This window comes from Nakamurella sp. GG22, from assembly GCF_052976845.2.
Window position 1 is genome coordinate 172,765 of the sequence record NZ_JBRIIO020000006.1, and the last position, 57,168, is coordinate 229,932.

Sequence of the window (57,168 nt, forward strand, 5' to 3'; positions counted from 1 at the left end):
TGCCCGAACGGCACTCCTCCAGTGCCCACCGGGTGACCGCGAGACAGGCCAGCACGTCGTTGCCGTCGACCCGGACACCGGGGAAGCCGTATCCGGTCGAGCGCTCCCAGAGCGGAACCCTGGACTGCTTGGACACCGGCTCGGAGATCGCCCACTGGTTGTTCTGGCAGTAGAAGACCACCGGGGCGTCGAAGGCGGCGGCGAACACCATGCCCTCGTGCACGTCACCCTGGCTGGTCGCGCCGTCGCCGAAGAACGCGATGGTCGCCTCGTTGGAGTCCTCCGGGGCGTCGGTCGAACCGTCCCCGCCGCCGACCGGGGATGCCGACGAGACCGACCCGATGACGCCGTCGAACCGCTGCCCCATCGCGTAGCCGGTGGCGTTGAGCACCTGGTTGCCGATGACGATCGTGTAGCTGTTGAAGCGGGTCGCCCTGGGGTCCCAGCCGCAGTGGTCGGTGCCGCGGAAGATGCCCAGCAGCTGCGTGGGATCGACGCCCCGGCACCACGCCACACCGTGTTCCCGGTACGAGGGGAAGGCCATGTCCATCGGCCGCATCGCCCGGCCGGCGCCGATCTGCGCTGCTTCCTGACCGAGCAGCGGCACCCAGATGCTCAGCTGACCCTGCCGCTGCAGCGCGTTGCCCTCCCGGTCGAACCGCCGGACCATCACCATGTCCCGGTACAGGCCGCGCAGCAGTTCCGCGGTCACCTCGATCGGGAAGTCCGGATGCCCGGTGAAGTCGCCTTCCGGCGTGAGCAACTGGACGAGATCGTCCCCGTGGCTCGTTGCCCGGAGGCCGGCGATCACCTCGGACGGTGTGGGCAGCCCGCGCAGTCCCGCGGCACCGCGGGCGGCGGCTTCGCCGGCCGTTGTCGGGTGTGACGGCTGGATCGGCGGTGGGGGTGGAAGGCCTGCCATGCGCAAACTCCTCACTGACGAATCCGACCCCCGGGATCGCCGGGAATCGGCACCGGCGGTGGCCCTGGTCGATGTCGACCCGCGGGTGCCGTCGGCGGTGACGGTGGCGGCGAACCGGGACCCACGCGGTGGATCGCACCGCGTGCTCCACGGTTCGACACCCCGATAGTGGCACGGAACTTGTCGCTTCTCGACTTCCGCCACGATCGACCCGACCCCGGATCGCTCTCCGACCTGCGGCGTTACCACCCCACGCGGGCTCGGGTGCCGCGACATACGATCGCAGCCTGCCGGCGGATCAGATCGCCCGGCCGGAAAACCCGGAGGTTCGTTGTGGAACTGGAGCACCGGTTCGAGGTCCCGGTCGGCGTCGAAAAGGCCTGGACCAGCCTGCTGGATATCGAGCAGGTGGGTTCCTGCTTCCCGGGAGCCACCCTGGAGACCGTCGAAGGTGACGAGTTCAGCGGCTCGGTGAAGATCAAGCTCGGCCCGATCCGGATGACCTACAAGGGGTCGGCCCGGATCGTGGAGAAGGACCCGGTCGCGCACCGGGCGAAGATCGAGGCGACCGGCAACGCCGGCGGCTCGTCGTCGACGGCGGCGATGATGGTGACGGCGACCGCCACCGCGCTGGCGCCGAACCGAACTGCGGTCGACCTGGTGACCACGCTGTCGTTGACCGGCCGGCCCGCCCAGTTCGGCCGCGGCGTGATGGTCGACGTCGGCAACAAGCTGATCGGCCAGTTCGCCGACTGCGTGTCCACCAAGCTCAGCGGCAAGACCGCCGCCGGCGGCGCGGAACTGATCGATGTGGTGAATCCGGACGAGGTGGCGGCGGAGTTCGTCGCACCCGCGGAGGCCGCGGCTCCTGCCGGGGTCCGGAGTGGTGCCCCGGCGGCGACCGAGTCGTCGGGCGATCTCAACCTGCTGTCCGCCACCGCCGCGCCGATCCTCAAGCGGGTGCTGCCGGTCCTGCTCGGCATCATCGCGCTGGTGCTGCTGCGCAAGCTACTCAAGCGCAGTCCGGCGGACGAGGACGACTGATCCGCCGGAGCGGGTGGCCCCGAGCTGAATCCGCTCGGCTAACAGTCCGTAAACACAACTGACCGCCAGGGCGCAACGCTGGGCCCTGGCGGTCAGTGCTACTGCCGGTTGTTGTCTGTCAGCTCAGGCCCAGTCGCAGCTTGAGTGAGTCGAGCTCGTCCCGCAGTGACGTGGGCACGCTGTCGCCGATCTTGGCGAACCACTCCTCGATCAGCGGCACCTCGGCCTTCCACTCCTCGGGGTGGTAGGCGAGGGCGGCCTCGACCTGCTCGAGCGTCATGTCCAGACCCTCGATGTCGAGCGATCCCGCGGTCGGTACGAGGCCGATGGGGGTCTCGACGGTGCCGACGGTCCCCTCGAGGCGATCGACGACCCACTTCAGCACGCGGGAGTTCTCGCCGAATCCGGGCCACAGGAAGCCACCGTCGGCGTCCCGGCGGAACCAGTTGACGTAGAAGATCTGCGGCAGCTTGGTGGCGTCGGCGCCCTTGCCGAGGTTGATCCAGTGGGCGAAGTAGTCACCGGCGTTGTAGCCGATGAACGGCAGCATGGCCATCGGGTCGCGGCGGACGACACCCACGGCTCCGGTGGCGGCGGCCGTCGTCTCGCTGGACAGTGTGGCGCCCATGAAGACACCGTGCTGCCAGTCCCTGGCCTGGCTGACCAGGGGGATGGTCGTCTTGCGCCGGCCACCGAACAGAATGGCGGAGATCGGTACGCCGTGCGGCTCGAAGTACTCGTCGGCGATGATCGGGCACTGGGTGATCGGGGTGCAGAACCGCGAATTCGGGTGACTGGACGGCTCGCCGGCCGATTCCAGCTTGTTGCCGTTTTCGTCCAGGCCGCTCGGGGTCCAGTCGCGGCCCTTCCAGTCGGTGAGGTGTGCCGGCGGTTCGTCGGTCAGCCCCTCCCACCAGATGTCGCCGTCGTCGGTGAGCGCGACGTTGGTGAACACCGAGTTGCCCTGCGCGATCGTCTTCATCGCGTTCGGGTTGGTGCCCCAACCGGTCCCGGGGGCGACGCCGAACAGGCCGTACTCCGGGTTCACCGCGTAGAGCCGGCCGTCCTCGCCGAACTTCATCCAGGCGATGTCGTCACCGAGGGTCTCGACCTTCCAGCCCGGGATGGTCGGTTCGAGCATCGCGAGGTTGGTCTTGCCGCAGGCGCTCGGGAACGCAGCGGCGACGTAATGGACCTTCTGCTCCGGCGAAGTGATCTTGAGGATCAGCATGTGTTCGGCGAGCCAGCCCTCGTCCCTGGCCATCACCGAGGCGATCCGGAGCGAGTAGCACTTCTTGCCGAGCAGGGCGTTCCCGCCGTAGCCGGAGCCGAACGACCAGACGGCGCGCTCCTCCGGGAATTGGACGATGTACTTGATGTCGTTGCACGGCCACTTGACGTCCTGCTGACCGGGCTCGAGCGGCGCGCCGACCGAGTGCAGCGCCTTCACCCAGGCGGCACCGGCGTTGATCAGCTCCAGGGCCTTGGCGCCCATCCTGGTCATCACCCGCATCGACACGACAACGTATTCGGAGTCGGTGATCTCGACACCCAGCTTGGGATCCTCGGCGTCGTACGGACCCATGCAGAACGGGACGACGTACATCGTCCGGCCGCGCATACAGCCGGCGTAGAGGCCGGTGAGGATGGCCTTCATCGCGGACGGTTCCATCCAGTTGTTGGTGGGACCCGCGTCGGCCTTGTCCACCGAACAGATGAAGGTGCGGTCCTCGACCCGCGCGACATCCGTCGGGTCGGAGGCGGTATGGAAGGAATTCGGCTTCGCGGTGAGCCGGGTGAAGGTGCCGGCATCGACGAGCGCGTCCGTCAGCCGAGTCCATTCCTCGTCGGAGCCATCGCAGAACACGACGCGGTCCGGCCTCGCCAACTCGGCGATCTCGAGGACCCAGGAGAGCAGCGCCGGCGAGGTTCCGCGGGGCGCTCCGATGATCTGCACGCCCGTCGACACCGTTGCCTTGTCGTCGGTACCCGCGGCCGCGGCGGGTGGACCGGACGGGCTGCCGGTCGAAGACGTCGCGTTTGCCGAATTCACGGGCGGGCGGATGACCGCGGTCACATGCACCATCTCCTGGAGAGTGAGGAAGGCCCCAGCAGCCGTTCAGCCTGCGTGGGATGGGGGATGACCGGCACCGCGCTGTGCCGGTCGATTCCGGCGACATTAGCGAGAAAACCCCTTGCGACGCTCAAAACAGCGTGTTGTTCCCGCCACAGAATCGAGAAAGGAACCCGATTATCGACATGATCCAGATCGATGCCTGTTCGATCTTGTTGGATGTCGATAGCTCCTGGTCGAACATGCCACTACCTGCGCAGACTGTCCACCGACGCGGCTGGTGCAGGCTACAACACAAAGGAGATGGCGGTCACAGCGGAAATGCAGGCGATTAACCCGCGCCGAAAACCGCGATTCTGCGGGAATTCAGCGCAGCCTCACCTCACACCGCAATTGTTTGACGGAGCTGCACAGTCCTCCGGGTCGGCGGAGCCCGCGCCGAGCGGCTGCGGCGTCGGCGTGTCAGGCTCGACGCACAGCACGTCGACGATGGGGGGCGCACCGATGTGTCGTCTGTTTGCTCTGCACGCGGGCGCGGATCCGGTCAGCGCCACGTTCTGGCTGCTCGATGCGCCGGACAGCCTGCGCGAGCAGAGCCACCGCGAACCGGACGGCGCCGGGATCGGCGTCTTCGACCCCAAGGGCCGCCCGGTGATCGACAAGCAGCCGATCGCGGCGTGGGAGGACGCGGAATTCGCCCGAGAGGCGCGGGTCGCCCGCAGCCGGACGTTCGTGGCGCACGTCCGGTACGCCAGCACGGGTGCACACACCGCCGGCAACACCCACCCGTTCGCCCAGGACGGCCGGTTGTTCGCGCACAACGGCGCGTTCGGCGGGCTCGACCGAATCGACCGCAGGCTCGACGAATTCGGCTTGCGGAGCCTGGTCGGCGGGCAGACCGACAGCGAGCGGATGTTCGCGCTGATCACCGCGGAGGCGAGACGGAACGGCGGTGACGTCACGGCAGCGATCACCGCTGCGCTGACGTGGATCTCGGACAGTCTGCCGGTGTTCGCGGTCAATCTGTTGCTCGCCACGCCGGGCGAGTTGTGGGCGCTGCGGTATCCGGAGACCCACGAGTTGTACATCCTCGAGCGGCCCGGAACGCCGGAGCATCTCGAGGTCAGGTCACCGCGTATCCGCACCCACTCGCGCGAGCTGTCGGGAGCACCATCGGTGATCGTCGCAAGTGAACCGATGGACGGTGAAACAGGCTGGCGGCTGCTGGATGTCGGTGAGCTGGTGCATGTCGGTGCCGACCTCGCGGTGACCAGCAGCCAGCCCCTTCCGCCAGCGCCGCGGCATCCGCTGACCCTCGCCGACCTGTCGCCGACCGCGGCCGCGTCACAGGGTGCGGCGGCGCAGAAGACGCACTGACCGCCGCCCCGGCTACTGGGCCTTGGACACCGACGACATGTTGAATCCCTCCACCAGCATCGGCGGCATCGCGGAGCGGGTGAACCAGTCACTCCACTCCCGGGACAGCGCCGGGACGGTCCCGCCCACGTCGATGGCCTGCCGCAGCACGTCCAGTGGCGACATGTTGAACCGGAAATTGTTGACGGCGCCGGTGATCTCGCCGTTCTCCACCAGGAACACGCCATCCCGGGTCAGACCGGTCAGCAGCATCGTCATCGGGTCCACCTCGCGCAGGTACCACTGCGAGGTGACCAGCAGACCACGGCGGACCCCGGCAACGAGGTCTTCGGTGCTGCGCCCGTCCTCGCCGCCGGTGAGGATCAAATTCTCTGTCTGCGGGACGAACCGCTCGCCGAACTCCGCGGCAGATCCTCTGGTGTGCAACAGGTTTGTGATGACGCCGTCGGTGAGCAACTCACAACGGCCGATCGGTGCCCCGTTGTCGAACACCGACACCTCGTCACCGGAACTGGACGCGACGACGAAGGGCGACGCCTCGAGGCCGGGGAACGCCGGGTCGCTCACCAGGGTGAACCCCCGTTCGGTGAGCCGCTGCCCGACCTTCGTCCCCCCGCCGGGTGCCGAGAAGGCGGAGCGGCCCTCGTGCGCCGCGCGCGCTCCGGCGCTCCAGGCCAGGAACAGCACGAAATCGGCCACCGCGGTCGGCGGCAGCACCGTGTCGTAGCGGCCCGGCGGAAGATCGACCGAGCGCCGCGCCCATTCCAGCCTGGTCGCCAGATCCGAGGCCACCCGATCCACGTCGATGCCGACGAAGTCGGCCGTCGACACCCCCGACCAGGCGGATCGCTGCAGGTCGGCCGACTTCGCGTTGACCTCCAGCAGCCCGGTGGGCTGCACCCAGCGCAGCCGCAGACCGGTCGACGACCCGAGGTGCGTGGTGGTGCTCTCGTGTCGGGCGAATCCGTAGAGGATCCGGTCGTCCGAGCGGGCGCTGTCGAACGCGGCGCCGAGCGACGGGAGCAACCGGCCGAACACCTCGAACGAGGTCGGTTCCGCGGGGTCCTCGAAGTCGGACGCGGCGGAACCCGGTCCCGGTTCGACCAGCGGCTGCGCATCCTGCGCGCGGCCCGAGCGGGCCGCCGCCCGGGCGGCCTCGTGCGCGGCGGCGACGACCTCGCCGACGGCAGCGGAACTCTCGGCGGCCGCGGCGGATGCGGTGACGGTGCCCGCGGCGCCGTCGACGATTGCCACGACGAACCAGGACAGGGATCGCGAGAGACCGTTGGTGGTCACGGTGTTGTTCGCCCACCGGACGTTCGCCTCGGTGCTGGAGTTGACGACGACGACGCACCCATCGGACTGCGACGCGGCGAGGCCCGCCTCGATGATCTGTTGCGGCGTCAGCAGGCCGGTGCCCGTCATGCCGCTCCCTCCTGCACGGTGTTGAGAATCGAGATACCTCGGAATCTGGCGGCCGGGCAGCCGTGCGAGACGGCCGCGACCTGGCCGGGTTGGCCCTTGCCGCAGTTGAACGCACCGCCCAGCAGGTAGGTCTGCGGGCCTCCCACGCCGTCCATCGCACCCCAGAAGTCGGTCGTGGTGGCCTGGTAGGCGACATCGCGCACCTGCCCGGCCAATTCGCCGTTCCGGATCCGGTAGAACCGCTGGCCGGTGAACTGGAAGTTGTAGCGCTGCATGTCGATCGACCACGACTTGTCGCCCACCACGTAGATGCCGTCCTGCACGCCGGCGATCAGGTCGGCGGTGGTCCCGCCGTCCGGGTCGGGCTGCAGGCTGACGTTCGCCATCCGCTGGATCGGCACGTGCCCCGGCGAGTCGGCGTGGGCGCAGCCGTTCGAGCGGTCCAGGCCGAGCCGGCGGGCGAACACCCGGTCCAGCTGGTACCCGGTCAGGATGCCGCCGCTGATCAGGTTCCAGGACTGACCGGCGACGCCGTCGTCGTCGTAGCCGATCGTGGCCAACCCGTGGTCGACCGTCCGGTCGCCGGTGACGTTCATGATCGGTGATCCGTAGACCAGGCTGCCGAGCTTGTCCGGCGTCGCGAAAGACGTTCCGGCATAGGCCGCTTCGTAACCGATCGCCCGGTCGTACTCGGTGGCGTGGCCGATCGATTCGTGGATCGTCAGCCACAGGTTGGTGGGGTCGATGACCAGGTCGTACCGGCCGGCCTCGATCGACGGCGCCTTGATCTTCTCGGAAAGCTGCGCACCCATCGTGGCGATCTCGGCATCGAAGTCCCAGGTGCCGTCGATCAGGTACTCGTACCCGCGGCCGACCGGCGGGGTCAGACTCGACATCGTCTCGAAGGCGCCGGTGTCGCTGTCGACCGCGGTGGCGGTCAGGGAGGGCTGCAGGCGGACCCGCTGCTGGGTGGTGACGGTGCCGGCCGTGTCGGCGTAGAACTTGTTCTCCTTGACCTGGAACAGGCCGGCGGTGGTGTGCGCCACGCCGTCGGAGGCCAGCAGCCGCTCCGAACGATCGAGCAGCAGTCCGATGCGGTCGGCGGCCGGCACTCCGAACGGGTCCGTGTGGTACTGGCTGACCCACTCCCGGTCCCGGTGCACGGGCTCGTCGGCGCGCTCCACCCGCTCGGCGACCACCCCGGCGAGTGCCCTGGCCACCGCGACGGCCTCCCGTGCGGTGCGCGCTGCCTCCTCGGGCGTTGCGACCACCGACGCCGCGAAACCCCATGTTCCGTCGACGATCACCCGGACGGCGTACCCGGTGGTCACCGCGTCGGTCGCCGACTGCACGGCGGTGTCCCGGATGGTCAGGTCGGCGGTGACGAGGCGTTCGAACCGGAAGTCCGCGAACGAGGCACCCGCGCCGGTCGCGGCGCTGAGCGCGGCGTCGGCGAGGGTACGGAGCGGCAGGTCGGTGAACGCGGGATCCACCCGGTGACGCGGGAAATTGCTCGCTGAAGGCGTCTGAGTTAACGGGGATTCGCTCTGCACGAGTCCGAGCCTAATGGGGGGCCCGACATCCGCCGGTGGCGGCGCCGATGGTCAGTTCGCCACGCTCAGTTCAGGGCTGTCAGTTCGATGCCGTCAGTTCAGTGCTGTCAGTTCAGTGCTGTCAGTTCAGTGCTGCGACACCGGCGTTGAGCGATGTCGCGTACAGCGCCCACAGCAGATACGGCACCATCAGCGCGCCCGCCAGGCGATGGAGCCGGAAGAACGCGACCACGGTGAGAGCCAGGACGACGTCGAGGGCGACGATCACCGCAAGGCCGAGCCACAGTTGCTCGGCGCCGAAGAACAGCGGCGTCCACATCGCGTTGAGCACCAGCTGTGCGGCATACAGCAGCAGCGCCGGCCGGGCGCGCTGCCATCCCCAACGACGCCAGACCAACCAGGCGGCCACCGCCATGGCGGTGTACAGGAAAGTCCAGACCGGTCCGAAAACCCAGTTCGGTGGCGTCCACGGTGGTTTCTCGGCCGCGCTGTACCAACCGTCGACCCCGCTGGTGCTGGACAGGCCCCCGACGAAGGCGACGGCAAATGATGCTGCGAGCAGGCCCACCAGCACCAACCATTGGCGGCCGGTGCCGGCCTCGACATCGGTCTGATGGTGTCGGGTCTGCGCGGTGTTTTTCGAGACGGTGTCCACCCGTTCAATAGTAAGCACGCTGATCTTTCGGCCCCGGGTCCTGCGATAGGTTCGGCACGAGAATGATCAAGGCGACACCACCATCAAACGGCCACCTGGGGGCTGACGGATGATCGAAGCGATCGGACTGACCAAGCACTACGGCAGCACAGTGGCTGTTGACAACCTCTCTTTCACGGTCCAACCGGGGTCGGTGACCGGCTTCCTCGGTCCCAATGGCGCCGGCAAGTCGACCACCATGCGGATGATCCTGGGCCTGGACAACCCCACCAGCGGCACTGCACTGATCGGCGGCCAGCCGTACGTGAAGCTCTCCAAGCCGTTGACCCAGGTGGGCGCCCTGCTCGACGCCAACTGGATCCACCCCAACCGGTCGGCCCGGGCGCATCTGCGTTTCATGGCCGGGTCGAACAAGATCCCGGCGAAACGGGTTGACGAAGTGCTCGACATCGTCGGCCTCACCAGCGTCGCGAAGAAGGCCGCCGGCAAGTTCTCCCTCGGCATGAAGCAGCGGCTCGGGTTGGCGGGCGCACTCCTCGGCGACCCCAAGGTGCTGCTGTTCGACGAACCTGTCAACGGACTCGATCCCGAGGGCATTTTCTGGATCCGCACGTTCATGCGGAACCTGGCCAGTCAGGGGCGCACCGTGCTGGTGTCCTCGCACCTGCTGTCGGAGATGGCGCTGACCGCCGACCACCTGATCGTGATCGGCCGGGGCCGGATGATCGCCGAGGCGTCCACCGCCGATTTCATCGCCCGCTCCACCGTGTCGTCGATCCGGGTGCGCACCCCGCAGCCGGACGACCTCCGCACCGCACTCAAGGACGCGGGTCTCACCTTCACCGAGGCCAACGGGGCGATCGAGGTGACCGGCGCCCCGATCGAGCAGGTAGGCGACGTGGCCGGCCGGGCAGCCGTGACGCTGCACGAGCTCTCGCTGCAGGCGGGCTCGCTGGAGGAAGCCTTCATCCAGTTGACGGGCGACTCCGTCGAGTACGGCACGTCACGCGCGACAGCCGGCGGGCAGGGGGCGTTCCCCGGCGGTGGCGCTCCGATGCCGGTTGCCGGAGTTCCGGGCGGTCCCGGCGGGCCGGGCGGTCTCGCCCAGGGCGTTCCGGCCATGGCGCCGCCACCCGGCTACGGCCAGCCGCCCGGGCCCGGCTACGGACCACCTCCAGGGTACGGACCACCTCCCGGGTACCGGCCGCCGCCGGGATTCCCGCCACAGGGCGCAGGCATGCCGGGTGGCGGAATTCCGCCTGGCACACCGCCCGGACCGCCGCCCGGGCAGCAGCAGTGGGCTCCACCGCCATCAGCACCATCCGCATCGGCACCGCCTGCATCAGCACCGCCCGGATCACCGCAGGCCGCGCCATCGCAGGCCACACCATCGCAAGCCACCCCGCCGGCCGCTCAGCAGGAAGGTGGCTCGCGATGACCCTGCTCAACGTCGAACGCATCAAGCTGTTCTCCACCCGCTCGCCCTACTGGTGCCTGGTGGCCATCGCCGTTGCGGCGCTGGGGTTCTCGACCCTGTTCGGGCTGATCGACCGGGGCTCCGCCGCTCTGCCCTATCTGGTGCTCCGTGGGGTGAATCTCGGCCTGAGCATCTTCATGGTGCTGGCGGCGCTCTCGGTGACCACCGAGTACCGGTTCGGCACGATCCGCAACACGTTCCTCGCCGTTCCCCGGCGGCCGGCGGTGCTGTTCGCGAAGACCGCGCTGCTCGCGCTGATCGGCGCTGTCGTCGGGTTGCTCGCCGCCTTCGGTGCTTTCTACCTCGCGAAGTTGCTGGCCACGGATCCGCCGGTGCCGCTGGAACTGACGACCGCCGACGACTGGCGCCAGGTCGCCGGATACGGGGCCCTGTTCGCGATCGCCGGGGTGATCGCCGTCGCGGTGGGCACGATCGTGCGGCAGTCCGCCGGCGCCATCGCGATCCTGCTGCTCTGGCCCATCGTTCTGGAACCGCTGATCGGGGTCATCCCCACGGTGGGCAAGGCCGGACCGTGGCTGCCGTTCACGGCCGGCGACCGCTTCGTCACGCCGACCACCGGGATCAGCAACCTGTTCCAGCCCACGGCAGGGCCGACACCGGTGCAGGGCCTGCTGGTCTTCGCCGGCACGGCCGTGCTTCTCTGGTTGATCGCACTGGTGCTGTTGCAGCGAAGGGACGCCTGATGGGTGAACTGCGGGACCGGTTCGGGTCCGCCCGGCATCCGGACCGGGCGGTCGAGCACAGCCGGCCGCCCGGCGCCGACGATGCCACCGTCGACGCCGTCGGCAAGATCTCCGCGGCGTTCGAGGTGGTGGAGAACGCCCGGGGCCTGCTGTACGAGTTCCACCGGATGTCAGGAGAGGCCGACCTCGCGCTCCAGGAGGCGCTCGCCGCCCTCCGCAAGGCCGGCCATCAGGAACTCGCAGCCGAGATCGACGACGTCCTGGTCGGGCGGGACGTCGTCGGGGACATGTGGACCTTCCAGATCGTCGAGTCCTACGACGAGCAGTACTGGAGAGCGTTCCAGGCGGTCGACGAACTCGTCCGCCAGCAGCTGTCGGGCGGGTCCAAGCACGTCTTCGAGGCGGAGATGAAGCAGCGCGAGCAGACCGAAGGCGCCTCCTGAGGGTTGGGTGCGCCCAACCCCTCCGGTCGCAAGTACGGTGCTCGGCATGCCGGAATCGCCGATCGCCATCGCACCGGCCGATACCGCCTCGGTCGACATCGCCTCAGCGGACACCGCTCCGGTGGACCTCGCTCCGGTGGACCCCGCTCCGGTGGACCCCGCTCCGGTGGACACCGCCCCGATGGTTGCCGCCGGCAGCACCCAAGCCCGTACCGTCCACACCATGTCGGAATCCCGGATCGTGACGAGCGATGCGGCCGACGGTCTGCCTGCGCACTTCCGCCGGGTCGTCAGCTTCCACCCGCGGGGCGGCAGGCTCAACGCGGTCCAGCGGAAGGCCTTCGAGACCCACGCCGACCGTTGGTACCTCGAGGCGGCGGAGCTCACCGAGCCGATCGACGGCGACGCCCTGTTCAGCCGGCGGGCCGGCCTCGTGCTGGAGATCGGGTCCGGGATGGGTGAGGCTACCGTCGGGATGGCCGCGGCCCGCGGCGAGGTGAACCTGCTCGCTGTCGAGGTCTACAAACCCGGAGTTGCCCAGACGCTGCACCACCTGAGCCGTGCCGGTTTGCACAACGTGCGGGTCCTACGCGGTGACGGTGTGCAGGTACTGACGGATCTGGTCACTCCCGGCAGCCTGGCCGAGGTGTGGCTGTTCTTCCCCGACCCGTGGCCGAAGACCAAACACCTCAAGCGCCGGCTGGTGACCCCGGACTTTGCCGCCCTCGTCGCGTCACGGCTGCGGCGCGGCGGCACCTTCCGGCTGGCCACCGACTGGGCGCCGTACGCGGAGAGCATGCTCGCGGCCTGCACCGCGACCAAGGGTCTGCGCAACGCGCACGCCGGCTGGGCTCCCCGACCCGACTTCCGGCCGAGGACCCGGTTCGAGCGGCGCGGGCTTGCGGCCGGGCACGACATCTACGACCTCGAATTCACCCGGCGGTAGTGCCGACCGGAGCTGCCGCGCGCGACGGGTCTACCCGGCCAGGTAGACCCGCTCGGCGGTGCCCGCGAGATACTCGTGTACCGCGGCAGGTTCGAGGCGCGCGAGCGCGGACCGGGTCGTGTCGAGGAGATCTCGGCAGGTCCAGAGCAACCCGTCGACCGGCAGGTGGCTGGCGAACATGCACCGGTCAGCACCGAAGATCTCGACCGCGGCCGCAAGCCACGGGCTGACCGACTCGCGGTCGGTCCCGAAGATCAGCGCCAGCCCTTGGAGTTTCAGCACCACATTGCGGTGCTCGCCGACCGCGCGCAGGTTGTCGCGCCAGCGCTCGAAACCGGCCGGGCTGCGGTCCAGCGGCCAGCCCGCCGCTTCCAGCACGATCGGCACCTCGGGAAAGGCGTCCAGCAGCCGGGTCGCCTGCGGGAGTTGCTCGGCGTAGAGCAGTAGATCCCAGACCAGGCCCTCGCCGGCGACGCGTTCGAATCCGCGCAACCAGTCCGGGTCCGTTAGGAAGTCCGGTCGGGCACCGAGCCGGGTGAGCGGGTCGTCGGACCAGTACAGCGGTTGCCGGACGGCGCGGACGACGGTCAGGTCGCGGTAGCGGGCCAGCAGGTCGGGCAGTCGCGGCGAGGTCAGATCCGTCGCGGCGATGAAAGCGTCCGGGCTGCCCGTGGTGTCGTGGCAGTGCTGGATCCACCGCGCCTCGGCCCACGGATCCTCGGCTCCGAACTCGCACGCGACCACACCGGTGATGCCGGTGCCGGCAACAGCGTCCCGGTAGTCCGCCGGTCCGAAGTCGCGTGCGATGTCGTAGTAGTTCGCCAGCAGTGACGTCAGCGCCGGGCTGCGTTGTTCGATCCACCGGTACGTCAGTCCGATCGGGTCGAGGAAATGGGCGTGCGCATCGATGACGACCGGGACCTGCTGCTCGACTCCGGAGCCGTGGGCTGTCATCGTGCATTTCTCCCCTTCGGCGCTGTGCGAGTCGCGCCGAATGAACATCAACGCGCGCTTCGTTGGCCGCCCGGCGAACACGTGGCGACTGGTTGCCGTCGGCCGCACCGGCCCACCGGTCGCGGCTGATTCTGTCAGTAGCGTGATCCGCGTGCCTCTGGACAACGCGACCACACGCATCTACCGGCGCACCGACTCCGGCACGCTGATCGGATTGCTCCCCGAATTGCGCCGGCTGGCCAAGGCCGCCCTCAAGGAACGAGACCGGGTCGAAAACGCCGCTGGAGAGGTCGACGCCCAGTACGCCGCCGACCTCGCCGCCTACGCCGCCGCGACCCTCGAGCGGGAGGCCTGGATCAGGACCGAACTGAAGGACCGGCTGCTGCTGCCGGTCTGGCCCGGGGAGGGCAGGGCGTTCGAGAACGACGGTTGATCACCTGCGGGGCACTGGGATGATCAGCCGCATGAACGATCAGCCGCCACTCGCCCCGGACGAGCTCGTCGCCACCGCCGATGAACGGCAGACCTTGGCCACGATGCTCGACTGGCACCGCTCCGTCGTCGTCAAGAAGGCATCGAATATCGACGATGCCGCGGCGCAGCAGCGGTGGGTGCCGTCGCTGACAACTCTCGCCGGAACCGTTCGGCATCTGACCGGCGTGGAGCGGGAATGGTTCCAGGAGGTCATGGCGGAGCGGCCCGCCGCGGATCTGCCGGCCAACAGTCGAGGCGATGACGCCAGCTGGGTCGTCCAGTCGGGCGAGACGGTGGCCGGCCTGATCGCGGAATACATCGCCGCCTGCGAGGAGTCGCGGGAGATCGCCGCACGCCTTCCGCTCGACCACAGCGTCCCGCACCCGAGACTGCGCCGGGTCAATCTCCGCTGGGTGTACGTGCACATGATCGAGGAGACCGCCCGGCACGTCGGTCACATGGACATCCTGCGCGAGCTGACCGACGGCTCCACCGGCGTCGACGGCTGACGATGCGGCTGGACCGGCACGCCGGGATCGTCGACGAGACGCTGGCCCGCGACCTGCTCGGGATCCAGCACAGGGCGTACGCCGTGGAGGCGGCACTCATCGGCGACGACCGGATTCCGGCGTTGCACGAGACGGTGCCGGACCTGGTTGCCGCGAACCTGCACTGGTGGGTGGCTGTCGACGACGATCCGGGGGACGACGACGATCCGGGGGACGACGATCCGGGGGACGACGATCCGGGCGGCGACGATCCGGGCGGCGACGATCCGGGCGGCGACGCCAGGATCCTCGGCGCCGTCGGCTACACCGACGGGACGATCGTCGACATCGATCGGCTGATCGTCGACCCGGACGTTTTCCGGCGTGGGGTCGGACGCGCGCTCGTCGAGAGAGTGCTGTCCGTGGCTGCCGGCCGCCCGGTCGAGGTCTCCACCGGTGCGGCGAACGTCCCCGCACGTCGGTTGTACGAGCGCATCGGCTTCCGGTGGGTGGACGAGATCGAACCGGTGGCCGGCCTGCGGGTGAGCCGGTACCGCTACCCGGCAGAGCCGAGGTCGACGATGGCCGCGACCGGTCCGCCGCCGTCCGGCCCCTGATGCGCGGCGGAGACCGACACGAACGCCGCCGGATCGCCGGTCACCGCGGCGGTCACCCCGCCGACGCAGGCCTTGATCTGCCGGTGCCAGTGGACGTCGGAATCGTCCAGCATCGCGTTTCGGCGGCCGCGGACCTGGCCGTCCTGCGACGCCTCGCACTTGAGGAAGACGTTGACCAGCCTGCCGTCCAGGTCGGAGGTACGCGGGCGCTCGGGCAGGTCGAGACCCGCGTTGCGGATCGCCTCCCAGATGCCGTCCGCGTCCAGCGCGTCCTTCATCACCGAGTGGCCGATGCGGTAGCGGCCGCCGATGCCCGTCGCATTGCCGACGACGACCACCTGCGCCCTGTCGAGTTCCACGCCTGACGAGCACGACGCCACCGCCGAGTAGATGGACCGGTCGTGCATGACGTCGGCATCGGTCGGCATGCCGATCTCGCCGAGCGCAAACGCGACGCCCAGGGCGGTGGTGCCGTTGGACAGGTCCATGGACTCGTGGGTGTGCTCGGTCCACACCGACTGCCCGCGCGACTTGGCGTCCTGAATGGTGGTGATGGTGAGCAGCGGCGTCTTGGTCTGGACGTAGTGCACGTCCGCCGGATCGGTGATCCCGGCCCGTTCCATCGCGACCCGGACGGCGTCTGCGACCTTGGTGATCATCGCGACCCGGCCGATGTCCTCGGGCAGCAGGGTGTCGCTCATGGCGAACCCGACGGTCAGCCGCGGTTCGTCGGAGGCGGGAACACTGCCGGCGGGCACCGTCGCGAACACCGTCGCGTGCGGTGACAGCACCCCGTCGGTCCCGCCGGACCAGACGATCGGGATCTGGGCGACGTCGTCGGCCGTGCGGGTGCCCTTCGCGACGATGACTTCGCGGAACGCACGGTCGGCGATGATCCGCGTGTAGTCGTTGACCCCGCCGTTGCCCTCGGTCTTGCCGATGACCGCGACGATCCGGTCTGCGTCCAGCACCCCCGTGTCGATCAGGGCGGTCAGTTCGCTGGCGTCGGACACGCTGTGCAGCGGGATCTTGCGGACCTCGATCGGCTCCGGCACGGTGATCTCCTTCTTATCGGCCTGGCAGTGACCGTACCGACCGGATCGGGCCGACCGACCCGTCAGGTCGACCGCCGGGAGCGGCGCCGATTCGCTGGCGCGCCTATTTCGTCCGTTTCGCCGGACGTGAGTTCGCTCACCCGCAGAATGCCCGGGCCGCTCTCCCGCTCAATCCCGAGCACCGTTAACCACCATTCTTTGACCATTCCTTTACTCGCAGCAGTTCCGCGCGCGCAACGGCCGACAGCGGCAAAGTGACTGGCTCCGAGGATGTGTGGGTGTCGGCGGCGAACACGAGAAGGCAGGTTAGGTCATTCGCACAACAAGATGCGGCACTGCACCCGGACGCCGCCGAACGCATCGCGACGTGAACGCGCGCCGTGTACCGAAATGGTCAAAGCTGTTACGAAAAAATGGTATCTACTGCGATAATCGTCGGTGTGACGACTCCCGAAAGACCCACCGTGACCTCGATGCGGGTGGTCCGCTGGTGGGACTCCCTCCCCCGCGCGACCCGCATCGTGATGGTGGTGTTGCCGGTCACCGTCGCCGCATTCGCCTCGTGGGTGTTCGGCGAGATCATGGGCCAGCACCACTCGCAGTTCGACCTTCGGCTGTACTACGACGCGATCAACTACTGGCAGACCGGGCACGACCTCTTCTCCTACGCCCAACCGGACGCCGTCAACATCTCCCTCGGCTTCACCTATCCGCCGGTCGCGGCGCTGTTGATGTGGCCGATGTCGGTGCTCGCGTATCCCGTCGTGCTGGTGATCTCGCTGGCCGCGATCCTGGGCTCCGGCGCCGTCTTCGTTTATCTCGTGCTCCGCGAGCGGCTTCGGCTGCCCAAGCCGCTGCTGTTCGCGGTGGCGGGGGTCGCCACCGCGTTTGCCTTCACCCTCGAGCCGTTCCGGCAGACGCTGTCCTTCGGGCAGATCAACATCTACCTCGGCGTGCTCGTCCTCGTCGATCTGCTGGTGCTCGGGCGCCGGGGCAGCAAATGGACGGGGGTCGGGATCGGCCTCGCCACCGCCATCAAGCTCACGCCCGGCATCTTCATCGTCTACCTGCTGGTGGTCGGCCGGTGGCGGGCGGCGGTCACCGCGATCGGAACCGTCATCGCGGCCAACCTGATCAGCGCGGTCATCGCGCCGGTCGAGACGTGGCGTTACTTCACGTCGCTGATGTGGGAGACATCCAGGGTCGGTTTTCTCGACACGACCATGAACCAGTCGGTCAACGGACTGCTCGCCCGGCTCGATGCGCCGCTGGCCCCCGGTCGGCTTCCGTGGCTGATTCTGGCCGGTTCTCTCGCCGTGTTCGGGCTCTGGCGCGCGCGTCGCGCTGCCCTCGCCGGCGACGAGTTGGCCGGGCTGACGCTCGCCGGCCTGGTCGGCGTCCTGGTGAGTCCGGTCAGCTGGGTCCACCACATCATCTGGGTGTTCCCTGCGATGGTGCTGCTGGCCATCAGGCTGGTGTCGGGCATCCGGGCCCTCGCCGACGACAACAGCGGGTACAGCTCGTCGGATCGTGCGCTGACCGGCCGGATCGCGTCGGTGGTGGGCTATTCGGTGCTGATGACGGCCGGGCTGGCGATCTGGTGCACGCCCACCGCGTCGCTGATGCACGTGCGCGACGGCGACTACGACGCCGGCGGCGCGCTGTTGGCCTTCGCCGGGAGTGTTCAGCTGCTCTGGCTGATCGTGGCGCTGTTCGTGCTGCCGATCCATCACCGCGTGACAGCACCGGCCCCGACCCCGGCGCCGCCCCCTGCGCCCGCGCGGGCGGCGAACCCCGAGACGCCGGCGAAGATCGTGCTGCCGATCCAGCGGGGTAGCGAGCTGAACTGACCCATCGCTCCTCCGTTCGCGGACGTCGCGGTGGTTGTCCGCCGACAGCGTCCTTCGCTCCGCACAACAGGCTGTGTCAGGCGGGGGATGGCGGGGAACTGGTCCGAGGGTAAAGAGCCCATGACGGACTGGAGATTCCTATGACGATGCCCAAGTACACCGTTCCCTCGCTGACCGTCGAGGAGGGCGCCGAGGTTGCCGGCGTGCTGCAGGACCGCCTGAACGCGTTGAACGACCTTGCCCTCACGCTCAAGCACATCCACTGGAACGTCGTCGGGCCGCACTTCATCGCCGTTCATCAGATGCTGGATCCGCAGGTGGACGCGGTGCGCGCGATGGCGGACGAGGCCGCCGAACGGATCGCCACGCTGGGCGCGGCGCCGGTCGGCACACCCGGCGCCCTGGTCAAGCAGCGTTCGTGGGACGACTACTCGGTCGGCCGGGACGACGCCATCGCGCACCTCGGTGCCCTGGATCTCGTCTACCAGGGCGTCATCGGCGACCACCGGGAAGGCGCTGACAAGGTCGAGGAGTCCGATCCGGTCACCAATGACCTGCTGATCGGTCAGCTGCGGCAGCTGGAGCTGTTCCACTGGTTCGTCCGGGCGCACCTGGAGTCGTCCTCCGGGAACCTGTCCACCAACGGGGCCTCGACCGAGAAGTCGGCTGCGAAGCGTGCGGACGCAGCTTCCAACTGACCAGCTTCCAACTGACCAGCTTCCAACTGACCAGCTTCCAACTGACCAGCTTCCAACTGACCAGTATCGAACGGACCGGTTTCGAACTGACAGCCCTACCCCGGTCGGCGCACTCCGGATCGTTCGACTCCTGATCGCCCTAACGACCGTGCCGGACCGCCCGCCCGGAACATCGAGCTCGGCAGCGCATGCTGCACCGCCTTCTCGGTGACCGCGGCGGCGTCCAGCACGGCCTGTAGGTCGATCCCGGTGTGCACGCCGGATTCGGACAACCAGTAGAGCAGTTCTTCCGTCGCGATGTTGCCGCTGGCGCCCGGCGCGAACGGACATCCGCCCAAGCCGCCGACCGAGGCGTCCAGCTGGGTGACGCCGGCCAGCAACGCCGCCAGCGCGTTCGCCTGGCCGGTGCCCCGGGTGTCGTGGAAGTGCACGCCCAGATCGACGCCGGGGACGGCCGACCGAACTGCCTGGATCAACTCGGTCACCCGCCGGGGTGACGTGGTCCCGATGGTGTCGCCGAGGCACAGCCGGTCGGCCCCGAGATCGACGGCACGCCGCGCCACCGCCACTGTTCGCTCCGGCGGTGTCCGGCCGTCAAACGGGCAATCCCACGCGACGGCGATCACCACCTCGCAACTGCCGCCTGCCTGATGGCTGACGGCCGCGACGTCGGCGACCTGTGCCAGCGCTTCGTCACTGGTCCGGCCGACGTTGGCCAGGCTGTGGCCGTCGGCGGCGGACACCACGTACTCCAGGTCCTTCAGCCCGGCGGCCGTCGCCCGCCTCGCCCCGTTCGGACTCGCGACCAAGGCCGACCAGGACACGTCCGGCCAGCGGTGCAGCTCGCCGGCCACCCGCTCCGCGTCGGCCATCGCCGGCACGGCACGCGGTGAGACGAACGCCGTCGCCTCGATCCGCCGGACCCCGGTCGCCGCCAGCGCGGCGATCATCGCCTGCTTGTCCTCCCAGTCGAGCGGGTCCTCGAGTTGCAGGCCGTCACGCAGTCCCACCTCGCGGATATCCACGGCGGCCGGCAGGTCCAGGAGCGACGTCGGTGTCATGCCCCAGATTGTGCTCGCGCCGCCGAGGGACATGCCGCCGTGTCTCCACCGTGTAACGGCTTCCGCGGCATTGTCCCAGCTACTAAGGTTAGGCAACCCTTAGTGAAGGAGCCCGCGTGATCCTGACCGGACGCCACCCATCTCCCGCGGAGCGAGCCCGCACCGTGCTCGGCCACGCATCACCGATCGCGGTGCACATCGGCCGGGCCGAGATCGGAACGGCTTTTCGTCACGTCGTCCCGTTCGACGTCAGCGCCGCCGAGGATGTCGATGTGGTCGGCGTCGATCTCGACGGCTCACTCGTTCTGATGGTCAGCATCGACGGTGCGCTGGCGCGCCGGATCGGCGAGCATGCCGCACCCTGCGTCGTACATGCCGCCCTGGTCAGCCCGGTTCCGGGCGCCGACCGGATACTCGACCGGGTCACCGTCACCGGACATGCGTGGCTCGAATCCGATGTCACCGACGCCTTCGCCGTGCTCGCGCAGCATCGTCGGATCGAGTTGGCGGGCCGATCGGAGGCATCGATCCTGCTGCGGGTGATGATCAGCGGCCTCCTGCTCAACGGCAACCCGGTCGAGCCCGCCACCTACGCCGCAGCACGGGCGGATCCGCTGGCCACCGTCAGCGACGAGTTCGTCGAGCACCTGGTCCGCGACCACCCTGCCGCGGTCCTGCGGTTGGCACACCTCTTCCACCCGGACGTCGTTCGCGGCGTCCGGGCGTTCGCACCGATCCGCGTCGACCGGTGCGGGCTCACCTTCCGGCTCGACGGTGAAGGCTGGTCGACCAGGGCCAGGCTCGACTTCCTCGCCGACGTGCGCCATCCGCGCGACCTCCCGGCAGCCGTGCATGAGTTGCAGAACGTCGCACTGCGGGTGACCGACTGCCCGTTCTCCGCCGGCCCGCGGAGCCCGGTCGTCGGCGAGTGGTGAGATCACCTTCCATCACCCTCTGCGGGCGACGACGTTTCATGGCGTCTGCGTGATAATTCCGGAATGGCCCTGCACACCGGCTCGTCGCAGCCGCTCCGCGCCCAGCACTCCAACCCGATCTACAGCCTGGCCAATCCGGCCATCGGCGACGAGGTCCATCTGCCGGAGATCGCCCTTGCCGACGACCCGGTCCCCGCCGACATCGCCTACCAGTTGATCAAGGACGAGCTGCTGCTGGACGGCAGCGCGCGGCTGAACTTGGCCACCTTCGTCACCACCTGGATGGAACCCCAGGCCCTGACGCTGATGTCGGACTGCGCCGACAAGAACATGATCGACAAGGACGAGTACCCGCAGACCGCGGAGATCGAGCGGCGCTGCGTCGCGATCCTCGCGGACCTCTGGCACGCGCCGTCCCCGGACGATGCCACGGGATGCTCCACCACCGGTTCGAGCGCGGCCTGCATGCTCGCCGGGATGGCCCTCAAGCGCCGCTGGGAGCAGAAGGTTCGCGACAGCGGCGGTGACCTGAACACCCGCAAACCGAACCTCGTGATGGGCGCCAACGTCCAGGTCTGCTGGGAGAAGTTCTGCCGGTACTGGGATGTCGAGCCGCGGACGGTGCCGATGGAGGGCGAGGTCTTCCATCTCGAGCCGGCGGGCGCGATCGCTGCGTGTGACGAGAACACGATCGGTGTCGTGGCCATCCTCGGCTCGACTTTCGACGGCAGCTACGAACCGGTCGCCGAGATCTCCGCGGCACTGGACGAGCTCGCCGCCGGCGGCGGTCCGGACATCCCCGTGCACGTCGACGGCGCGTCGGGCGGGATGATCGCACCGTTCCTGGACCCCGACCTGTCGTGGGACTTCCGCCTTCCGCGGGTGTCGTCGATCAACACATCCGGGCACAAGTACGGGCTCGTATACCCGGGTGTCGGGTGGGTGTTGTGGCGGGACAAGGCTCACCTGCCGGAGGAACTGATCTTCAACGTCAACTACCTCGGCGGCAACATGCCGACGTTCGCCTTGAACTTCTCGCGCCCGGGCGCCGAGGTCGTTGCGCAGTACTACAACTTCTTCCGCCTCGGTCGCAAGGGTTTCACCGCGGTGCAGCAGGCGTCCCGAGATGTGGCGACAACGCTGTCGGGGCGCATCGGAAACCTGCCGGAATTCCGGTTGATCACCAAGGGCGATGAGTTGCCGGTCTTCGCGTTCACCACCTCCGACGCCGTGAACGGCTGGGATGTCTTCGCGGTCTCCCGGCGGCTGCGCGAGCGCGGCTGGCAGGTACCCGCCTACACCTTCCCGGAGAATCGCCAGGACCTGGCGGTCCTGCGGGTGGTGTGCCGTAACGGGTTCTCCCTCGACCTTGCCGATCTGTTCTTCAAGGACCTGCTGTCCGCGGTGGACAATTTGAACACCGAGGCCGGTGCCACCGTGTTGAGCGGACCATCCGGCTTCCGCCACTGACGCACGCCACAACCGCTTCCCGGCCGTTCCAGCGCCGGCGCTGACTCGGTCCACGAACAGCCCAAATCGGCCGACCGAGTCCGCATCGGACTGCACTGAATCGGTAAAGCCGTTGTGAACGCAAACTAACTTGGTCAGCCACTTCCGCAATCGCTCCAACGCTGCGTACGGTGCTGCTCACAGCCAGCACTCATGGCTTTCCCAAGCTGAACTCGTGCCAGGAGCACGACTCCGCTTCCCCAGCAGGAGGTTTCGTTTGCGTAAATTCGCGGCGGGATTCGTCGCCCTGACGCTTGCGTCGGGCGCCGCGCTCGCCTTCAACGGCCCGGTGGCCGCGGTTCCACCGGCCGACGTGCCGACCCAGGCGGCCTCTCCGGAGACCGAACCTGTGCTCGACGAACTGCCCAACCCGGCCGAGGACAAGCGTCGCGAGCTCCGCGAGGCAGCCATCACCGGCGTCCTCAACGGTGAGGTGAAGACGCAGGTCATCAACGGCAGCACCGTCGCGAAGGTGGCCACCACCGAGGCGCCGGCGACGGCGTCGGCGAACGGCAAGCGAACCGCACGGGCGACCAAGAAGGACCAGTACGTCGAGCTCTCCAGGGAGACCACCGACAAGGTGTTCGTGATCCTGGCCGAATTCGGCAACGAGCGCGATCCCCTCTATCCCGACAAGGACACCGACCCGGACATCCCCGGCCCGACCCGTTTCGACGGGCCGCTGGTCAACGAGATCCCCGAGCCCGACCGCAGTGTGGACAATTCGACCAAGTGGCAGGAGGACTTCAGCCAGTCCTACTTCCAGCAGCTGTACTTCGGCAGCGGCGCCGGGGTGGAGTCGTTGAAGACCTACTACGAGCGCCAGTCCTCCGGGCGGTACTCGGTCGACGGCGAGGTCAGTGACTGGGTGAAGGTCAGGTACAACGAAGCCCGCTACGGCCGCTCCGACGGATTTCCATGCGCGAGCAACGTCTGCAGCAACACCTGGGCGCTGGTCAAGGACGCGGCGAACCAGTGGGTGGCCGATCAGGAGGCCGCCGGCCGGACCGATGCCGAGATCAAAGCCGACCTGCTGGAATACGACAAGTGGGATCGGTACGACTACGACAACGACGGCAACTTCAACGAGTCCGACGGCTACATCGACCACTTCCAGATCGTGCACGCCGGCGGCGACCAGGCCGACGGCGATCCGATCCAGGGCGAGGACGCCATCTGGTCGCACCGCTGGAAGACCTTCCAGAATCTTGACGGCACCGCGGGTCCGACGGGAAACCTGGACGGCGGCAACGAGATCGGTGACACGGGCATCTGGGTCGCCGACTACACGATCCAGCCGGAGAACGGTGGCCGGAGCGTCTTCTTCCACGAGTACGGGCACGACCTTGGCCTGCCGGATGACTACGACACCGGAGACAACGGCGCGGACAACGCCAACGAGTACTGGACGCTGATGGCGCAGAGCCGGCTCGGCGCCAAGAACGAACAATGGATCGGCGATCGCGCCGGAGACCTGGGCGCCTGGAACAAGCTGCAGCTCGGCTGGTTGGACTACGAGGTCCGGGTCGCCGGTCAGCGGGAAACCATGGAACTGGGGCCGGAGGAATACAACAGCAGCAAGCCACAGGCGCTGGTCGTGGTCCTCCCGCAGAAGCAGGTCACGACCGAACTCGGCGCCCCGGCCGAAGGCATGAAGCAGTGGTGGTCGGGCGCCGGCGACGACCTGGACAACTCGATGTCCCGTCAGGTCACGCTGCCGGCCGGTCCAGCCTCACTGAGTTTCCAGGCGAGGTGGAACATCGAGGACTGCGATGACGATCCTTGTGACTACGCCTACGTCGAGGTGAACACCGGCGGGGACTGGACGGCAATTCCGGGCTCGATCACCAAGCCCGCCGAGGGCAACGGCATCGACGGGATCAGCGACGGTTGGGTGCCGGCCACCTTCGATCTCTCGGCATACGCAGGCCAGACCATCGGCGTGCGGGTGCGATACCTGAGCGATGGGGCGGTGCAGGGCCAAGACGAAGACGCGGTTTCCGGCATCTTCGTCGACGACATCACCCTGACGGCAGGTGGTCAGACGCTGCTCGAGGACGGGGCAGAGACGTCGCCGAACGGGTGGACGCTCGACGGGTTCAGTTCCGTTGCCGCCTCGTTCACCACCGCGTACGACAACTACTACATCGCCGGCTACCGGACGTATGTCTCCTACGACAAGTACCTCAAGACGGGGCCGTACAACTTCGGATTCGGACCGGCGAAGCCCGATCTGGTCGAGCACTACGCGTACCAGCCCGGCCTGCTGATCTCCTACTGGGATCTGTCCCAGTCTGACAACAACGTCAGCGACCACCCGGGCGAGGGACGGAACCTGTACATCGATGCGCACCCCAAGACGCTGTACCGCATCGACGGACAGCCGTGGCGGACCCGCGTGCAGATCTACGACGCGCCGTTCAGCAAGCGGAAGGCCGACTCGTTCACGCTGCACATCAGCGGCAGGCCGAGTTACATCCGCGGGCAGGCTGCTCAGCCGGTCTTCGACGACACCCGGAATTACTTCGATCCGGCGCTGCTGAACCACGGCGTCAAGGTGGCGAACGCCGGGGTGAAGATCACCGTTCTGTCCGAGAAGGGCACATCGGCACGGATCAGGCTCGGCACCTCGAGCTGACCGCACATTTCTGACGACGACGGGGCCCGGGTAGTCACCCGGGCGCCGTCGTCGTTGAAAGCCCCGTCGTGCAACCGATCCGCTCCGCACGCCGTCTGTGACAGGTGAGAGTGTCTGCAATCCATGATGTCCGTCTGAGGGCGGCGGCGATGCTCGTCGCGGTCTGCTGCCTTGCCGGCTGCGCGGGCGCCGGGATCGATTCCGGTGCATCGACGCCATCCGGTGCGTCCGGAACGACAGCGTTGTCGGGTTCCAGCGGAGACGTCCCGGCCGGGCCCTCGACAGCCGTTCCGTCGCCGGTGGAATCATTCCGGCCGCCGGCGATCACCATCACCGCACCGCCGAGCCCTTCGACCAGGAAGTCCGTCCCGCCGAGTGACGAGATCACCGGCGTCTGGGTGCTCGGCACGATCGAAACGGACAGCGCCGGGCCGTGTTACGAACTGCGGACCGACGACGGGCGCGTCATCACGATGTACAGCAGCAGGGCCGGGTCGCTGGCGTCCGGCGACCGGATCCGTGCCCGGCTGCTCACCCCGGTCAAGCCGATCTACTGCGGCACCACCGAGGCACAGCGACTGGTGGAGACCAAACCCGCGGTGTGATCGCCCTACCGCCGCCGCGGTACTGCGAAGTGTCACCACCGGTACGACGACCCAGATGTCCGAAAAGGGCAGTCTGAGACGGCAACCTGACAATCGTCAGCTCATCCCGCCGCGTCCCAGGAGTCGTCCCTTGATCGTCATTGATCACATCACCAAACGCTACGGCGCCCAGATCGCCGTCGACGACCTGAGTTTCACGGTCGAGCCCGGCGTGGTCACCGGCTTCCTCGGTCCCAACGGGGCCGGCAAGTCCACCACGATGCGGATGATCGTCGGACTCGACCGCCCCGACACCGGCCGGATCACCATCGACGGCCGCCGCTACGCCGAGCACATCGCCCCCATCCACGAGGTCGGCGCCTTGCTCGAGGCAAAGGCCGTGCACCCGTCGAGGTCGGCGCGCAATCACCTGCTGGCGATGGCAGCGACCACCGGGGTGACCGGCAAACGGGTCGACGAGGTGCTCGACCTGGTGGGGCTGAGCGGTGTCGCCGGACGGCGTGCGGGCGCGTTCTCGCTGGGCATGTCGCAGCGCCTGGGCATCGCCGGCGCACTGCTCGCCGACCCGCAGATCCTGCTGTTCGACGAGCCGGTGAACGGCTTGGACCCGGAAGGAATCCTCTGGGTCCGCGGACTGCTCGCCAACCTCGCGGCCGAGGGCCGGACCGTCTTTGTTTCCTCTCACCTGATCACCGAACTGGGCGCGGTCGCCGAGCGGCTGGTCATCATCGGCCGCGGCAAACTGATCGCAGAGATCCCGATGTCGGCGCTCGGCGCCGGCGCAGAGCAGCAGTCGGTGCACGTCCGCTCGCCGCAGGCCACTGAGCTGGCCGAGGCCATCCACGGGGAGAACGTCTCCGTCACGGTCGGCGCGGACCGCGATGTCCTGGAAATCACCGGGATGGACGCGCGAGAAGTCGGCCGCCGGGCGGCAGCCGCCTCGGTGGTGCTCTACGAGTTGACCCCACGGACGGTATCCCTGGAGCAGGCCTTCATGGACCTCACCAAGGACGCCACCGAATACAGCGCGCACGGCGACGCTGCAAGCGTTCCTCCCGCACCTTCGACCACCGACAGGAGCGCCGCCTGATGAGCGTCGTCGACACATCCACGTCCGCAACCCCGACGGCGCAACCGGCTGTCCCGGCCCCGGCCCGCCGATCGGGTGTAACCGGCCTGGCCGTCACCCAGCGCCGGGTGATCGTCTCGGAGTGGATCAAGCTCCGCTCCGTCCGTTCCTGGGTGATCATGATCGCCGCCGCGGCCGCGCTGCTGGTCGCCTTCGGTGCACTCGCCGCATCGGTCGCTTCCGGTGCCGTCACACCGGACGGGGGCGGCCCGCCCGGCGGTGGCGGTGGGGGCGCGTTCGGCAGTGCCGATCCGACCGCCATCAGTCTCGCCGGCGTCACCCTCGGGCAGTTGATCGTCGGGATCCTGGGCGTGCTGTTCATCAGCAACGAGTACGCGAACGGCATGATCCGCAGCACGTTTGCCGCCGTCCCGCGTCGGCTTCCGGTGTTGTGGGCGAAGGCCATCGTGCTCGGCGCAGTCCTCGCGGTGGTGATGGTGTTCGCCTCCGTCGCCGCCTTCCTCGTCGGTCAGCAACTGCTGGGTGACGGGCGGAGCACGACCCTGGCCGCTGACGGCGTCCTCCGTGCGGTGATCGGATCAGGGCTCTACCTGGCCGGTATCGGAGTGCTCGGCATCGCGGTGGGTGCACTCATGCGCAACACGGCGGGCGCCATCGCCGTCGTCGTCGCGTCCCTGCTCGTCATCCCGGGACTGGCGTCCGTGGTGCTGCCGGACAGCTGGGATGACGCCATCACCCCGTACCTGCCGTCCAACGCCGGTTCCGCGTTCACCAGCGTCACGGCATCGGACACCCTCCTGGGCGCGGGCGCGGGAGCCGCCGTGTTCGTCGGCTGGCTCATCGCGCTGCTGGCGGCCGCCGCCGTACTGATCCGTTGCCGTGATGCCTGAGCCGCGGGATCGTAGGCTCGGGTGATGGTCGAGACGACGTCCCCGGTGGTCGCGCCGGGGACGACCGTTCCAGGCCACATCGCAGACTCCGCAGCCGGCCAGCGGTGGTGGCAGCCGGGGGGTGCCCTGTTCCGCGGGCATCCGCTGCTCTTCGACGCCGCGCTCGCCGTCCTGATCTCGGTGATCACGGTGGGCGGGATGATGTCGGCCCGTCGCATGGGGACGGACGGACCGACCCCGGGCTGGGCGTGGGTCGTCGTGGGCATCGGTTGCGCCGCATTACTTTTCAGGCGGTCGCACCCGTGGCCGGTGCTGTTGGTGACCACAGCCGCCTACCTCGCCCTGCAGGCGTTCAGCCACGACATCCCGCCGTTGATCCTGGCGGTCGTCACGGCACTGGTGACGATCACGCTCGCCGGCCAGCGCGGTGCGGCGATCATCGCCGCGGCCACCATCACCCTGCTGGCGCTGGTGATCGGCACCATCCTGGACGCCGAGTACTGGTCGCACCCGCGACCCGTTGCGGTGGCGGCGATCTGCGCACTCGCGATCGCGCTGGCCGATGCCGTGCGGAACCGGCGGGCCTACGTGGCCGCCGTCGAGGAGCGGGCGCGGCGTGCGGAGGAGTCCATGGAGGAGGACGCCCGACGGCGGGTCGCCGACGAACGCCTCCGCATCGCGCGGGAACTGCACGACGTGCTCGCGCACCACATCGCGGTGATCAACGTGCAGGCCGGGGTGGCAGGCCACCTGTTGGACCGCAAGCCCGAACAGGCACGCGAGGCGCTCGACCACGTCCGTGAGGCAGCGAGGTCGGTGCTGTCGGAGATGCAGGCCGTGGTCTCGGTGTTGCGCGAACCGGGATCCGCCGGCGACGAGACACCACCGCAGGAACCCGTGCCGAGCCTGGCCACCGTCGACGAGTTGCTCGACGGCTTCCGGTCGACCGGGCTGATCATCGATGTCGTGGTGAGCGGCGCTCCGGTGCCCCTGGCCGGTGCGGTCGACCTGGTCGCCTACCGGGTGATCCAGGAGTCGCTCACCAACGTCCGCAAGCACGCCGGGAAGGCCGACGTCGTCGTCCGTTTCGACCACCGACCGGGAGCACTGGAGCTGACGGTGGCCAACACGGGCACCGGGCCGGACTCAGAGCGCGCCGGACAGCGGGTCGGGACGACCGGCGGCTTCGGGCTGCTGGGCATGCGTGAGCGGGTGAGCAGTGTCGGCGGCGACTTCACCGCCGGACCGACCGAAGCCGGCGGCTTCCGGGTGGCCGTCACCCTGCCGATCGAGCCGTCATGACGTCCCTTGACCCGTCACCCCAGGAGTCCCAGCCCACCCGCGTGCTGATCGCCGACGATCAGGCCCTGCTCCGGGCGGGATTCCGGGTGCTCATCGAATCGGCCGACGACCTGCAGGTGGTCGGCGAGGCCACCACGGGGCAGCAGGCGCTGGACCGGGTCAGGGCCGGTGGCGTCGACGTGGTGCTGATGGACATTAGGATGCCCGAGATGGACGGGCTCGCGGCCACCCGGGCGATCACCGCCGATCCCGCGCTGCTCGGAGTGAAAGTGTTGGTGCTGACCACCTTCGAGCTCGACGAGTACGTGTTCCAGGCGCTGCGGTCGGGTGCGAGCGGGTTTCTCGGGAAAGGCGTCGGGCCGGAGGAACTGCTCGACGCCATCCGGTTGATCGCTCGCGGCGAATCGCTGCTGTCGCCGCAGGCGACCCGCGCCCTGATCAGCACGTTCCTCGATCGCCCGCAGCGGTCCGACACCGCCTCCGACGGGCGCCTGCAGGCCCTGACCCCGCGCGAACTCGAAGTGCTGTCGCTGGTTGCGATGGGCCTGTCCAACGAGGAACTCGCGGAGCATCTGGTGGTGAGCCCGTTGACCGCGAAGACGCATGTCAATCGCGCGATGACGAAACTGGGCGCGCGTGACCGAGCCCAACTCGTGGTGATCGCCTACGAGACCGGTCTCGTGCGGCAAAACCCCGCCTGATCGCCCATCCTGCGCGGGCTGACGGCGGCAGAAGTTGTGCCCCCATCGCGTCGAGTGACGTTCCAGCAAGGACTTCCGGCGCTGGGAGGCCAAAAAACCCTGCAGCTGTGGCAGTCGACGGCGACCGGCCACCGGCGCGACCCAGAGTTTCTCCACATACAGCCCCACCCGCGTCGAGTGACGTTCCAGCAGGTTCTTCCGGCGCTGGGAGGCCGAAAAACCCTGCTGCTGTGGCTGTCGACCGCGGCGGGCCACCGGCGCGCCCGGGCGTCTCTCCACATACAGCCCCACCCGCGCCGAGTGACGTTCCAGCAGGGACTTCCGGCGCTGGGAGGCCGAAAAACCCTGCACCTGTGGCGGTCGACGGCGGCAGGGCACGGAAGCGGCCAGAGACCCGGGCACGGAGGTGCCGAAGACCCGGGCACACCCGTTCCCGCGACCCCTAGGTGCCGTCCGGCCGTACCACCGTTGCGGTACCGCGAAGTGCCGACGCCGGGACGACGACTCAGGGGCCGTCATACCGAAGGATCAACTCGGGGCAGTAGCAACGAGCGGAGAAACCGGCATGGCGACATCGATGCGGAAAGGGTTCGGCGTCCTCGCGACCGCGCTCGCCGTCGGGGTCGGCGTCGTCGCGGTCTGGGATCAACTGCCGTCGCTGCCCGCCATCCTCGGGGTCCTGTCCGCCGCCGATCCGCTCTGGCTGACCCTCGCTGCGGTGGCGACTGTTGTGGCCATCGTTGCGTTCTCGCTCATCCAGCGCCGACTGGTGACCGACCTCGGCGGCCGGTTGTCGCGGAGCCGATCTGTCGAGTTGACGTTGACCAGCGGCGCGATCTCGATGGCACTGCCGGCCGGGTCCGCGCTGGGCGCCGGCTATACCTACCGGCGACTGCGCGGAACCGGACTGAGCTCCGACGAGGCCGGTGTCAGCATGGTCGGGTCGGCGGGTCTGCTGACCGGCACGTTGGTCGCTTTGTACCTCGCGCTGACCGGTCCCACCCTGTTTCAGGAACTCACCGACCTCATCGGCCGGCACGCCACCGGACTGCTGGTCCTGCTGATCGTCGCGCTGGTCGCGCTGGCTGTCCTCCGGGTGCGACGGCCCGACGCCGGCTACGGAGCAATTCGCCACGGAGCAGTCCGCCATGAAGCGACTCCCCACGGAGCAATTCGCCACGCATCAACTCCCGATGAATCGGCCGGCACCGACTCGGCGGCTAATCACCGTGCGCCGGCAGGCCGGATCGATGCGTCGTCGGACACTGCCCGCCCGCGCGCGGCGTCTCCCATCCGTCGCGCCCTCAGCACCGTGGTCGAGTTCGCGCGGGCGACCAGGGCAACGGCCCATTCCGTCCCGCTGGCGACCTGGCGATCAGGCGCTGCCCTGGCCGTCGTCAAGTGGGCCGCTGACTTCGCGGTCCTGGCCGGCGCGGTGCTGGCTGTCGGCGGCGGGGTCGACTTGATCGCGATGGCCAGCGTGTACGTCGGGGTCCAGATCCTGCGGCAGGTGCCGTTGACCCCGGGCGGGGTCGGGATCGTCGAGGCGGCCCTGTTGGCCGGGCTGATCGCGGCGGGCGCATCCGCGGCGCCCGCGGCCGCCGCCGTGGTCGTCTACCGCGGATTGACCTTCTGGCTGGCACTTCTCGCCGGTGCGGTCACCGGGGTCGCATTCCGGAGTCCGGTGCGAAGCGAGCTCGCCGGGGCCACCTCGTAGAGCACGATCGTCACGCATCAGGGCCCAAAGGCGCGGTCGACGCCTGTCCGGAGCTGCGGCGCTGACTCACGCACTCGGTGCGCGCTGGGCAGCGCCGTCGACGACCGGAACGGTGACGATCATGGTCAGCCCACCACCCGGTGTGTTGTCGACCTCGATGGTGGCACCGACGGCATCGGCCAACCCGCTGGCGACGGCACAAGGCCGAGCCCCACGCCCTCAGCAGACCCGCGATCACGACAATCGGGTGAGGCGGTATCTGCGCTTGACCGACACCGGTACTCGGTGCTACAAAGTAGTGGTACTACGTCACACGATATAGCGGTTTCTGACCGCGTCGAGAGTGGGTGCATCGCTCTGGAAAATCTCACGGAAATGCTGAAGGGCGTGCTCGAGGGCTGCGTGCTCGAGATCATCGGCCGCGGCGAGACGTACGGCTACGAGATCGCCTCGTCCCTGCGTGCGCTCGGCTTCACCGATGTCGTCGAGGGCACGGTCTACACCATCCTTCTGCGGCTCGAGAAGAACGAGCTGGTCAGCATCGAGAAGAGACCGTCCACCATCGGACCACCCAGGAAGTTCTATTCCTTGAACGGCGCCGGCCGGGCAGAACTCGCAAGTTTCTGGGCGAAGTGGGACTTCGTCTCACGGAAGATCGACGAGCTGAGAGGAGAGAACGCGTGGGATTCCTGAAGAAGATCCTCGGGGACAAGAAGGAATGGCGAGGCATGGAGGCACGCGCGGCGGCGCTGCCCTCCGACTACCGGATCGTGTACAGCGAGATCCAGAAGTACCTGTGGAAATTCACTGCCGGCGACGGCATGGACATCATCGCGATCCTCAAGGACCTGCTCGATCTCTTCGAAACCGGCGCTGCCGACGGCAAGCGCGCTCTGGAGGTCACCGGTGAGGACGTCGCCGAGTTCTGCGACGAACTGCTACGGAACGCCAAGACCTACACGGAGAAATGGCACGACGCATTGAACCGCGACGTGATGGACAAACTCCGCGAAGAGGAGAACAAGCAATGACAGACGTGGCTATACACACAACAGCGCTCACGAAATCGTTCGGCGCCACGGCCGTGCTGAAGGGCGTCGACCTCGAGGTGCGGCGCGGCCAGATCTTCGCGCTGCTCGGATCGAACGGCGCGGGCAAGACGACGGCGGTCAACATCCTGTCGACGCTGCTCGCGCAGGACGACGGAAGTGCCAGTGTCGGTGGCTTCGACACCCGGAGCGAGCCCGATCGGGTTCGCGAGGTGATCAGCCTGACCGGCCAGTTCGCGGCTGTGGACGGCGTTCTCACCGGTAGGGAGAACATCGTGCTCATGGCCAGGTTGCGGGCCGTCGCGCACCCCGCCCAGATCGCCGAGAGCCTGCTCGAGCAGTTCGGTTTGACCGAGGCGGCCGACAAGCGAGTCGCCACCTACTCGGGCGGCATGGCCCGCCGGCTCGACATCGCCATGAGCCTGGTCGGAACGCCCGAGGTCATTTTTCTCGACGAGCCGACGACCGGACTCGACCCGGAGGGACGGCTCGAAGTATGGAGAACCATCAAGGAACTCGCCGGCGCCGGCACGACAATCCTGCTGACGACGCAATACCTCGACGAGGCGGAACAACTCGCGGACCGGATAGCCATCCTGCATGAAGGAAGGATCATTGCCGACGGAACGCTGGACGAACTCAAGAAACTCCTCCCGCCGGCGAAAGTGGAATATGTCGAGAAGCAACCGACGCTGGAAGAGGTATTCCTCTCCATTGTCAGCAAGACCGGACAGAAGGTAACGCGATGAAACCGCTGAGAGATACCGTCACCCTGTTCGGACGGTCCATGCGGCACATCCGTCGCAGTCCGGACACGATCATCACCGTCGCCATCGTCCCCATCTTCCTCATGCTGCTGTTCGTCTATGTCTTCGGCGGGGCGATCGGCTCCGGCACCGACAACTATGTGAACTATCTGCTGCCCGGCATCCTGCTGATCGCGATCGCCAGTGGCGTCTCCTATACCGCGGTGCGGATCTTCACCGACACGCAGCAGGGAATCGTCGCGCGATTCAATTCGATGCCCGTCTCGCGATCATCGGTGCTGTGGGGGCACGTGCTCACCTCCGTTGTGTCCAACGCGATCTCGGTGACTGTGATCATCGTGGTCGCACTGGTCATGGGCTTCCGGTCCGCCGCCAACCTGGCCGAGTGGCTCGCAGCGGTCGGCATCCTGGCACTGTTCACCCTTGCCCTCACGTGGCTGGCGGTCATTCCCGGGCTGACGGCGAAAACGGTCGACGGCGCCTCCGCGTTTGCCTACCCGCTGATCTTCCTGCCCTTCATCAGCTCCGCGTTCGTGCCCACCGACACCATGCCGACCCCGGTCCGCGTTTTCGCCGAGAACCAGCCGGTCACCGCGATCGTCGAGTCCGTTCGCTCCCTTCTGGACGGTCGGCCGGTCGGAACCGATATCTGGATGGCGCTCGCCTGGTGCGTGGGGATAGCGATCGTCGCCTATTTCCTTGCGATGCGGGTGTACAGGCGGGTGCCCGGCCCCCGTCGGGCAGTCCTGGTCTGACCGCGAGCGTCAGTCCCGCCAGTCGATCAGGTCGAACTCCCGTCGCAGCGCAGCACCCCTCGCCGGGTTCACGGCCGCCACCCAGGAGACCCGGCCCAGCAGGTGAGACCGGAAGTCGCTCAGTCCTTCTCGATTGCTCTCTGCCGGCCCGCGGGTGCGGCACTGGTGCAGAACGGCTTTCAGGCGGTCGACGTCCGGACGGGCGATGTTCGGCCTGTCGTTGACCACGATCCCGGTGACCGCCTGCCGCTGCGAAGGTCTGCGGGTTCGCGTCTTCGCCGGATTGAGCGTGAAGCCCGAGTCACCCACGATCCGCGCGACCCCAGCGGTAAAGGCCCCGGATCGGCGGGCCAGGCCGGCACCGCCGGAGAAGCACAGGTCGTCGGCGTACCGGGTGTAACAGGCGCCGGAGGTGCCGGCGTAGGCAGCCAACCGGCGATCCAGTGCGAACGCCACCAGGTTGGCCAGCTGCGGTGAGGTCGGTGCCCCCTGTGGGAGGTGCGGCGCGGCCAGCCGCCTGCGCAGCCGGATGTCCCGTCCGCCGTCAGGTCCGGCCGGCATCCGGCCAAGCGCGGACACCGGTGTCGCATGGGTCGTCAGCCCGGCGAGCAGATGTGCGACCGGCTCCGGAAAGCCCGCGGACCGCAGCACGCCCCAGATCCGGCCCGCGGTGATGGCGGCGAAGAAGTGTTCGAGGTCGAGGGTGATGACAACTTCGGCACCGACATGCAGCGCCGCGCCGGTACCGGCCGACCGGCCCGGAACGAACCCGTGCGCGGCCGGATGCATCGGGATCGGTGACAGCAACTCGTCGAGAACCGCCCGCTGCACCGTCTTCAGGCGATCCTTCGGTGCTTCGAGCAGCCGTCCACCGGTCGGCCGCGCGATCCATCGGTAGCGGTAATGGGCGATCCGCTCCGACCGGGCGCGCCGGGCGATCAGCCGGGTGTCGGCCAGGCTCACCAGCTCATCGATGCTGATGCCCAGCCGATCGGCGAGCCGGCCGGCATCGTCGACGACCGGGGTGTGAAACGGCCGGCGGACGGTGGTCGTGGTGCTGGTCAGCCGCACCTCGATGCGGGGCAACGGGCCCACAACGAGGCCGCGCTCGAAGGCGCCGCTGCGGAGCACGAACTCCTGCAGCTCCCGCTGCCGGTCCGACGGCGGGCGCAGGTAGGCGGTCGTCACCTCTGCTGCCAGTGCCTCCACCCACGCTCGGCGGCGGCCGATCACCCGGCGGGTCCGGTACCGGATCGGACCGAGCTCCCACCGGCCGGCGAGCATGGCGTCCGCCAGCGCACCGGCGAGCTGACGATGATCGGTCATCAGCGATCCCGATCCCGGTCAGTGCTCGCCCGGAGCGGCCCGCGGAGCGGCCAGCGGAGCGGTGGGCTGCGGCGGTGGTGTGCGACCTTTCCTGCTGGGCGGGCACGTGCATGCGCGGAGCGCGTCATCGTGCCTGCATGGTGGTGCTCACTGTGGTGCTCGCACCCCGGGGGAGCCCCGGAGAGTCCGGACCGTTGCCGGCCGGCTTTCTCGCCACCACCGCCGCATCGGCCCACCCTCTCACAGCGGTTCCCGGTGACGCCCGACGTCCGAGCGGCCCGACGTACGAGCGTGCGATGTCCCAGCGCCCCACGTCCGCGTGCCCGAGGTCAGAGCGCCCGACGTCAGAGCGCCCCGACGTCAGAGCCGGTCGACATCGGCGAAGCCCCGCCCGCCGGCCAGCCTCGGATACCCCGGCCCCCGGTCGAAGAACGGCGGATCGGCCGGGGCGTCGGCCGCCATCAGGCCGCGGGCAGCCGTCGTTCCCTCGAGGTCGACCAGATACCCGCCCGGTTCTCCGTCGATCACCACGCCGTAGTCGGTGAGCGCTCCGTCGATGGACACCTTGCCCCACAGCACATCTCGCAACACCAGCTTCGGCGGCCGGGTCAACGGATCGCCCCACCCGCCGCCACCGGTCGTCCGGATCCGGATCACCTCTCCGGCCGCCACCGGCTCGGCATCGGCCAGCGCGTCCACTGCGCGTTCGTTCGGCCCGCCGGGGTCGATGGTGACGCTGAACGACTTTCCCGCCCGCCCGCCGTTGACGCCCCAACAGGCAAGGATGGAGCGGTCGGCGATCGACATGAAGTTCGCGTCGACGAGCATCCGGATGTGCTTGTCGTAGCCGAGTCCACCGCGGTGAAGTCCCGGCCCACCGGAATCCACCGCGAGCCCCAGTCGCTCGACCAGAAACGGGAAACGCGCCTCGGTGAACTCGCTCGGCAGGTTCCGGGAATCGGGGACGACGTGAATGGTGTCCTCGCCGTCCGCGTAGTACCGGCCCCCGGAACCCCCGCCCAGGACCTCGCGCATCAGGTACGGCCGGCCGGCCAGATCGGTGCCGTACACACCGGTGTAGCGGATCGTCTCCTGATCGGCCGGCATCCGGCCGTCGACTGCCTTGGCCAGCACCCCGGCCAGCACGCCGAGCAGCCGCAGGATGACGAACGTCCTGGCATTGGTCGGCGCCGGGAACACCGGGGTGAGCAACGTTCCCGGTGGCGGGAAGCGCATCTCGATCAACGGGACGACGCCCTCGTTGACCTCCAGTTCGGCCATCCGCTCCGGGGTATCGGCAAGGTTGCGCAGGATGGGTGCCAGCCACTTCGCCAGGAAGACGCCGTCGGAATAGTCGGCGCAATGATTGATCGGTCCCTTCGCTTGCGGGGAGGTCCCGGTGAAGTCGAGCACCATCCGGCCGTCGGTCACCCCGTCGCCGGCGGACAGCTTGGTCAGGGTGATCCGCTGGGCGTGCAGCCGCGGCGGGTCGACGCCGTCGTGCTCGGCGTAGTCCTCCCAGACGTACTCGCCGTCCGGGATCTTCGAGAGCAGCTCCGTCCGGTAGGTCCTGGTGGTGGCGTCCAGGATGGCGTCGAAGGCCGCCTCGATCTTTTCCCGGCCGTACCGCTCGAACAGCTCGGCGAGCCGCCTGGCACCCATCAGGCAGGCGGAGCACTCGGCGTCCAGATCGGCGGCCAGCGACTCCGGCATCCGGGAATTGCGGGTCATGATCCGCAGCGCGGCGTCGTTGGGCACGCCGGCGGCCCACAGCTTGATGGGCGGCACCATCAGGCCCTCTTCGAACACGCTGGTGGCGTGCGACGGCATGGAACCCGGGACGGTGCCGCCGATGTCGTCGTGGTGGCCGAATGCCTGCACGAAGGCCACCACCTCGCCGTGGTGGAAGACCGGGACTGTGACGCAGAGATCGGGCAGGTGACCGATGCCGCCCTCGGAGAGGTAGACATCGTTGTGGAAGTAGACGTCGCCGGGCACCATCTGCGCGATGGGGAAATCCCGGACCACCGGTTGGACCAGCGCTGAATAGGAACGGCCGGTCAGCTTGCGCATCCGGGCGTCGTGGATGCCCGCCCGGAAATCGTGCGCGTCCCTGATCATCGGTGAGCGGGCGGTGCGACCGATCGCGGTCTCCACCTCGGCCTCGACCGAAGCCAGTGTGCCGGAGACGATCTCGACGAGAATCGGATCGATCATCGGGAGCCTCCAGGTCCGGTGACCAGCAGATTCCCGTATCGGTCGACGCCGCAGGCGTAGTCGGGCGGAACGGGAACCGTCGCGCCGAACTCCTGCACGACCGCCGGGCCGCTGACCGTGTCGCCGGATCCGAGCCGCATCCGGTCGTACACCACCGCCTCCTGCCACCGGCCGAAATGCACGGGGCGGGTGCCCAGCACGGCACCGTCGGGCCCGTCGCCGGGTGGGATCTCGGGGATCCGCGGGCGCCGGATCGGCCCGATACCGCTTGTCCGCAGGTTCACCCATTCCACCGGCTGATCGTCCCGCTGCCGGAAGTCGTACCCGTAGAGCGAGCGGTGCGCGTCGTGGAATCGCCCGACGACGAGATCTGCCCAGCTGCGGGTGATCTCACCGTTCGGGCACGGCACCCGTACTTCGAACGCCTGCCCGATGTAGCGCAGGTCGGCCGATCGTTCGACGCGCTGGTCGCCGAGGGCGAAGCCCTCCGCCGACAGCGCCTGCCGCGCGTCCTCGGCGAGCTCGCCGAACGCCGCCCGCATCCGGTCGAGATCGAGGTCCCGGTCGGCGCTGACCGCGGTCCGCACGCCGTCGTTGCGAACGTCCACGGTGAGTAGCCCATACGCCGAGACATTGCCCGGGTTGGGCGGCACCAGGACCGTGCTGATGCCGAGGATGTCCATCAACCGGCAGGCCAGCAACGAGCCGGAGCCGCCGAAGGTGACCAGCGGGAAGTCCCGGACGTCGAGCCCGCGTTTGGTGGTGATCCGGCGCAGCGCATTGGCCTGGTTCCAGGCGGAGATCTCCAGGATGCCGGCCGCGGCCTCCTCGACCGACAATCCCAGCGGCTCCGCGATCGTCGCGACAGCCGTTGTGGCCGCTGCCTTGTCGAGCGGGATCTCGCCGCCCAGCAGGTGGGGAGGAATGCGCCCGAGCAGCAGATGCGCGTCGGTGACGGTCGGCTCGCTGCCGCCGTCGGGGTAACAGGCCGGGCCGGGATGCGCACCGGCCGATCTGGGTCCGGCCTTGAGCGTTCCCTCGGCGGAGATCCAGGCGACCGAGCCGCCGCCGGCGCCGACGGTCACCACGTCGATCATCGGGATCTTCGCGGGGAACGGGCCGACCGCTCCCTCGGTGGTCAACGACGGCTGACTGTTCATGATCACGGTGACATCGGTCGAGGTGCCACCGCCGTCGCAGGTCAGCACCGCGTCGTAGCCGGCCCGGTCGGCGATGGTCGCCGCACCCAGCGCACCCGCCGCAGGACCGGAGAGCACCGTGCTGATGGGGCGGCGGACGACATGCTCCGCTGACAGCACTCCACCGTTCGACTGCATGATCGAGAACGGGATCGACCGCCCGTCCAACTCGGCCAGCCGCCTGGCAATGCCCGAGACATACCGTGCGACAGTCGGTTTCACTGCGGCGTCGATCAGGGTCGTCATCGCCCGTTCGTACTCACGGTACTCGGGCAGCACCTCGCTGGACAACGACACGACCGCCTCCGGGTACTCCCGCGCGAGGACATCCGCCATCGCCTGCTCGTGGGCGTCGTTGGCGTAGGAATGCAGGAAGCAGACCGCGATGGTGGTGATGCCGCGGGACCGGAAGAAGTGGACGGCGTCCGTGGCTGCTGCCGGGTCGAACGGCCGGAGTTCCCGACCGCGGAAGTCCATCCGACCGCCGACCGTGCGAACCAGGTCGGCCGGCACGATGCGATCAGGCTTGACCCAGAAATAGGAATTGCCGTAGCCGTCAGGAACGGACTGCCTGGCGATCTCCAGCATCGACTCGTACCCGATGCTGGTGACGAAGCCCAACGCACCTGCCCTGCCCTGGAGCAATTGGTTCGTCGCGACCGTCGTGCCGTGCAGGATCGATTCGATGTCGGCAGGCACTGCACCTGCCTGGCGCAAGATCCGTTCGACTCCGGTGATGAAACCGTCGGCCGGGTCGGAGGGGGTCGACGGGGTTTTCGTGGTGCTGACCGACCCGGTCCGGGTGTCGACGGCGACGACATCGGTGAACGTCCCGCCGGTGTCGACCCCGATCCGGAGATGCGTCATCGCGTCATGATCGCAGCAGGCAACGCAGTCATCCGTGCCGGGCGATCATCCGCGAGTTCGGTGCCGCCGGCGCCGGCCCGGGGAGGTTACTGGTCGTGCCGGTCGTACCGGGGAACAGCGTCCTCGCTGGTTTCGCCGAGTGCCTGCACGTCGTGCCGGTCGAAGCTGCCGATCTCTTCTTCCCGCTCCGCGTGCGGGGTCTGCTCGTCGTGCTCGTCGAAGCTGCCGATGTGTTCACGGCGCTCCTCGTGCGGAGTGTCGATGTCGTGGCGGTCGAAACTGCCGACCTCCTCGGTTCCCCTCGTCCGGTCGGACTGGTTGCTGTCATCTGCGCCGATGTCCCTCATATCCGAAGGGTAACCCGATCGGACGCCCACCGAACCTCGAGCCTTCGGTCACCCCTGCGGGATGCGGCAAACGGCGTAACATCCGCGCTGAGGTCGGCGACGGCGCCGTTCGGTGTGGCCGTTCTGCTGCCGGTGCCGACCATTGTCAACACCCCTGGAGGTGGCGATGATGACCGGCCCAGATCTGTACCGCGGTGATTCCGGAGATGGCCCGGATCCGCTCCTCATACTGTGGGACGGTGTCCGTTACCTGGCGTGGTGGTTGATGGCCGGTCTGGTCGTCACCGGGTCATGGTGGTTCACCGGGTACCGCAGCTGCGGCACCGACTGGCTCAAGGCCGGTCCACCTCGACGCGGGCGCGCAGGGCAACGCGACCCGGTCGCCCGGGAGGCGGTCGAGGGCATCGCGGCGCTGGAGGCCTATCTCGATTCATTCGCTCCAGGACAGGATCAGGTCAAATAACGGTAGGCCGCCGACCCGGGGAGGATCCGCTCCACCTCCATCGGCGCGGCCGCCATTCTCTTCAACAGTGCGCCCAGCCCGTCGGCGGCACCGATCTCGATGCCGACCAGAGCGGGACCGGTCTCCCGATTGTTGCGTTTGACGTATTCGAACAGCGTGATGTCGTCGTCCGGACCGAGCACCTCGTCGAGGAATCGGCGGAGCGCCCCCGGCTCCTGCGGGAAATCGACCAGGAAATAGTGCTTGAGCCCCCGGTGCACCAGCGAGCGCTCGAGAATCTCGCCGTAGCGCGAGACGTCGTTGTTGCCGCCCGACACCATCGCCACCACCGTCGATCCCGGAGTCAGCTCGAGCTGGGTCAGTGCTGCGACCGCGAGCGCCCCTGCAGGTTCGGCGACGATCCCCTCGTTCTGGTACAGCCGCAGCATCTCGGTGCAGATGGCACCCTCGTCCACCGCGACGACCCGGACATCCGCGCCCGACACGATCCGGTACGGAATGGACCCGACCTGACGGACGGCCGCCCCGTCGACGAACGGGTCCATGCCGTCCAGCCGCACCGGGCCACCCGATTCCATGGCGGCCAGCATCGACGGCGCACCGGCCGGCTCGGCCCCGATCACCGTCACCCATGGAGCGCGCTCCTGCAGGTAGGCGATCACGCCGCCGAGCAGCCCGCCGCCGCCAACCGGAACGATCACCACGTCGGGCGCACGGCCGAGCTGCTGCAGCAGTTCCCGGACCACCGTGCCCTGACCGGCGATGGTCCGGGCGTCGTCGAAGGGCGACACCAGCACGGCGCCGGTCTGTTCGGCGTACTCGGCCGCGGCAACGGCTGCGTCGTCGAAGGTGTCGCCGGTGAGGACGAGTTCGACGGTGCCCGCGCCGTGGGTCAGGATCCGGTCGCGTTTCTGCCGTGGGGTGGTGTTCGGCAGGTAGATCCGGCCCCGGATGGCGAGCTCGCGGCAGGCGAAGGCAACGCCCTGCGCGTGGTTGCCGGCACTCGCGCAAACAATCCCGGCCGCCCGTTGCGATTCGTCGAGCTGGGCCATCAGGTTGAAGGCGCCGCGCACCTTGTACGACCGGACCACCTGCAGGTCCTCGCGCTTGAGCAGCACCTTCGTCGACGTCTCGTCCGAGAGCCGACGGCACTCCTCCAGCGGGGTCAGCGCCGCGATGCCGGAGATCCGGCGGGCCGCGGCGTCGATGTCGGCAGCCGTCACCGGCCGGTCGTCGCCACCGGATCTCTTCGTGCGGGATCTCCCGGTGGGGGATCGCGGGGTGTCGGGCACAACACCGATCTTGTCACCCCGTCGCGGTAGGTTCGTAGCGTGCTTGCTGCAATGCGCCAGGCCCGAATCCTCGACGAGGTCCGCCGGACCGGCGGGGCCAGAGTCGCGCACCTGACCGCCCTGCTGGGCGTGTCGGACATGACGGTGCGCCGCGATCTGGAGGCCCTGGACCGCAAGGGCCTGCTGTCGAAGGTGCACGGCGGCGCCACCGCGATGGACACCGCCAGCGCCATCGAGCCCGGCTTCGAGGTGACCAGCCAGCGGGAGATCTCCGAGAAGGAAGCCATCGCCGAGCGGGCGGCGAAGCTGGTCCGGCCGGGCATGGCCATCGCCATCACCGCGGGCAGCACCACCTGGACGCTGGCCCGGCATCTCGGCGACATCGCCAACCTCACCGTCGTCACGAATTCGCTCAAGGTGGCGGAGGTGCTCAACGCCCGGCAGCGGCCGGACCTGACCGTCGTGCTGACCGGCGGGCTGCGCACACCCTCCGACGGTCTGGTGGGACCCGTTGCGGTGCAGGCGATCCGCTCACTCCACGTCGACATGGTGATCATGGGTGTGCACGGCATCGACGAGCGTGCGGGCCTGACGACACCGAACCTGCTCGAGGCCGAGACGAACCGGGCGCTGGTCGAATCCGCCCGCCGCTTGGTGGTCGTCGCCGACCACACGAAGTGGGGCGTCGTCGGCCTGGCCCAGATCGCCCCGCTCCGTGCGGTGACGACGCTGCTGACCGACGACCTGCTGCCACCCGGCGCCGCGGAGGTGCTGTCCGAGCAGGTCGCCGAGGTCATCATCATCCCGACATCGGAGCACTGAGCCTTCTTGCTGTGACGCGGCGAGTTGGGTCGGGTTGTCGCGCGGTATCGGCGACAGAAGCGCCGGAAACCCGACCCAACTCGCGGAGTGCTGCCCGCGCGGGTGCTAGTCGCGCGGGCCGGAGACCCCCAGCGAGGACAGCGACGTCCCGGTCTCCAGCAGCGTCTTCAAGTCGCTGAGCACCTCGGCCCAGCCACCGCCGGCTCCCTCGACGCTGCCACCGACCATCAGCGCGGTGTTCGGTGCACCGTCCAGTTCGTGGGTGATGGTGAGACACGTGACCCCGTTGGCCTTCTCGGCGATGGTGTAGGTCAGCCGGGTGGCCGGCTCGGTGTCCCACCCGGCTCGCCAGGTCTGCACGAGACGGTTCGGCGGGTCGGCCTCGATCACCTCACCGTCGACGACGACCTCGGGCATGCCGGCGTCCCGCATCGCCTTGTCCGCGATGATGCGGAAGGCGCCGCCGGGCCTGAGGTCGAACTCGGCACGCCCGCCGTAGCCGTACTTCTCGGTCCAGTCGGGTTGGGTGATGGCGTCCCAGATGGCCTGCGGGGTGGCCTTGATGTAGATCCGGTTGATCTGCACGACACTCGATGTCGATTCGGTCGATGAGGTGTCGGTGGACGGGGTGGCGGTTGATGCGGCACTGGTCATGACGGTTTCTCCAATTCGGCTTTCAGGTGGGAGAGCGCGGAAAGGCCGCGCTCGGTGTACTTGTCGATCCAGCGGTCGTGGATCAGCCTGATCGGTACGGCGTTGAGGAAGTGGCGTTTCTCCCGGCCCGTCTTGTGGGCGATGACCAGTCCGGCGTCCTCCAGCACCGTGAGGTGCTTCATGACGCCGAAGCGGGTCATCTCCACTTCAGATTCCAGTTCCGTGAGCGTGCGGCCGTCACGCTCGAACAGCAGGTCGAGAAGGAAGCGCCGGGTCGGGTCGGCCAACGCCTTGAACACCAGGTCGTCGTCGATCACAGTGACGAGAATAGGTGACCTTTTGGTCACATGTCAAGGTTCTGTACCGCGGATGCCGAGGTGGAACCTCCGCGCGGCTGACGCACTTGCGAGATGCCCACGGGGTGCAAGACCTCTCGTTGGACGGGTTCGAGAATGCCCACTGCCGGGGGAGCAGGGAAAACCGGCCCCCGGACCGCCGAAAGCCCTGCACAAACGACACTCGGCGAGGTTGGCCGGAAGAGAAGGGCGCGCGGAGAAGACCGGTCACCGGGAGCGGGAGCAGAGGGCGGGGCGGAGGAGCAGCCCCGAACGTCAGGGGGCGGGTTTGACCGGCTGACGCAGGACCGTCTTCAGCTTCTCCGGCGCGACCTTTCGTGGGTCGCTCAGATAGATCTCGTGATGACGCCCGTTCCAGGTGAGTCCCCGGGCGGGCATCACCTCGTCGTGCAACCGGGCGAGGGTGGCAGTCTCCGCGTCGTAGCTCCCGATGTGCAGGATCTGCAGCGACCGCCCCTCGTGCAGCACCAGGGTTCTCAGGCCGGCGATCGGAAGCTCCGGTTTCTTGCCGGAGGCCTTGGCCAAGCCGGTGGCGATGTCGTCAGCCTTCACCGGGTCGGGTAACGGGACCATCATCGTCCAGTCCCACTCGCTCTTGCGGCGTGCGGCGAACACCGACGGGTCGCTGCTGGACCACAGCCCTTCCAGCGGCCCGACCACGAAGTCATCGCCGCTGCGGGCCTTGAACGCGAACTTGACCGCATACGCGCCCGCATACAGTGCCGCGACGGCCGCCGAATAGTCCGGTGACGTGTTGGGATCGCCGTGCCCGTCGATCGCCAGGTAGGTCGTGGCCGGGACGTCGACCTCGGCAAAATCCTTGGATCCCGGCTGGTACAGGTCTTTGCGGTCCTTCTTCAGGTCGATCTTCAACAGTCCGGATCCATCACTCGAAGAGGAAAGGGCCGACTCACCTTTCAGTCGTGGCATCCCGCAGCACGCCGTACTGCTCCCGGACCTCGGGGGTCGCCGGCGCGGTGAAGGACCGGGCGGGTGCGGCCGGCCACTCCGGCGGCTGCGCCGACCCGGACAACGCCCAGGCCGCCTGCCGCGCCGCCCCCAGCGCGACGTACTCGGCCGAGGCCGGTACCAGGACGTCGGTGCCGAAGATGGCCGGGGCCAACTGCTGGATGGCCGGGTTGCGGGCGGCTCCGCCGATCATCAGGACCCGCTGTGCCTGTACCCCGAGCGCGTCGACGGCGTCGGCGAGCGAGCACAGCAGTGCCTCGACGGCGGCCCTGGCCAGGTCGGCCCTGGTGACGGCGGAGGTCAGCCCGCGCAGCACCCCGGTGGCCTGCGGCCGGTTGGGCGTCCGCTCCCCGTCCAGGTACGGCAGCAGCGTCAGGCCACCGGAACCCGACGGCGCCGACAACGCGAGGTCGGCGAACTCGGCGTGGTCGACGCCGAGCAGATTGCTCACCACTGCGAGCACCCGCGCCGCGTTCACCGTCGCCACCAGCGGCAGGTAGCGCCCGGAGGCATCGGCGAATCCGGCCACCGAGCCGGTTGGATCGGCCATCGGCGTATCGGTCACGCAGAACGCCGTCCCGGACGTGCCGATCGAGACCGCGACATCGCCGTCCACCAGCCCGAGACCCAGCGCAGCGGCCATGTTGTCGCCAGTTCCGGCGCCCAGCGCCGCGCCCGATTGGGCGCGCCCGACGACCTCGGCCGGTTCGGCGATCCGCGGCAGCTGCACCGACGGATCCCCCGGTCCGCGGCCGAGTGCCCACTGCGCCACCTCGGGAAGCCAGGCCCGGTCGGCCGGCGAGTAATAGCCGGTGCCCGATGCGTCGCCGTGATCGGTCGTCATCGGTGCGCCGGACCCCGGACCGCCGGCCAGCATCCAGGTCAGCCAGTCGTGCGGTAGAAGCACAGCTGCTGTCCGGGCGGCGTTCTCGGGTTCGTTCTCCGCCATCCAGCGCAGCTTGGTGACGGTGAACGATGCGGCGGGCACCGATCCGATCGTCTGCGCGCAGCTCTCGGGTCCGCCGAGTTGCTCGACCACCTCGCTGATCTGCGGCGCCGAACGGAGGTCGTTCCACAGCAACGCCGGCCGGATGACGTCACCGTCTGCGTCCAACGCCACCATCCCGTGCTGCTGACCGCCGACGGCGATCGCCGCTGCGCGCTCGAGCAATCCGGAACCAGCCTGCTGCAACGCTTCCCACCAGGCCTGCGGGTCGACGGCCGTCCCGGTCGGGTGCGGGGCAGACGCCTCGTCGACCACCGTGCCGTCCTCGGCCCGGACCAGCACCACCTTCGTCGATTGTGTCGAGGAGTCGATTCCGGCCACCAGAACGTCGTCGGCCACGGCGCGCCACCCTTCTCTCGGTCAGCAGTCAGTCTTCCGGTCAGCATGTCGCACACGGCGATGGGGCTGTCAGGCCGCACCGGGCGCCCGAGCACAGCGCACCTCAGTGCACGGACGCGCGCAACCTGGCCAGCGTAGGGTCCGCGATCAACTGCTCGATGCCCGCATGGGCGGCGCCGAGAGAAGCGGCTTCCAGGCCCAGCTCGGAGAACTCCAGCCGCCACTGCGCGTCGGGGCCGGCGATCACCCGCGCTCGCAGTTCGGCGAGTACGGGCTCCTCCAGGTACTTGCGCAGCGCGGGATAGTGCCCGCCCAGCACGATGGTGTCGGGGTTGAGCACGTTGGCCAGCACGGAGATCCCGATCCCGAGCCAACGGGCCTGCTCGGCCAGCGCATCCAGGACCTGCCGGTCACCGGCGGCCGCCCGCTCCTCGACCTCGACCAGCTGTCCACCGAGGTCGGCGCCCACGTGCGGGCCGGGATTCCCGCTCGCGCCGGGATCACCCGAATCGGCGGTGCCACGCGCGGTGCCGACCATGTCCAGCAGCGCCGCCAGCCCGACCTCGGTCTCCCAGCAACCCCGGCGGCCGCAGCCGCACAACCGGTCGGGCGCCCCGATGGTGATGTGCCCGACCTCGCCGGCGAAACCGTCTGCGCCACGGACGATGTGGCCGTCGACGATCATTCCGGCGCCGACGCCGACGGCCCCGGCCAGGTACAGCAGGTTCGACGCTCCCGCGACCTGCCCGACGGCGTAGTGCGCCATGGCGCCCATGTTCGCGTCGTTGTCGACCCGGATCCGGGTGTCCCGCCACTGCAGCCGGCCCATCAGGGTGTGCACGATGTCGACGTCACGCCAGTGCAGGTTGGGCGCGAAGGAGAGCATGCCCGCATCGGCGTCGACCAGGCCGGGCAGCGCGATGTGCAGGCTCTGCACCTGCTCGACCGTGGTGTCGGCCTCCTCGATGAGCTGCCGCGCGACCTCGGCGACAACGCCCAATGCCCGGGCCGGGCCCAGTTCGGCCATCGACCGGCCGATTCGGCGGCGGCTCAGCACCCGGCCACGGAGGTCGAGCACCACGCCGGCGATGTAGTCGACCTGGACCTCGATACCGAGGAACCGGACCCAGGTCGGGTCGAGTTCCACGGAGCGACCGGGACGGCCGAGGCCGCCCCGGTCGACGTTGCCCTCCACCACGAGACCGCGGTCGATCAGCTCCGTGACCAGGCTCGAGACCGTTGCCTTGGTCAGCCCGGTGTCGTGCGCCAGTCTGGCGCGCGGACGCGGGCCGCCGTCCGACAGGCTGCGCATCAGCAATGCCAGATTCAGCCTACGGACGGTGGCCTGGTCAGCGGGTGTCGATCCGCCGTTGGACCGAACGGCGATTGGCATTGGGCAGCCTTTCGTCGTCATTTTTCGAGGGTCGGCGAATGAAGCATCTGTAGATGGGACGCAACTGTCGGTCAGGTCATGCGCTGTGGTCGGTCAGCCGCCCGCGCTGGCCCGACGACGCCGGCTGAGGGCATCGACACTGGCTGCGAGCAGGAGCACGATGCCGGTGACGATGTACTTGATGTAGGCCTGCAGCCCGAGCAGCCCAAGCCCGTTGTCGATGACGGCGATGACCAGACCACCGATGATGGCGTCCCTGGCCTTGCCCTTGCCACCGAACAGCGACGTGCCTCCGATCACGGCCGCGGCGACGGCATAGAGGAGCGTGTTCCCCGCGCCGGCGTCCGGAGTGACCGAGCTCAGCCGCGAGGCAGCGATGATGCCGGAGAACACCGCCATCGCGGAGCTGATGACGAAGCACATGATGGTGATGTAGCCGACCCGGATACCGGCCCGCCTGGCTGCCTCCGAATTGCCACCGACGGCGTAGACATGCCGACCGAAGGAGGTCCGGTTCTGCACGAAGGTCCAGATCACCAGCAGCACACCGACGATCGGCGCGATCCACGGCACGCCCTCGAGGACGATGGCGCCCTTCGAGCGGTTCTGGCTGAGCAGGAAAGTTGCGCCTATCAAGACGACGGCGATGAGAATGATCCGCACGGTGATGACCGCGAGCGGCGCCGTGACCAGATTCGCCGCCCGGCGGCGTTGATAAACCAGCAGATTCAGCCCGGCGTACGCAGCGATCGACCCGAGGACGACCACCCAGCCGAAGACGATCGGCATGTTCCCGTTCGAGATGGCGAAGATGACGTCGTTATTGATCGGGACGGTGCCGCCGGTGCCGATGATCCACAGCAGCACGCCCTGGTAGGCAAGGAATGTCGCCAGCGTGACGACGAAGGACGGAATGCCGACCGCAGAGACCAGGATGCCGGTAAAGATGCCCATCACTACCCCGACGAGGAGCGCGACGAGTACGGCCAGGTACCACGGCAGGTTCTGCTTGAGCAGCAACTCGGCCATCACCCCGGCGCCGACACCACCGATCACGCCGGCGGACAGGTCGATGTGACCGAGCAGCAGGACGAACCCGATGCCCATGGCCAGCACACAGATCGAACCGGCCTGGGTGAGCAGGTTGGCCAGGTTGAAGACGGACAGGAAGGTGCTCGGTGCGGCGATTGTGAAAACGATCAGCAACAGCAGCAGGCCGAGAAGTGCTGGCAGTGAACCGACATCGCCGGCCCGCAGCTTGTTGCGGTACTGCTGCCAGTACTGCCCGAGGGACACCGGACCAGCGGCGTCACCGGAAAACATTCCACGGGCTTTTTCATCACTGATCGGTTTGATCAGATCCGGCTTGGGCGTGCTCATGCTGATTTCTCCGCAACTGACGGGGCCAGGCCGTGCTCGCCCGACCGGCCGGTGGTGATCAACTCGATGATTTCCCGAGTGGTGACGTCGGCGGCCGGTACATCTGCGGCCACCCGGCCCAGGTAGAGCGCACTGATCCGATCGCTGACTTCTTTGACGTCATTCATGTTGTGGCTGATCAGCAGCACACCCAGGCCATTGTCGGCGAGGCGGCGGACCAGATCGAGGACCTGCCTGGTCTGGGCAACACCCAGCGCGGCGGTGGGCTCGTCGAGCATCACGACCTTGGAGTTCCACAGCACGGACTTGGCAATGGCAACGGTCTGCCGCTGCCCACCGGAGAGACTGGCCACCAATTGCCGGACACTGGTCACGGTCCGCACAGAAAGGCTCGCCAGGGTGTCCCGCGCCTTGATCTCCATCTCGGCCTCATCGAGCACCAGGCCCGACTTGGGTTCCCGGCCGAGGAACATGTTCTGGACGATGTCCAGGTTGTCGCAGAGCGCCAGATCCTGGTACACGATTTCAATTCCCAGCGCGGCAGCGTCGCGAGGACTGCTGACCGCCACCTGCTTTCCCTCGAACAGGTAGTCCCCGGTGTCGATGCCGTAGATGCCGGCAACGCATTTGACCAGGGTGGACTTTCCGGCACCGTTGTCACCGACGAGCGCAGTGACCTGGCCGGGGTAGATCTTCAGGTCGACGTCGTGCAGCACCTGGACAGCGCCGAAGCTCTTGTTCACCCCCCGCAATTGGAGGATCGGTTCGCTTGGCTGTGTCATCGTGCTGCTCCTTCGGTTCTCAGTGATAGTCAGGCGCCGGGCCCGAGCGACGCATATCGCATCGCTCGGACCCGGCAGTCATGCCTTGTCTGCCTGGCGTCAGCTGATGCCGGCAGCGGTGCAAGCCGCTGCGGCGGGACCGGCGCACAGCTCGGCGGCCGTCACACCACCGGCGTCGACGACGTCCTTGACGTTTTCCTTGGTGATGGCCTGCGGGGTCTCCAGGATCGACTTGACGTCGCGGTTACCCGTGGCGTCCTTGACGGTGTCCGGGGCATCCGGGGTCTCGCCATTGGCCAGCGCGATGGCAACCTTGGCCAGCGCGGCAGCTTCCAGCTTGGTGTCCTTGAAGACCGTCATGCACTGGTCGCCGGCCAGGATGTTCTGCAGGCCCTGCACGGTGGCGTCCTGCCCGGTGACCGGGATCTGCACGCCGTTCTTCTTGTTGATCGCGATGACCGCGTTGCCCAGGCCGTCATTGGCGGCGAGTACGCCGTCGATCTTGCCGCCGGCAGCGGTGTACATCTGCTCGTAGGTGGTGCCGCCGACCTGGTTGTCCCAGTCCGGGATCGCCTGCTCGGCAACGACCTTGTAGTTGGTCATCGGGTCCAGCACGGAGTGCGCACCGGCCGAGAACAGGGTCGCGTTGTTGTCCGTCGGCGATCCGTTGACGTAGACGATGTTCTTGTCACCGGAGCCGAGGCACTCAGCCAGGCCCTTGCCCTGCAGCTCACCAACAGTGGTGTTGTTGAAGGAGATGTAGTAGTCGGCACTACCGCCCAGCGTCAGCCGGTCGTAATCGATGGTCTGGACGCCCTGCGCCTTTGCCTTCTTCTGGATGGCGGCAGCGGACTCGCTGTCCAGGCCGACGATCGCCAGCACGGTCGCACCGTTGGCGATCATCCCGTCCGCGATGGTGGCCATGCCGGCCTTGTCACCGTTGGCGTTCTGGATGTCGAACTCGACACCGGCGTCGGTGAATGCCTTGGTCAGGTTCGGCCGGTCCTGCGTCTCCCAGCGGGCGGAGGACTTGGTGTCCGGAAGGATGACGCCGATCTTGCCGGCGCTACCGGCGGGCGCGCTGGACGCAGCAGTGTCCGCGGCGCTGGTGGCCGCACTGGCGGCGCTATCGACCGCGGACGTTGCGGCACTCGCGCCACTTGCGGCGGCCGACGTCGCGCTGGTGGCTGCGGTGTCCGAGTTCGAACCACAGGCAGCCAGCAGCAGCGAGCCCGCTGCCACAAGGCCGAGTACTGCGGAGGTCTTCAGGCGCATGAACATTTCCCTCTCTGATGGAACCGCACGTCCTGGTGGACGGCGGAAAGGCACAGAACTGTGACGACCACGAGGGCGGAAACCCGGAGTGAGTCGACCGGCGGAGGTGCCGATTTACCTGCCGAACATCTGCTCGACATGCACTAGTACGGTGGTCACACAAACTATGGAGCGCGACTCGCCGCGTCAATCCCCCCAGAGGTCACATTTTGGTAAGTGTCCCAACGAAGTCTTGGCGTCACACTAACGGCATTGTTAACGACAAGGAACGGTGACGCAGCGACGATGGGCGCGCTCCCATTGCACCAACCCGAGTGTCGTCGCCCGTCAGTGGCAAACGGCCCGACGCCTGATAACAATTCAGTACAGGCCCGGCAAACCGGTCACGATTCAGTACGAGTAGAGCGAACCCCGGGGCGCGCTCCAGCCGGTGACGATCGAGATGCCGGCCGAGGTCCCGATCAGATCGGCGCCCGCAGCCAGCAATGCACGCACCTGCTCGACGGTCTTCACCCCGCCGGACGCCTTGACACCCATCGAGGCCGGGACAGATCGGCGGAGGTAGCCAATGGTGGCCGGGTCGGCAATGCCCACCCGACCCCGTGAGGCGATGGAGACGAACGCGGCACCGGCGTCGATCGCCGCCCGCACTGCCTGCTCTCGCTGGTTGGCGTTGAGCAGGGGCAGCTCGAGCATCAGTTTCACCCCGATCGGCTCGGCGGCGCGGACGACCGCCGCGAGGTCGGCGGCAAACTCCCGCACACGCTTCGACAGCAGGTAGCCGACATTGACCGTGCTGTCGATCTCGTCAACCCCCGCGTCGACCAGCGCTGCGACCTCGGCGACCCGGCCCGCGGTCAGGCCCGAGCCGTTCGGGTAGTCGACGATCGAGCCGATCCTCGCCGCGGATCCGCGCAGCTCGTCGCGGGCCGCCCACACCCAGCACGGCGGCACCACAGCCGAGTCGAATCCGTGTTCGAGGGTCTCGCGGACGTGGTCCCGGACCTGCCGCTCGGTGATCGCCTGCCCGATCAGCGTGTGCTGGATGCGTCCCGCCAACTGTTCCCGCGGCAGCACTTCACCGACGGTTCCATTTTCGGCCGCATGCTGCCCGTCATCGCCTGGGTCCCACACGGGAGCAGTGTTTCACGACGCGCATACGCGGCATGACGGGCGTCACACCGCCACCGGAGTCGTACGCTTGCCCGTCATGCGCATCCTGTCCATCCAGTCGTCGGTCGCCTACGGTCACGTCGGCAACTCGGCGGCGACGTTCCCGCTGCAACGACTCGGCCACCACGTCTGGCCGGTGATCACCGTGCACTTCTCCAACCACACCGGTTACGGCAGCTGGCGGGGACTCGTGCTGGATCCCGAGGTGATCGCGGAGGTGATCGAGGGCATCGCGGACCGCGGCGCGCTCGGCAGCGCCGACGCTGTGCTGACCGGTTACCAGGGCTCCCCCGGGGTGGCCGATGTGGTGCTCAGGACGGTGGCCAGGGTGCGCGACATGAACCCGTCGGCGGTGTACTGCTGCGACCCGGTGATGGGCGATGTCGGGCGTGGCATGTTCGTGCTGCCGGGGCTGCCGGAGCTGATGCGGGAACAGGTGGTGCCGACCGCGGACATCGTGACCCCCAACGCTTTCGAGCTCGCCTACCTCGCGACCGGCGGTGACCCGGCGGCGGTCGACGTCGACGCCGTGAGCACCGTCGAGGGGCTGCTCGCCGCGGTCGACGCGGTACGGGCGATGGGACCGCGGACGGTGCTGGTCACCTCCGTCGAGGGCGCCGGGGTGACGGAGAACGAGATCGGGATGCTGGCGGTGGACGCCTCGGGCGCCTACCTGGTGCGGACCCCGCGGCTGCCGTTGAGCGTCAACGGCGCAGGTGACGTGACGGCCGCGTTGTTCCTCGCGCACCTGTCCGACGGCATCGACGTCGCACTGGCCAAGGTCGCGTCATCGATCTACGGGATCATGGCGGCCACGGTCGTCGCGGGGTCCCGGGAGATCAGCCTGGTCGAGGCCCAATCGGCGATCGCCGATCCGGACTGTGAATTCGCCGTCGAGCAGATCCGTTAGCCCGCTTGGCTTCTGAGCTCTGACCGCGACCGATCACGTCGAGGAAGTCGGCCAGGAACGCGTCGCCGTCAACCGCGGTGACCGCGGTGCTGTCGGGCGCGGGTTCGATCTCCCAGGCAACGGGTGCGCCCTCCCAGGTCCGCATCACATGCGCCCTGGTCGCGAACCCGTCGAAGGTGATGTTGACCGGCCCGGTCATCGAGCCGGTGATCCAGTCCGGTTGCACGGTGAGGGCGGCGGCCAGGCCGTCGTGCACCGGGGAGATCCGCCGCCCCCACGCCAGCCGGTAGAAGTCCACGTAGGACTCCAGGATGGCGGCCGCGAACTGTCCCTGGCGGGACGTCGTGGCATGCAGCCGCGCCATCGCCGCCTCGTCGGTGACCACCGTCCTGGTGACGTTGACGCCCACCATCAGCCGCCGCCGGCAGGGCGCGGCGAACACCCGTCGCGCGGCCTCGCCGTCGTTCTGGACGTTGGCATCGACCATCAGCGAGGTGCCGACCTCGGGAAACGGCCCGGACCCGCCCATGATCGCCACCTGCCGGAAGTCGTTCAGCAGCAGCGGGTTCAGCTCGAGCGCCCGGCCGACGTTGGTCAGCGGGCCCAGTGTCAGCAGGCTGTAGCGGCCCGGCTCGGACGCCGCCCACCCGACCAGTGTCCCGGCCGAATCGCCCTCCGTCAGCACCGCCGGGTCCGCCCTCTCGGCCAGCGGCACGACATCGCCGAGACCGTCCAGGCCGTGCACGTAGTGCGCGATGTGCGCCTCGCCGATCAGTGGGCCCGTGGCGCCGCGGGCGACCGGGACGTCCGGCAGCCCGGCCAGTCTCAGCACATGCCCGATGTTGCGGACCGCATCGTCGACGGTGCAGTTTCCGTAGACGCTGGTGACGCCCACGATCCGCACGTCGGGGCGGCCCGCGAGGTACAGCAGGGCGAGGGCGTCGTCGATGCCGCAGTCGGTGTCGACGATGACCTCGTGCACCGCCGGCTGGTCGGCGTGCGGATCGGAAGTGACCATGTCGCCATCCTGCACACCGCGCCGGGACGGCCCGCTACTGGCCCTTCACCCGGAAGCGGAGCGAGGTCCGGGCAGCACCGATCTCGTCGACGCTGATCTTCTCCAGGTCGATCCGGCCGCTGTCCTCGAACAGCCGCTTCCCGTTGCCCAGCAGCACCGGCATCACGTCCACCCACAGCTCGTCGACGAGTCCCGCGGCCAGCAGCTGCCGATTGAGGTCGGCCCCGCCGATAGCCAGCACAGCGCGGTCCCCGGCGACCTCGGCCGCCTGCGCGACGAGGCTCTTCACCCCGTCGGTGACAAAGGTGAAGTACAGCCGGTCATTGCGCTTCGGGGCGACCGCGGGCGGGTTGTGGGTGAGGACGAAGATCGGCACCTGGAACTCGTAGCCGTCGGCGTACCCGTCCGGATCCGGCGCGCCGTCGAACGTGCGCCGCCCCATCAGTGCCGCGCCGGCCATCTCCTGCATCGCCTTCATCGAGGGCGATTCCAGGAGGTCGTCGAAATCGGTGTAGAGCGCAGCCGCGCTGCCGTCCGCATCCTCGACGAATCCGTCCAACGACACCGTCATTCCGGCGATCACCGTGGCCATGTGTCTCCCTCCGGCCATCCGGGCGGACGGTCCGGGTTGATGGACCGGAGACCGGCGCGGTACTCATCGCTCTACTGCTTGGTGGTCTTCTCGATGCTCATCACCAGGATGACCCGGTCGGCGCTGTCCGGCGGCGGCTGCTGCTCGGCGTTGCCGTACCGCTGACCGAGCCGGACGTAGAACGCGCCGGTCGGGTCGGGCTCGACGTCGACCAGTTTCCCGCGCAACTCCAGATACCGGAACTCGTTGTCCGGGTCGATGATCGACAGGCTCATCGACGGGTTGTGGTGCAGGTTGCGGTATTTCGCCCGTTTCTTCGTGTGCGTGAAACGCAGGTGCTCACCGTCGTACTCGAACCACATCGGGTTCACCTGCACCGTGTCGTCGGGGCGGATGGTGCCGAGGTGGCCGTACAGCGGGCGCTCGAGGAGATGGGCGTAGGCCCCGGGGATCAGTGTGCTCACCCATCAGCCAACACGGTGCGCGCACACGGGATTCCCGGGTACCGCTGCCGATGGGCCCCCCAGGAGGGGTCACTTCGACGGTTGCAGGTGACCCGTCGATGCCCTCCGCCGCTCGTACCGCACCGCCAGGATCACGGCGACGGCCATGACGACGAGCACGTCGACGAACCCTAGGATCGACATCCACGGGAGTTCGAACGACTGCGCCTTGACGTTGGCGAAGAAGCCGCCCATCGGTGTGAGCAACGGCCACAGCACCAGCAGGTTGTGAACGATGCTGAAGGCCACCGCGTAGACGACGCCGAGCCCGAACAGGAACGTCATCTCGTCGACGTGCATGCCGTAACCCACGTGGTACATCGCATACATCGCCGCCGCACCGCCGACACCGGCAATACGCCCGAAGGACGATTCCAGGCGGGTCTGGATGAATCCGCGGAAGAAGACGGCCTCGAACAGGCCGACCGTCAGCGACATCACCAGCAGCGGAACCCAGTCGACGGGATCAGCGGGCAGGGTGTATCCGAAAAGGGTCAACCAGAACTGGATGGCAGCGAAGACCAGGCCGAGAACCAAGGCCTGGCGCCAGCTGTCCGCCCTGAACCCGAGCGTTCGAAGCGACCGACCGCGGACCCGGACGGTGTAGACGATCGGCCCGACCACGCCCACGAGTAGCCCGCCGGCGAAGCACAGGAAGAGCCCGGCGACCGAACTGACGGTGAAATAGCCGAATGCCAATCGGTACAAGACCACCACGGCGATGTACAGACTCCCGATGACAATGAGGTCGACCCGATCGATCGACCGCTCCGCATGCGGCACGGATCCCGGTATCAGGGCGAGGAGCAAGGCAGAGAGCGGAACCACGATGCCGTAAACGATCGGCTGCGCCACACTCAGGAAGAGCAGCGCTGCCACCACCCATGCTGACCACAGCACTTGCCGCCGGCTCAAGAACCCAGTCATCAGCCACCTCCGAGGATCTTCCCCCCGTCAGCCAGCCTTGCTCTTTCCACGATCTGGAGGTAGAGCCCAACGACCTGACTTTGCCTTCGCCTGCTGCTGACTGGACGAAGTGCAGTCGTGGACAGCACGTCTCATTCGCAGCCAAGCGTTGAGCGGTTTCATACTCCGGCCGACACCGGTATCCGTCCGGCCGCGGCCGCCTCCGACAGCAGCGAGTGGTCGGCGACCGTTCGGTCGGCGTATGCCTCGGCGAACTCGGCGACGGCGCTCTCGAATGTGTCGCTCTTGCCCAGGTAGGCGGCAATGGCGATGCGGTCCCCGGAACGGGCATGCGCTCGCGCAAGAGTCCATCCGCAGATCTCCCCATAAACGGTGAGGATGCGAGGATTCATCTCCTCGATGTCGGCGGAGGCCTTCCCGTCGCGGAGTTGCCGGACGTAGTAGTCGTGCACGGAACCGTCGGCCTCACCGGCCCGCTGCCAGCCCAGGAAGATGTCGCTGGCCGCCTGCGTGAGCCGCTGCCCGGCGACCACCCGGTGACCGGCATTGGCGTACCGGCTCCGCCCGCAATAGGGCTCCAGGACGCTGGGCTGTGCTTGTTTGGCCTGCAATACCAGCGGGTCGCGGTCGCGGCCGAGCATCAGCAGGACGTACGCGCGGGTTCCGACACTGCCGACACCGACGACCTTCCGGGCAATGTCGACGAGCCGGAACTGATCGAAGAGGTGCCGGCGGTCCTCGGGCAGGGTCAGCCGGTAGGCACGGAGCACGTCGCGCAGACCCTGTTCGGCAGCGACGGCGTCCACACCGTCGAGCAATCGTGCCAGCGGGACGATCAGCGGTGGTTCGTCGACGAACCGGGGGCGCCCCCCGGAGTCGGTCGTCAGCTTGCGCAGGGCATCGGCGTTGTCCCGGGTGTGGGCGCGACGGAGGCCGGCGGTGGTCCTCTTGCGCGTCTGCCCGCTCATCCGGGGAGCGAGGTCGCGGACCAGTTGCTCCGCATCGACTTTCGCGTACCAGACGGCGAGATCGCTCTGTCCGGCGAAGCTCCGCATGGCGGTTCGGTAGGCGCGGACGGTGGCCCGAACCGATGCCCGCCGATCACGCCGGCGATGCCCGTTCGCATGGCCGGCCACGCTGATGCTGGCGGCGAGTCGTTTGACGTCCCATTCGAACGGTCCGGGCAGGGTCTCGTCGAAGTCGTTGATGTCGAACACGAGTCGCCGCTCCGGGGTGGCATACAGGCCGAAGTTCGCCAGGTGGGCGTCCCCGCACAGCTGGGCACGCAGGCCGCTGGTGGGTGTGCCGGCGAGATCGGCGGCCATCACAGCGGCTGCCCCGCGATAGAAGGTGAACGGTGACGCGAGCATCCGCCCGTACCGGATGGGCAGGAGTTCGGTGACGCGGTCGTTTCCCTGCTGCACCAGGATCTGGACCGGGTCCCGCTGCGGGCCGTCGGCCGCGGCCATCGAATGCGACTCCAGAGGGACCTCGAGGCGCGTCGCCTTGCCGCGGGCAATCCGATCCGCGGGCGCGGCGTGCGCCGGGAGGTGCCGGTCGTCGACAGCGTCGCTCGGCGGTGC

At 68.3% G+C, this 57,168-nt stretch carries 54 protein-coding genes (2 of these 54 cut by a window edge); 27 read left to right on the forward strand and 27 right to left on the reverse strand.

Going from position 1 to position 57,168, the window contains the following annotated elements:
* Positions 1–811, reverse strand: the 5' portion of a protein-coding gene (pdhA, locus tag ACVBEQ_RS09210; RefSeq protein WP_447152702.1) for a pyruvate dehydrogenase (acetyl-transferring) E1 component subunit alpha. 377 nt of this gene lie to the left of the window's left edge; 811 of the gene's 1,188 nt are visible here — the first part of the coding sequence; it begins with the start codon at positions 809–811; its stop codon lies beyond the left edge, outside the window.
* 444 nt (positions 812–1,255) lie between these two features.
* Here pdhA and ACVBEQ_RS09215 point away from each other — a divergent pair, with 444 nt between their 5' ends.
* Positions 1,256–1,966: an SRPBCC family protein gene (locus ACVBEQ_RS09215; protein ID WP_447152631.1), complete on the forward strand. Its 711-nt coding sequence runs from the start codon at positions 1,256–1,258 to the stop codon at positions 1,964–1,966.
* Positions 1,967–2,084: 118 nt separating this feature from the next.
* Here ACVBEQ_RS09215 and ACVBEQ_RS09220 read toward each other — a convergent pair whose 3' ends face one another.
* Entirely contained in the window at positions 2,085–4,052 is a 1,968-nt protein-coding gene (locus tag ACVBEQ_RS09220) for a phosphoenolpyruvate carboxykinase (GTP) (RefSeq protein WP_447152632.1), read from the reverse strand.
* A gap of 492 nt (positions 4,053–4,544) precedes the next feature.
* Here ACVBEQ_RS09220 and ACVBEQ_RS09225 point away from each other — a divergent pair, with 492 nt between their 5' ends.
* The gene (locus ACVBEQ_RS09225) at positions 4,545–5,417 is read left to right on the forward strand and encodes a class II glutamine amidotransferase (protein ID WP_447152633.1); all 873 of its coding nucleotides are present in this window, start codon (positions 4,545–4,547) and stop codon (positions 5,415–5,417) included.
* 12 nt (positions 5,418–5,429) lie between these two features.
* On the opposite strand, the gene ACVBEQ_RS09230 is transcribed toward ACVBEQ_RS09225, so the two are convergent.
* From ACVBEQ_RS09230 to ACVBEQ_RS09240, 3 genes are all read right to left on the reverse strand, one after another.
* Entirely contained in the window at positions 5,430–6,842 is a 1,413-nt protein-coding gene (locus ACVBEQ_RS09230) for a metallopeptidase TldD-related protein (RefSeq protein WP_447152634.1), read from the reverse strand.
* Positions 6,839–8,335, reverse strand: coding sequence for a TldD/PmbA family protein (locus ACVBEQ_RS09235; RefSeq protein ID WP_447152635.1), 1,497 nt, complete (start codon positions 8,333–8,335; stop codon positions 6,839–6,841). Before ACVBEQ_RS09235 ends, ACVBEQ_RS09230 begins: the two co-directional genes overlap by 4 nt.
* A 181-nt stretch (positions 8,336–8,516) precedes the next feature.
* On the reverse strand, positions 8,517–9,050 hold the full coding sequence (locus ACVBEQ_RS09240) for a TspO/MBR family protein (RefSeq protein WP_447152636.1): 534 nt from the start codon (positions 9,048–9,050) through the stop codon (positions 8,517–8,519).
* Positions 9,051–9,159: 109 nt separating this feature from the next.
* Here ACVBEQ_RS09240 and ACVBEQ_RS09245 point away from each other — a divergent pair, with 109 nt between their 5' ends.
* Genes ACVBEQ_RS09245 through trmB form a run of 4 tightly spaced genes read left to right on the forward strand, consistent with a single transcriptional unit; the run spans position 9,160 to position 12,620 of the window.
* Complete coding sequence (locus ACVBEQ_RS09245; protein WP_447152637.1) at positions 9,160–10,488, forward strand: ABC transporter ATP-binding protein; 1,329 nt, start codon at positions 9,160–9,162, stop codon at positions 10,486–10,488.
* Positions 10,485–11,231: a hypothetical protein gene (locus tag ACVBEQ_RS09250; RefSeq protein WP_447152638.1), complete on the forward strand. Its 747-nt coding sequence runs from the start codon at positions 10,485–10,487 to the stop codon at positions 11,229–11,231. The genes ACVBEQ_RS09245 and ACVBEQ_RS09250 overlap by 4 nt, the downstream gene beginning before the upstream one ends.
* Positions 11,231–11,674 carry a hypothetical protein gene (locus ACVBEQ_RS09255; protein ID WP_447152639.1) on the forward strand — a complete coding sequence of 148 codons (444 nt, stop codon included), beginning with the start codon at positions 11,231–11,233 and terminating at the stop codon, positions 11,672–11,674. Before ACVBEQ_RS09250 ends, ACVBEQ_RS09255 begins: the two co-directional genes overlap by 1 nt.
* 46 nt (positions 11,675–11,720) lie before the next feature.
* Entirely contained in the window at positions 11,721–12,620 is a 900-nt protein-coding gene (gene trmB / locus ACVBEQ_RS09260) for a tRNA (guanosine(46)-N7)-methyltransferase TrmB (protein ID WP_447152640.1), read from the forward strand.
* Between the two features lie 30 nt (positions 12,621–12,650).
* Here trmB and ACVBEQ_RS09265 read toward each other — a convergent pair whose 3' ends face one another.
* A complete protein-coding gene (locus ACVBEQ_RS09265; RefSeq protein WP_447152641.1) occupies positions 12,651–13,574 on the reverse strand; it encodes an amidohydrolase family protein in 924 nt (307 codons plus the stop codon).
* Between the two features lie 151 nt (positions 13,575–13,725).
* Between ACVBEQ_RS09265 and ACVBEQ_RS09270 the strand changes: the two genes are divergently transcribed.
* From ACVBEQ_RS09270 to ACVBEQ_RS09280, 3 genes are read left to right on the forward strand one after another with little or no spacing between them, the layout of a single operon-like run.
* Complete coding sequence (locus tag ACVBEQ_RS09270) at positions 13,726–14,007, forward strand: hypothetical protein (protein WP_447152642.1); 282 nt, start codon at positions 13,726–13,728, stop codon at positions 14,005–14,007.
* A 31-nt stretch (positions 14,008–14,038) separates the two neighbouring features.
* On the forward strand, positions 14,039–14,557 hold the full coding sequence (locus tag ACVBEQ_RS09275; protein ID WP_447152643.1) for a DinB family protein: 519 nt from the start codon (positions 14,039–14,041) through the stop codon (positions 14,555–14,557).
* Positions 14,558–14,559: 2 nt separating this feature from the next.
* Positions 14,560–15,153 carry a GNAT family N-acetyltransferase gene (locus ACVBEQ_RS09280; protein WP_447152644.1) on the forward strand — a complete coding sequence of 198 codons (594 nt, stop codon included), beginning with the start codon at positions 14,560–14,562 and terminating at the stop codon, positions 15,151–15,153.
* Here ACVBEQ_RS09280 and bar read toward each other — a convergent pair.
* Positions 15,093–16,208, reverse strand: coding sequence for a barbiturase (gene bar / locus ACVBEQ_RS09285; RefSeq protein WP_447152645.1), 1,116 nt, complete (start codon positions 16,206–16,208; stop codon positions 15,093–15,095). The genes ACVBEQ_RS09280 and bar overlap by 61 nt on opposite strands.
* 440 nt (positions 16,209–16,648) lie before the next feature.
* On the opposite strand from bar, the gene ACVBEQ_RS09290 reads away from it, so the two are divergent.
* The gene (locus ACVBEQ_RS09290; protein ID WP_447152646.1) at positions 16,649–18,058 is read left to right on the forward strand and encodes a glycosyltransferase 87 family protein; all 1,410 of its coding nucleotides are present in this window, start codon (positions 16,649–16,651) and stop codon (positions 18,056–18,058) included.
* Positions 18,059–18,198: 140 nt separating this feature from the next.
* The gene (locus ACVBEQ_RS09295) at positions 18,199–18,756 is read left to right on the forward strand and encodes a Dps family protein (protein WP_447152647.1); all 558 of its coding nucleotides are present in this window, start codon (positions 18,199–18,201) and stop codon (positions 18,754–18,756) included.
* A gap of 95 nt (positions 18,757–18,851) precedes the next feature.
* On the opposite strand, the gene ACVBEQ_RS09300 is transcribed toward ACVBEQ_RS09295, so the two are convergent.
* The gene (locus ACVBEQ_RS09300) at positions 18,852–19,817 is read right to left on the reverse strand and encodes a hydroxymethylglutaryl-CoA lyase (protein WP_447152648.1); all 966 of its coding nucleotides are present in this window, start codon (positions 19,815–19,817) and stop codon (positions 18,852–18,854) included.
* A gap of 116 nt (positions 19,818–19,933) precedes the next feature.
* Between ACVBEQ_RS09300 and ACVBEQ_RS09305 the strand changes: the two genes are divergently transcribed.
* From ACVBEQ_RS09305 to ACVBEQ_RS09365, 13 genes are all read left to right on the forward strand, one after another.
* On the forward strand, positions 19,934–20,752 hold the full coding sequence (locus tag ACVBEQ_RS09305) for a DUF2470 domain-containing protein (protein ID WP_447152649.1): 819 nt from the start codon (positions 19,934–19,936) through the stop codon (positions 20,750–20,752).
* Between the two features lie 63 nt (positions 20,753–20,815).
* Positions 20,816–22,222, forward strand: a complete 1,407-nt coding sequence (gene gad / locus ACVBEQ_RS09310) for a glutamate decarboxylase (RefSeq protein WP_447152650.1) — start codon at positions 20,816–20,818, stop codon at positions 22,220–22,222.
* Positions 22,223–22,478: 256 nt separating this feature from the next.
* Positions 22,479–24,899 (forward strand): immune inhibitor A domain-containing protein, encoded by a 2,421-nt coding sequence (locus tag ACVBEQ_RS09315; RefSeq protein ID WP_447152651.1) that lies wholly within the window; start codon positions 22,479–22,481, stop codon positions 24,897–24,899.
* 149 nt (positions 24,900–25,048) lie between these two features.
* Positions 25,049–25,504, forward strand: a complete 456-nt coding sequence (locus ACVBEQ_RS09320) for a hypothetical protein (RefSeq protein WP_447152652.1) — start codon at positions 25,049–25,051, stop codon at positions 25,502–25,504.
* 130 nt (positions 25,505–25,634) lie between these two features.
* Positions 25,635–26,594 carry an ATP-binding cassette domain-containing protein gene (locus ACVBEQ_RS09325; protein WP_447152653.1) on the forward strand — a complete coding sequence of 320 codons (960 nt, stop codon included), beginning with the start codon at positions 25,635–25,637 and terminating at the stop codon, positions 26,592–26,594.
* Positions 26,594–27,484, forward strand: a complete 891-nt coding sequence (locus tag ACVBEQ_RS09330) for an ABC transporter permease (RefSeq protein WP_447152654.1) — start codon at positions 26,594–26,596, stop codon at positions 27,482–27,484. The genes ACVBEQ_RS09325 and ACVBEQ_RS09330 overlap by 1 nt, the downstream gene beginning before the upstream one ends.
* Positions 27,485–27,508: 24 nt before the next feature.
* Positions 27,509–28,786 (forward strand): sensor histidine kinase, encoded by a 1,278-nt coding sequence (locus tag ACVBEQ_RS09335; protein WP_447152655.1) that lies wholly within the window; start codon positions 27,509–27,511, stop codon positions 28,784–28,786.
* Positions 28,783–29,487 carry a response regulator transcription factor gene (locus tag ACVBEQ_RS09340; protein ID WP_447152656.1) on the forward strand — a complete coding sequence of 235 codons (705 nt, stop codon included), beginning with the start codon at positions 28,783–28,785 and terminating at the stop codon, positions 29,485–29,487. Before ACVBEQ_RS09335 ends, ACVBEQ_RS09340 begins: the two co-directional genes overlap by 4 nt.
* A gap of 565 nt (positions 29,488–30,052) precedes the next feature.
* A complete protein-coding gene (locus tag ACVBEQ_RS09345) occupies positions 30,053–31,204 on the forward strand; it encodes a flippase-like domain-containing protein (protein ID WP_447152657.1) in 1,152 nt (383 codons plus the stop codon).
* A 357-nt stretch (positions 31,205–31,561) separates the two neighbouring features.
* Positions 31,562–31,897 (forward strand): PadR family transcriptional regulator, encoded by a 336-nt coding sequence (locus tag ACVBEQ_RS09350; RefSeq protein WP_447152703.1) that lies wholly within the window; start codon positions 31,562–31,564, stop codon positions 31,895–31,897.
* Positions 31,885–32,235 (forward strand): DUF1048 domain-containing protein, encoded by a 351-nt coding sequence (locus tag ACVBEQ_RS09355; protein WP_447152658.1) that lies wholly within the window; start codon positions 31,885–31,887, stop codon positions 32,233–32,235. Before ACVBEQ_RS09350 ends, ACVBEQ_RS09355 begins: the two co-directional genes overlap by 13 nt.
* The gene (locus tag ACVBEQ_RS09360; protein ID WP_447152659.1) at positions 32,232–33,002 is read left to right on the forward strand and encodes an ABC transporter ATP-binding protein; all 771 of its coding nucleotides are present in this window, start codon (positions 32,232–32,234) and stop codon (positions 33,000–33,002) included. Before ACVBEQ_RS09355 ends, ACVBEQ_RS09360 begins: the two co-directional genes overlap by 4 nt.
* Positions 32,999–33,775: an ABC transporter permease gene (locus ACVBEQ_RS09365; RefSeq protein ID WP_447152660.1), complete on the forward strand. Its 777-nt coding sequence runs from the start codon at positions 32,999–33,001 to the stop codon at positions 33,773–33,775. The genes ACVBEQ_RS09360 and ACVBEQ_RS09365 overlap by 4 nt, the downstream gene beginning before the upstream one ends.
* Before the next feature lie 9 nt (positions 33,776–33,784).
* Here the strand turns inward: ACVBEQ_RS09365 and ACVBEQ_RS09370 are convergent, their stop codons facing one another.
* The 4 genes from ACVBEQ_RS09370 to ACVBEQ_RS09385 all read right to left on the reverse strand — a co-directional run bounded on the left by ACVBEQ_RS09370 (position 33,785) and on the right by ACVBEQ_RS09385 (position 39,731).
* Positions 33,785–35,101 carry a reverse transcriptase family protein gene (locus ACVBEQ_RS09370; protein WP_447152661.1) on the reverse strand — a complete coding sequence of 439 codons (1,317 nt, stop codon included), beginning with the start codon at positions 35,099–35,101 and terminating at the stop codon, positions 33,785–33,787.
* Between the two features lie 360 nt (positions 35,102–35,461).
* Positions 35,462–37,318, reverse strand: coding sequence for a hydantoinase B/oxoprolinase family protein (locus ACVBEQ_RS09375; RefSeq protein WP_447152662.1), 1,857 nt, complete (start codon positions 37,316–37,318; stop codon positions 35,462–35,464).
* Entirely contained in the window at positions 37,315–39,384 is a 2,070-nt protein-coding gene (locus ACVBEQ_RS09380) for a hydantoinase/oxoprolinase family protein (RefSeq protein ID WP_447152663.1), read from the reverse strand. Before ACVBEQ_RS09380 ends, ACVBEQ_RS09375 begins: the two co-directional genes overlap by 4 nt.
* An 86-nt stretch (positions 39,385–39,470) precedes the next feature.
* Entirely contained in the window at positions 39,471–39,731 is a 261-nt protein-coding gene (locus ACVBEQ_RS09385) for a hypothetical protein (RefSeq protein WP_447152664.1), read from the reverse strand.
* 169 nt (positions 39,732–39,900) lie between these two features.
* Between ACVBEQ_RS09385 and ACVBEQ_RS09390 the strand changes: the two genes are divergently transcribed.
* On the forward strand, positions 39,901–40,194 hold the full coding sequence (locus ACVBEQ_RS09390) for a hypothetical protein (protein ID WP_447152665.1): 294 nt from the start codon (positions 39,901–39,903) through the stop codon (positions 40,192–40,194).
* On the opposite strand, the gene ilvA is transcribed toward ACVBEQ_RS09390, so the two are convergent.
* Positions 40,182–41,417 carry a threonine ammonia-lyase IlvA gene (gene ilvA / locus ACVBEQ_RS09395; protein ID WP_447152666.1) on the reverse strand — a complete coding sequence of 412 codons (1,236 nt, stop codon included), beginning with the start codon at positions 41,415–41,417 and terminating at the stop codon, positions 40,182–40,184. The two genes, ACVBEQ_RS09390 and ilvA, sit on opposite strands and share 13 nt — an antisense overlap.
* A 120-nt stretch (positions 41,418–41,537) precedes the next feature.
* Here ilvA and ACVBEQ_RS09400 point away from each other — a divergent pair, with 120 nt between their 5' ends.
* Entirely contained in the window at positions 41,538–42,308 is a 771-nt protein-coding gene (locus ACVBEQ_RS09400) for a DeoR/GlpR family DNA-binding transcription regulator (RefSeq protein ID WP_447152667.1), read from the forward strand.
* Positions 42,309–42,413: 105 nt separating this feature from the next.
* Here the strand turns inward: ACVBEQ_RS09400 and ACVBEQ_RS09405 are convergent, their stop codons facing one another.
* The 9 genes from ACVBEQ_RS09405 to deoC all read right to left on the reverse strand — a co-directional run bounded on the left by ACVBEQ_RS09405 (position 42,414) and on the right by deoC (position 51,596).
* Positions 42,414–42,962 carry an SRPBCC domain-containing protein gene (locus tag ACVBEQ_RS09405; RefSeq protein ID WP_447152668.1) on the reverse strand — a complete coding sequence of 183 codons (549 nt, stop codon included), beginning with the start codon at positions 42,960–42,962 and terminating at the stop codon, positions 42,414–42,416.
* Entirely contained in the window at positions 42,959–43,279 is a 321-nt protein-coding gene (locus tag ACVBEQ_RS09410) for an ArsR/SmtB family transcription factor (RefSeq protein WP_447152669.1), read from the reverse strand. Before ACVBEQ_RS09410 ends, ACVBEQ_RS09405 begins: the two co-directional genes overlap by 4 nt.
* A gap of 294 nt (positions 43,280–43,573) precedes the next feature.
* Positions 43,574–44,191, reverse strand: a complete 618-nt coding sequence (locus ACVBEQ_RS09415) for a GyrI-like domain-containing protein (RefSeq protein WP_447152670.1) — start codon at positions 44,189–44,191, stop codon at positions 43,574–43,576.
* A gap of 37 nt (positions 44,192–44,228) precedes the next feature.
* The gene (xylB, locus tag ACVBEQ_RS09420) at positions 44,229–45,632 is read right to left on the reverse strand and encodes a xylulokinase (RefSeq protein WP_447152671.1); all 1,404 of its coding nucleotides are present in this window, start codon (positions 45,630–45,632) and stop codon (positions 44,229–44,231) included.
* A 103-nt stretch (positions 45,633–45,735) separates the two neighbouring features.
* Positions 45,736–47,025, reverse strand: coding sequence for an ROK family transcriptional regulator (locus ACVBEQ_RS09425; protein WP_447152672.1), 1,290 nt, complete (start codon positions 47,023–47,025; stop codon positions 45,736–45,738).
* A gap of 93 nt (positions 47,026–47,118) precedes the next feature.
* Positions 47,119–48,405, reverse strand: coding sequence for a sugar ABC transporter permease (locus ACVBEQ_RS09430; RefSeq protein WP_447152673.1), 1,287 nt, complete (start codon positions 48,403–48,405; stop codon positions 47,119–47,121).
* Positions 48,402–49,187, reverse strand: coding sequence for an ATP-binding cassette domain-containing protein (locus tag ACVBEQ_RS09435; RefSeq protein WP_447152674.1), 786 nt, complete (start codon positions 49,185–49,187; stop codon positions 48,402–48,404). The genes ACVBEQ_RS09430 and ACVBEQ_RS09435 overlap by 4 nt, the downstream gene beginning before the upstream one ends.
* Before the next feature lie 99 nt (positions 49,188–49,286).
* On the reverse strand, positions 49,287–50,462 hold the full coding sequence (locus ACVBEQ_RS09440; RefSeq protein ID WP_447152675.1) for a sugar ABC transporter substrate-binding protein: 1,176 nt from the start codon (positions 50,460–50,462) through the stop codon (positions 49,287–49,289).
* A 390-nt stretch (positions 50,463–50,852) separates the two neighbouring features.
* A complete protein-coding gene (gene deoC / locus ACVBEQ_RS09445; RefSeq protein WP_447152676.1) occupies positions 50,853–51,596 on the reverse strand; it encodes a deoxyribose-phosphate aldolase in 744 nt (247 codons plus the stop codon).
* Between the two features lie 76 nt (positions 51,597–51,672).
* Here deoC and pdxY point away from each other — a divergent pair, with 76 nt between their 5' ends.
* Positions 51,673–52,545 (forward strand): pyridoxal kinase PdxY, encoded by an 873-nt coding sequence (gene pdxY, locus ACVBEQ_RS09450; protein ID WP_447152677.1) that lies wholly within the window; start codon positions 51,673–51,675, stop codon positions 52,543–52,545.
* On the opposite strand, the gene ACVBEQ_RS09455 is transcribed toward pdxY, so the two are convergent.
* From ACVBEQ_RS09455 to ACVBEQ_RS09475, 5 genes are all read right to left on the reverse strand, one after another.
* A complete protein-coding gene (locus ACVBEQ_RS09455; RefSeq protein WP_447152678.1) occupies positions 52,475–53,563 on the reverse strand; it encodes a nucleoside hydrolase in 1,089 nt (362 codons plus the stop codon). The two genes, pdxY and ACVBEQ_RS09455, sit on opposite strands and share 71 nt — an antisense overlap.
* A gap of 34 nt (positions 53,564–53,597) precedes the next feature.
* Positions 53,598–54,155: a dihydrofolate reductase family protein gene (locus ACVBEQ_RS09460; RefSeq protein ID WP_447152679.1), complete on the reverse strand. Its 558-nt coding sequence runs from the start codon at positions 54,153–54,155 to the stop codon at positions 53,598–53,600.
* A gap of 71 nt (positions 54,156–54,226) precedes the next feature.
* On the reverse strand, positions 54,227–54,619 hold the full coding sequence (locus ACVBEQ_RS09465) for a PPOX class F420-dependent oxidoreductase (protein WP_447152680.1): 393 nt from the start codon (positions 54,617–54,619) through the stop codon (positions 54,227–54,229).
* A gap of 69 nt (positions 54,620–54,688) precedes the next feature.
* Positions 54,689–55,585 (reverse strand): CPBP family intramembrane glutamic endopeptidase, encoded by an 897-nt coding sequence (locus tag ACVBEQ_RS09470; RefSeq protein WP_447152681.1) that lies wholly within the window; start codon positions 55,583–55,585, stop codon positions 54,689–54,691.
* A 158-nt stretch (positions 55,586–55,743) separates the two neighbouring features.
* A protein-coding gene (locus tag ACVBEQ_RS09475; protein WP_447152682.1) for a DUF2252 domain-containing protein crosses the window boundary here: on the reverse strand, positions 55,744–57,168 show its 3' portion. Its footprint extends 60 nt past the window's final position; only the last 1,425 of its 1,485 coding nucleotides appear in the window; its start codon lies beyond the right edge, outside the window — the gene reads right to left on this strand; its stop codon occupies positions 55,744–55,746.

Coding starts and splice junctions, on each gene's coding strand:
- ACVBEQ_RS09335 (WP_447152655.1), top strand. CDS start 27,509: ATGGTCGAGACGACGTCCCCGGTGGTCGCGCCGGGGACGACCGTTCCA.
- ACVBEQ_RS09280 (WP_447152644.1), top strand. CDS start 14,560: ATGCGGCTGGACCGGCACGCCGGGATCGTCGACGAGACGCTGGCCCGC.
- ACVBEQ_RS09220 (WP_447152632.1), bottom strand. CDS start 4,052: ATGGTGCATGTGACCGCGGTCATCCGCCCGCCCGTGAATTCGGCAAAC.
- ACVBEQ_RS09360 (WP_447152659.1), top strand. CDS start 32,232: ATGACAGACGTGGCTATACACACAACAGCGCTCACGAAATCGTTCGGC.
- ACVBEQ_RS09245 (WP_447152637.1), top strand. CDS start 9,160: ATGATCGAAGCGATCGGACTGACCAAGCACTACGGCAGCACAGTGGCT.
- ACVBEQ_RS09385 (WP_447152664.1), bottom strand. CDS start 39,731: ATGAGGGACATCGGCGCAGATGACAGCAACCAGTCCGACCGGACGAGG.
- ACVBEQ_RS09380 (WP_447152663.1), bottom strand. CDS start 39,384: ATGACGCATCTCCGGATCGGGGTCGACACCGGCGGGACGTTCACCGAT.
- gad (WP_447152650.1), top strand. CDS start 20,816: ATGGCCCTGCACACCGGCTCGTCGCAGCCGCTCCGCGCCCAGCACTCC.
- ACVBEQ_RS09375 (WP_447152662.1), bottom strand. CDS start 37,318: ATGATCGATCCGATTCTCGTCGAGATCGTCTCCGGCACACTGGCTTCG.
- ACVBEQ_RS09460 (WP_447152679.1), bottom strand. CDS start 54,155: ATGGCCACGGTGATCGCCGGAATGACGGTGTCGTTGGACGGATTCGTC.
- ACVBEQ_RS09430 (WP_447152673.1), bottom strand. CDS start 48,405: ATGAGCACGCCCAAGCCGGATCTGATCAAACCGATCAGTGATGAAAAA.
- ACVBEQ_RS09425 (WP_447152672.1), bottom strand. CDS start 47,025: ATGCCAATCGCCGTTCGGTCCAACGGCGGATCGACACCCGCTGACCAG.
- ACVBEQ_RS09330 (WP_447152654.1), top strand. CDS start 26,594: ATGAGCGTCGTCGACACATCCACGTCCGCAACCCCGACGGCGCAACCG.
- ACVBEQ_RS09295 (WP_447152647.1), top strand. CDS start 18,199: ATGACGATGCCCAAGTACACCGTTCCCTCGCTGACCGTCGAGGAGGGC.
- ACVBEQ_RS09230 (WP_447152634.1), bottom strand. CDS start 6,842: ATGACGGGCACCGGCCTGCTGACGCCGCAACAGATCATCGAGGCGGGC.
- ACVBEQ_RS09225 (WP_447152633.1), top strand. CDS start 4,545: ATGTGTCGTCTGTTTGCTCTGCACGCGGGCGCGGATCCGGTCAGCGCC.
- ACVBEQ_RS09345 (WP_447152657.1), top strand. CDS start 30,053: ATGGCGACATCGATGCGGAAAGGGTTCGGCGTCCTCGCGACCGCGCTC.
- ACVBEQ_RS09455 (WP_447152678.1), bottom strand. CDS start 53,563: ATGGTCACTTCCGATCCGCACGCCGACCAGCCGGCGGTGCACGAGGTC.
- ACVBEQ_RS09435 (WP_447152674.1), bottom strand. CDS start 49,187: ATGACACAGCCAAGCGAACCGATCCTCCAATTGCGGGGGGTGAACAAG.
- ACVBEQ_RS09340 (WP_447152656.1), top strand. CDS start 28,783: ATGACGTCCCTTGACCCGTCACCCCAGGAGTCCCAGCCCACCCGCGTG.
- ACVBEQ_RS09265 (WP_447152641.1), bottom strand. CDS start 13,574: ATGACAGCCCACGGCTCCGGAGTCGAGCAGCAGGTCCCGGTCGTCATC.
- ACVBEQ_RS09370 (WP_447152661.1), bottom strand. CDS start 35,101: ATGACCGATCATCGTCAGCTCGCCGGTGCGCTGGCGGACGCCATGCTC.
- ACVBEQ_RS09400 (WP_447152667.1), top strand. CDS start 41,538: ATGCGCCAGGCCCGAATCCTCGACGAGGTCCGCCGGACCGGCGGGGCC.
- ACVBEQ_RS09470 (WP_447152681.1), bottom strand. CDS start 55,585: ATGACTGGGTTCTTGAGCCGGCGGCAAGTGCTGTGGTCAGCATGGGTG.
- ACVBEQ_RS09275 (WP_447152643.1), top strand. CDS start 14,039: ATGAACGATCAGCCGCCACTCGCCCCGGACGAGCTCGTCGCCACCGCC.
- ACVBEQ_RS09390 (WP_447152665.1), top strand. CDS start 39,901: ATGACCGGCCCAGATCTGTACCGCGGTGATTCCGGAGATGGCCCGGAT.
- ACVBEQ_RS09365 (WP_447152660.1), top strand. CDS start 32,999: ATGAAACCGCTGAGAGATACCGTCACCCTGTTCGGACGGTCCATGCGG.
- ACVBEQ_RS09320 (WP_447152652.1), top strand. CDS start 25,049: ATGCTCGTCGCGGTCTGCTGCCTTGCCGGCTGCGCGGGCGCCGGGATC.
- pdxY (WP_447152677.1), top strand. CDS start 51,673: ATGCGCATCCTGTCCATCCAGTCGTCGGTCGCCTACGGTCACGTCGGC.
- ACVBEQ_RS09405 (WP_447152668.1), bottom strand. CDS start 42,962: ATGACCAGTGCCGCATCAACCGCCACCCCGTCCACCGACACCTCATCG.
- ACVBEQ_RS09300 (WP_447152648.1), bottom strand. CDS start 19,817: ATGACACCGACGTCGCTCCTGGACCTGCCGGCCGCCGTGGATATCCGC.
- ACVBEQ_RS09255 (WP_447152639.1), top strand. CDS start 11,231: ATGGGTGAACTGCGGGACCGGTTCGGGTCCGCCCGGCATCCGGACCGG.
- trmB (WP_447152640.1), top strand. CDS start 11,721: ATGCCGGAATCGCCGATCGCCATCGCACCGGCCGATACCGCCTCGGTC.
- ACVBEQ_RS09440 (WP_447152675.1), bottom strand. CDS start 50,462: ATGCGCCTGAAGACCTCCGCAGTACTCGGCCTTGTGGCAGCGGGCTCG.
- ACVBEQ_RS09250 (WP_447152638.1), top strand. CDS start 10,485: ATGACCCTGCTCAACGTCGAACGCATCAAGCTGTTCTCCACCCGCTCG.